Source organism: bacterium, assembly GCA_030685015.1.
GTDB lineage: Bacteria > CAIWAD01 > CAIWAD01 > CAIWAD01 > CAIWAD01 > CAIWAD01.
This window is the reverse complement of record JAUXWS010000100.1, coordinates 57,672-112,628: the sequence shown is the minus strand read 5'-3', so window position 1 is coordinate 112,628 and position 54,957 is coordinate 57,672. Positions and strand designations below refer to the sequence as shown.

The following is a 54,957-nucleotide window of genomic DNA, read 5'->3' as shown; positions in this document are numbered from 1 at the left end:
GCACCCAGCATCCAGCTCTGGCTGCTGGTCACATACGCGCCGGCGCTGCAGGCCATGGCAGGGCGATACCACTTGCCTGCCCAAAGCAGGGAGGAAGTGCACAGCTCGATCGTGATGGCGTTCCTGGAGACGCTGCTCAATCTGAGTGAGAAACGCCTGGCGGATGCATACCTGGAGCAGGAGATCGCCAATGATGCACGCCGACGGCTGGCCTATCATGAGGGGCTATGGCAGAGCAATCGCGCCGAGAGGGTCACAGCCACGCCCGACGAGGCCCTGATGGCTGACAGCCTGCCCGACGACCGTGCCGACGCCTACCAGGCGCTGCAGGACTTGATCCTGGACATGCCCATTACCGATGCCGAGCGCAGCGTGCTGGTGGGGCTATATGTCTACGGCTATACGCTGCACGAGTTGGCTGCCGCAGCTGACGAAGACTATTTCACCGTCCAGAAGCGGCACAAAAGACTGCTCAAGCGTCTCCGCGAAAGAAATCCAGAAGAATCCTGACCCCCTGTCCAAAAACGCCCTTTTCGCCTCGCAGTTGGTGGGAAAGGACGAAGGAGTGACAGGATGTCCAAGCCCAATCCCACCGACGCCACCAAGGTGGACCAGATCGAAGCCCGCGTGCGCGGCGCCTTCCTGGAGCTGGCGCTCCAGGTGGGCGGCATCGTCGCCGAGCACCCCATCCCCGACCCCGCCGTGGTCACCCTCTGCCGCTGCGTGGAGAAGGCCTTCCGCGGATGCCTGGAGCCCCTGGCCGACATGCGCGCGCCAGTGGCGCCACCCCCGCCCTTCAACCTGCGCAAGCACCCGGCCATTCTGCACCTGCTCGACGTCATCAAGATCCAGCACTAATCCACATCACCAAGGAGGACCCACCATGGGCCGGTTCGACACCATGAAAGAACGCTTCGACGAGCACGACCTGGAGAGCGGACTGTTCCTGAAGTTCGACGATGGCGACAAGCACCTGGTCGCCTTCCTGGGCGAGCCCCACCTGAAGGAAATCTACTGGGAGGGCGGGAAGAGCTACCCCTGGAAGCCGGGCTGCGGCAAGCCCAAGGTGCTCAAGACCAGCATGAACGCAGCCGTGGTCGAGAAGACCAAGAACGGCTTCCAGGTCATCTGCGTGAAGATCCTGGAAAACTCGAAGACCTTCTACAAGGCCGTCGCCAAGATGGACGCCAAGTACGGCATCGACTCCCAGGTCTTTGAGGTCGAGCGCGACGGGACGGGAACGGACACGACCTACTCCGTCCTGCCCGAAGGCGCCATCAATGACGAGCTGCGCGCCCAGCTGGACGAGCTGGAGCTCCACGACCTGGAGAAGGCCGACGAGGCCACGGGCGACGACAGCAAAAAGAAGGGCGCCACCAAATCCACCAAGGATGAACCCGCCACCATCATCACCCAGGATGACGGCAACGACCTGATCGCCCGCCTCAAGACGCTCAGAGCGAGCCTGGGCGAAAAGGGCGACGCCATGATGGCCGAGTTCCTGGCCAAGTTCGGCATCAAGAAGATCCGCGAGCTGCCCGCCAAGTGCCTCAAAGAGGCGCAGAGCTGGGTCACCCAGGAAGAAGAAGCCCTGCGCCACGCCGCAGGTGACGGCGAGGACGACGCCTTCGCCTGATCCAGGACCCACACCCCACACACCAGGCCCGGTCGGCACGCGCGCATTCTAGCCGGCCGGGCCGACTTTCCCAACTGGAGCAACCCGCGCCATGCCCCTGGACGCATTCTTGGACGACGCTCTCAAGACCAGACTGACAGCCGATGATGTCTTTGGCCCTGGCGGACTGATGGCCCAGCACCTGCCCGGCTACCAGGCGCGCGAAAGCCAGCTGGTCATGGCGCGGGAAGTGGCGGCAGCCCTGGATGCTGGCCGCAACCTGCTGGTGGAGGCTCCATGCGGGACGGGCAAGACCCTCGCCTACTCCGTCCCCGCCATCCAGCACGCCCTGGCCACCAACCAGCGCGTCCTCATCGCCACGGCCAACATCGCCCTGCAGGAGCAGCTGGTGCAGAAGGACCTGCCCTTCCTGGCACGCGTGCTGCCCGAGCCATTTGGCTTCACGCTGCTCAAGGGCCGCGGCCAGTTCCTGTGCGCAGACCGATTCCTGGAGCACCAAAGCCACCTCTTCGCCGGGGCCGTCCAGGACGATGACAAAGACGAGTTCGATCGCGTCATGGCCTGGGCGCGGGCGACGGGATCGGGCGATGTCAGCGAGCTTTCCTTCAAGCCCAGCACGCGCGTCTGGCGGCACTTCGCCGTATCCGACACCAGCGAGTGCGCGGGCTGCACGCTCAAATGCTTCCACAAGGCCGCCGTCGAAGAGGCCGAAGACGCCCAGGTCGTGGTCTGCAACTACCACCTGCTCTTCGCCCATCTCATGGTGCAGAAAGCCACGGCAGGCTTCGGCCAAGTGCTGCCGCCCTTCGACGTCCTCATCTGCGACGAGGCCCACGAGATCCCGGACATCGGTAGCGACTTCGCTGGCGAGGAGATCGGGCGCTGGAGCTTCCGGGGATTCAAGCGCCACCTCTCCCGTCACGGCTACGAGGACCTGGACCGCGCTGCCGATAACCTGGCCCACGCCATCAAGGTCATGCAGCTCAAACATGCGGCCCAGGGCAGCGGCCGCATCAAGGAAGCGGGCCTGATCGACGACGGACCCATCCTGGATGCCTTGCGCGACGCCGTGCGCGAGCTACGCGAGTCCAAGCGCCGGTACACCGAGGACACGAAGGAATTTGCCCAGCTGGAGCGCCAGGAGGAGCAGTGCCGGCAACTGGCGCAGCGCGTGAAGGGCCTCATCTGGCAGGAGCACGAGGATTGGGTTTACTGGGTGGCGCGCGTGGAATCGGCATCCGGCGACACGTGGAAGCTCTGCGGCAAGCCCGTCTCCATTGCCCCCTTCGTCCGCCAGCACCTGCTGCCCTGGGTGTCGAGCTTCATTGGCACCAGCGCCACACTGACCACCACGCGCGAGGACTTCCGCTTCGTGCGCGATCGCATCGGCCTTAGCGAGGAAACACGCCAGGTCGTGCTGCCCAGCCCCTTCGATTTCAACTCGTCAGCCTTGCTGGTGGTGCCGGATGGGCTGCCCGAGCCCAACGCGCCCGAGTTCCGCGACCGCGTGCACGACCTCCTGCACGAGGCCGTGCTGCACTCCAAGGGGCGCGCGCTCCTGCTGTTCACCTCCAGCCAGGGCCTTCGGTCCGCCCACGGCCTCTTGGCGCCGGAGTTCGAGAAGGCCGGCTACCGCTGCCACCGCCAGGGCGACGCCCCCTCCACCCAGCTCATCAAGCGCTTTCAGGAGGACGTCTCCAGCGTGCTTTTCGCCACGCGGACCTTCTTCCAGGGCGTGGACGTGCCGGGCGAGTCCCTGTCCCTGGTTGCCCTGGACCGCCTGCCCTTCCCCTCGCCGGCGGATCCCGTCATGGACTACATCGCCGAGCATGATGAGAAGGGCTGGTTCTTCAACCACAGCCTGCCTGTCGCCCTGATCACCTGGAAGCAAATCTTCGGCCGCCTGATCCGCCGGCATGATGACCGCGGCGTGGTCCTGCTCCTGGACGGGCGCGTGGCCAGCAAGAAGTACGGGCGCCAGTTCCTGAAGGCCATCCCTGGCGGCATGCTGAGCCGCGAGGTGGGCGCCATCGGGAGCTTTCTGTCCACCAGCGAGGACCCATTCGCATGATCAACCGCTGCCACTTCGGCGACGTGTTCGATGTACTGCCGCGCCTGGCTGGCCTTGGTGCCCGTTGCTGTGTCACAAGCCCGCCTTATTGGGGACTGCGGGATTACGGGACGGCCAAATGGGATGGCGGAGACCCCACCTGTGGGCACGAGATCAAGCGCTGGAGTGGGCCAAAGGACAGCGCGGCAAGGCAGTCCCGCAACGTGTCCGCCGCCGATCGCCTGGACCGCCCTGTTTGCGCGCGCTGTGGCGCCCGGCGCGTGGACCAGCAGATAGGGCTTGAACAAACTCCTGAGGAATACGTCGAGCGCATGGTGTCCGTGTTCCGGCTCGTTTGGGACTGCCTTTCCGACGACGGGACGCTCTGGCTAAACATGGGAGACTGCTACGCGGGCACCCGCCATTGCGACGACGCCCTGGAAGATTACGGGAAGAAGCACGGAATGGGTGGAGCGCACAAGGTTTGCGTCAGCCGTCGCCGAGACAACGTGCAGATCCCACGCAGCGACAGGCTGGTACCGGGCTTGAAATCGAAGGACCTCGTTGGAATCCCGTGGATGATCGCCTTCGCCCTGCGCGCGGACGGATGGTACCTGCGCAAGGATATCATCTGGCACAAGCCAAACCCCATGCCCGAGTCGGTGCGCGACCGCCCGACTTCCGCCCACGAATACCTGTTCCTGCTGGCGAAGAGCGAGCGGTACTACTACGACGCGGAGGCGATTGCTGAGTCATCGGTTGGCATCAACCAACACGACCTCACAGGCCCCGGATACGCTGCTCCAGGTCAGGCTCCCAACCGCGGCAATCGAATGCCAGCCCCGGCTGGCTGGGACACTGCCCAACGCGCGCATGGGAGCTTCCACCAAGATGGTCGGGCTGCCAGACCGTCTGCGGCAAAGGGTTCATTTGCTGGCAAGACAGGCGACCGGGCCTTCCGGGCTGTCACACAGACGCGCAACAAGCGCGACGTGTGGACGGTCGCCAGCCATCCTTACTCCCGCGCCCACTTCGCAACCTACCCACCTAACCTGATCAAGCCATGCATCCTGGCCGGAAGCGCCCCATGCGACATCGTGCTCGACCCCTTCCTCGGCAGCGGAACCACGGCCGCCGTTGCGCAATCGCTGGGCCGGCAATGGGTGGGCTGCGAACTGAACCCAGCGTACAAATCGCTTCAGGACGAGCGGATCAGCCAGCTCGGGCTTGAACTCGAAGCGGAGGGTGCATGAGCAGCCCGATCCTGGTGGACAGTCTCATCCGAGTGCCGATCCGCGATCTTCCTGCCCGCGCCCGCGAGCAGTTGGAGCGCGCCTTGTCCTATCCCAACCCCGCCTACATCGCGGCCAAGAAGCGCGGTATCCAGGTGCCCAAGGAAAAGGTGGACGGCCGTTGGCGGGATGTGCCCAAGCGGCTGGAGGGCTTCCACGTCAACGCACAAGGCCGCTGGTGCGCTCCACGTGGAGCGATCGCCCTCCTGAAGGACGTGCTGGTCCCATGGCCCGGAATTGCTGACCGCCGGGCTGTGTGGCCGGCCAGCATCCCGGCCTTTGAGCCCGCGCTGCGGCCCTACCAGGAAGCGGCCAGGCTGGCGATGGTGAAGAAGCTTCAGGGCGTGGTGGTCATCCCCGCCGGAGGCGGCAAAACCTACACGGCCCTGGCCGCCCTGGCCCAGATTGGACAGCGCACGCTGATTTTAGTCCACACGCTGGACCTGCTTGAGCAGTGGAAGGACGAGGTCGAAGAGCAGCTTGGATTCCTGCCCGCCAGTTTCTCGTCCACCAAGCAGGACCAGGATGCACCCATCATGGTGGCCACCGTCCAGGCCCTGACGCGACTGGACGCCCAGGGCCTGAAGAGCGCTCTGGCGCCCTTTGGCTGCCTCATCCTGGACGAGGGCCACCACTGCCCGGCCAGCACCTTTGATCGCGTGGTGAATGCCTGCCCGGCCAGGTGGCGCCTGGCGCTGACGGCGACGCCCGAGCGCGAGGACGGGCTGACCCCCAAGCTCTTGCACACCTTTGGCCCCATCATCCACCAGACGCGCCAAGAGGACCTGCTGGCCGGCGGCTACCTGGTCCCGGCTGTCATCCACGAGGTCCACACCGCCTTCGAGTTTCCTTATCGCGGCGCCAGCGACTGGCAGGACATGACCGACGCCCTGGCCAAGGATGAAGCCCGCCGAAAGCTGGTGCTGGACACGCTGGAGGAGCTGTACCACGACGAGGAGCGCGTGATCCTGGTCTTGTCCGCGCGCGTGGGCGACCACCTGGAGCCGCTGTTCCAAGCAGCCAAAGCCCGAGGCATCGAGGGCGAGCTCCTGGCCGGCAAGGTGAAGAAGGACACGCGCCGCATGATCCGGCACGCGGTTCGGTCCGGGCATGTGCGCGTCCTCTTTGCCTCGACCGTGGCCGACGAGGGCCTCAACATCCCCGAGCTCAACACCCTGCTCTTGACCTTCCCTGCCAAGGCGGAAGGCCGCGTGGAGCAGCGCGTGGGCCGCGTCATGCGCGCGGCGCCGGGCAAGACCCGGGGCGACGTGTACGATTTCATCGACAGCGCCGTCGTCAACGTGGACAACGACTCGAAGCCCCTGCTGCGCCAGTACGCCGGCCGGCGCGCCGCCTACAAGACGCTGCGCGCTACGATCGTGAAGGCTGCGCCGGCAGGACAGAGCCGGCAGCAGGAGACCCTGCCCATCCCCGCCCTGGACGCTCCGGCCATCCTGATCCGGCCAGGCGGGCCCGCCCGCTTTGCCGTCGGCATGGACCCGAGCTTCACGCACTTCGCCCTCGTCGCCGTGGACCTGGGCGCCTGGTGGCCCGTGGCCATAACCACGCTGGTGACCGCGCCGTCTGACAGGAAGCTAGGCTTGCGCAAAGCCGACGACGACGGCCGCCGGCTGGAGATATTGGCCAGCGGGATCCGCGATTTCCTGCTGGCCCACCCGCCCGCCATCCTCTGCTGTGAGACCCCGTCCTCCGGCGCGCAGAGCGCCGCTGCCTTGAAAGGCCTGGCCTATGCCAAGGCCCTGCTGGTGGCGGCGCGCGTCTACCACGAGGTGCCCACCGTCTGGCTCCTGCCGGGCGAGATCAAGGAGAAGGTGGGTGGCGGCCTGACCGCGACCAAGGGCCGCGTGGCGGACGTGGTGCGGGCCACGCAGGCCCGGGATGGCAGGCCCTGGGCCGGGGCGGCCTGGGACGTGACCAAGGACCGAAACGAGCACCAATACGACGCAACGGCGGCCATCCTGGCAGCCCGGGGCGACGACCTCTTCATGGCAGCAATTCGATAGCAGGGGAAGCACGTGGGCCACTACCGGGACCTCGTCGAGCGCATCAAGCACGATCTGACCATGGACAAGCTCGTTCCGCATCACACGGGACGAAAGCCCATCTGCTGCCCGCTCCCAGGCCACGCGGACAAAAACGGATCGTTCATCGTTTACAGCGAGACCAACTCCTGGTGGTGCCCCAGCCACCAGACGACCCCGTGTGGTGGCAGCCCCATTGACTATGTGATGGCCGAGCAGGGCGTGTCCTTCAAGGAGGCTGTCAAGATCAGCGCCGACCTGCTGGGCATCGAGATGCGGCCGCCCACCGAAGAAGAGAAGGCCGAAGTCGAGGCAAGGCACCAGCGTGAGGAGGTGCTGACCGTTGTCGCCCAGGTGGCCCACAGCTGGCTGCTCATGGAAAACTCGACGGCTGCCAGCGCGCGCGACTACCTGCTTTCCCGCGGCTTCACGGAGGATCTGATCAAGGATCAGTGCTTGGGCCTCCTGGACCTGCAGAAGCTTTATGAGTGGCGTGAACGGCACCCCAGGCTGGAGGCGTTCAGCAAGGAGGACTTCGACGCCGCCGGCCTGCGTAACAAGAGCGGCAACATCCTCTTCCTTGGCCCGCGCTTGTCCATCCCCCTACTCGCCCGCCAGCGCGTGACGGGCATGACCTTCCGCACGCTGGATCCGACTGAAAAGCGCAAGTACATGCACCTGGCCGGCCAGCCGGCAGGCCTCTACAACGAGGATGCCCTCGGTCACAAGTCCCGCAAGGTGGTGGTGACCGAGGGCGTCCCCGACTGCTGGACGGCCATGCAGTTTGGACACCAGGCCGTCGCGTGCCTGGGCGTGGAGGCTTCCAAGCATGCGGACCTGTTCCGCGGGCAGCGCCGCGTGACACTGATCTGGGACAACGACGACACCGGCCGCGGTCGAGTGCTGAAGTCAGCGCGGGCCATCCAGGCCGCCATGCCGGATGGCGAGGTCTGCATCCTGCACATGCCAGAGGTAAATGACCTCAACGACTGGGCCCGGGCTGGTGGGACCAAGGAGGAGTTCCAGGCGCTGCTGGATGGCGCGCCGGACCTGGTGGAGTACCAGATCGCGCAGCTGCCCGACGTGAAGGCAGGCGAGCGTCTGACCCGCGACGCCCAGGCTACCTTGCGCGAACTGCTGGCCGATGTCAGAGCGCTGGAAGGCAACCTGCAGGACATTCATCTCAAGACCATTGCCGCGCAAGTCGGATCACGCCCAACATCCCTGCGTGAGATGATGAGGGCCCAGGCCAAGACCATCCCCGCCCCCACTTTGACCTTCAAGGCGCAGGAATCCCCATCGACATCCGCACAACCAACGCCAGGTTCGGGCGTCGTTTTCAAGGATGAGGTCCCCTATCGGGCGGCCCTGGGCTTTGACTTCCGCGAGACCCCCACAGCCAACATCGGCGTGTGGCTGCGCCCCAGGTCCGATGAGCCGTACTCCCCGTTTGTCATCGAATCGACCAGCCAGGATGGCAAAGCCGTCGTTTCCCTGGTGCCCTACGCGGAGCGGTCCACCCAATCCAAGGGGCGAATCCGCTTCCCCAACGAGGGCCTGCCCCGGTGGACACGCGGGGATGCCCCATTCAGCATGGAACGCTTGCTGGCGGATCCGGAGGGCAATACGCCCAACGCGGCCAAGGTCTTCATGCGGATGCGTGACCTGATCAAGCGGTTCATTTGGTACCCCGCCGATCATGAGTACGACATCGTGACCCTTTGGGTCATGATGACCTACTTCTTCCCAGTGTTCGGTCGTGTGGGATATCTGCACTTCAACGGAGGGTCTGGATCAGGGAAGAGCCTCAGTCTTCGTTTTATCGAATCCCTTGCTTTCAACGCCATCAAGACGTCCAACATTTCCGACGCAGCCCTCTACCGCACGGTAGATGGATCCCAATCCACCTTGCTCATGGACGAAGCAGAGAAACTGTCCTTCCCAAAAGCTGGCACTATCGAAGCCGCCACCCGCTCCCTCTTCCTGGACTCCTACGCAGATGGGGCACTGGTGTACCGGATGAACACGGAGACCAATCAGGTCGAGGCCTTCGATGCGTTCAGCCCAAAATGCCTGGGAAGCATCAGCAAGATCGATCCGGTCTTTGGCAATCGATGTGTCACCATTCACTGCCTTCGCAAGCAGAAGGGTATCAACCTGTTTCACCACGCGCAGAAAGTGGAAGAAGTTGCACGCCTGTCTGCGGATCTGCGGAACATGATGCACTGCATGGCGCTGACCCGGTTCCATGAGGTCTGGCGGATCTACACGGTGGACCTGATGGGAGCCTACACTGAGATCGAGAACCGAGAGTACGAGATCTGGATATCCCTGATTGCCATGGCACGGTTGGTTGATCAGGACGCGCAGTGGGATGAGACGAAGTCCCTGGTGGACATCATCCTGACAACACAGCGCAAAAAGGAAGCCGAGCGCGAGGAAGAAGCCCGCCGGGAAAGCGTCGACATCCTGATCCTGCAGACCACCCTCAACCTGATCACCGGCGACAACCAGCGCGACTACGATGTGTTTGGAGAGGCGTGGAAGTTCGTGGGCAAGGGGCTTGCCAAGGCCATCCAGGCTGAACTCGATGAAGACGGTGCATGGCCATTCGAAAAAGATTTGACCAGCAACCGCCTAACCAACCTACTCAAGACACAGCACGTCATCGAAGAGGCCGACATCACCAGGATCACTGTAGGTGGCGCCCGCAAGCGAATTCTCAAGATCCGTCCCGACAACCTGCGCCAAGCCCTGCAACGCATGCACGGCCTCGATGCCGAAGAAGCGGTGAGCGAGCCCACAGTTCTCGCCAGTGCCGCGCCTGCCCCGCCCCAGGCCGCACCACGCCCGGTCCAGGCCACCATCCACGACGCTGAAGACCTCCCCTTCTGAAAGGACCAATCCCATGTGGCTGTTCACCACCCTGGGCTACTACAGCATCACCCGCAGCCGGCTGGAACCGGACCGCTACCAGATCCGGGCCCGCGACCGCCAGCACCTGGAACGCCTCTCCGTCCACATGGACCTGGATATGATGGCCCGCATGTCCCTGGGCCAGATCATCGAAACGCCGAGCGCCGACTACCGCTGGCGAATCATCGTGGACGAGCGCCAGCTCCGGGCTGTGGTGGAGGCCCTCGCACGCTGCATCACCTATTTCAATTTCAAGACCGAGGCCGCTACCACGGCCGCCGCCGATCATTCCTACCGCGCCGCCCTGCACGACGTCTGGGCGCGCATGAATCGCCTGCAACACAGCACCAACCTGGAGACGCCCCATGCCTAAAGAACCGCACAAACTGGCGGACAGCTACCGCATCATCGCCCTCAAGGCCGAGAACTTCCTGCGCCTGAAGGCCGTGCAGATCGCCTTCGACCCGAAGGCCCACACCGCCATCCTCTCCGGCGAGAACGGCGAGGGCAAGACCAGCGTCATCCAGGCCATCTGGACCGCCCTGGGCGGCGCCAAGGTCACGCCGCGCGAGCCCGTGCACGAGGGCGCGGAGCAGGCGGAGATCACGTTGGACCTCGCCCCCGAGGACGACGCATGCCCGGAGAGCCTGCGCCGGATCCGCGTGACACGCACCGTCACGGTTGAGGGCGGCTGGGGCCTGAAGATCTGGACGCCGGACAAGGGGAGCTTCCCCAGCCCGCAGACCATCCTGGACGCCTTCTTCAACACGCTGACCTTCGACCCCTCCGAGTTCATCCGCATGAAGCCCGAAGGGCGCAGTCGCGTCTTGATCGATATGGCCGGCGTGAAAGCGCCCATCGATGCGCTGAAACAGAAGCGCCAGATCGTGTACGACCAGCGCACCGACGTGAACCGCGACCTCAAGAGCGCCGAGTCCAGGTTGGAGGCGCTGCCCATGCCGGGCAAGGACGCGCCAGCGCTGGTCAGCCTGACCGAGCTGTCACAGGATCTGGAAGCTGCAAGAGCGCTGAAGAAGGCCCACGACGCCAAGCGGCAGGAACTCCAAGATCTGCGCCAGGCGCATGTCACTGCCAAGGCCGAGGTCAAGCGCTTGGAAGAGGAGCTGGAAGCCGCGCGCACGCGCGTTACTGAGCTGGTGGAAACGGGCCGCGATCTGAAGGCCGAGGTGGATGCGCTGGTGGATCCGAAGCTGCAGGACCTGGAGACCCAGCTGGCCACGGCCGAGGAGACCAACGAGAAGGCGCGCGGCGCCCAGCGCTACCGCGAGGAGGAGACCTCGGTGAAGGGCCTGCAGAAAGAGAGCGCCGATCTGACGACCCGCATTGACGCCGTCGACGACGAGATCAGCCAAGTGATTCTGTCAGCCCACTTCCCCATCGACGGGCTGTCCATCACCGACGAGGGCCAGGTGACTTACAAGGATCGGCCGTTCGAGCAGGCCAGCGACGCCCAGCGCCTGGAGGTGTCCCTGGCCATGGGCGCGGCCATGCATCCGAAGCTCAAGTTCCTGGCCCTGCGCGAGGCCTCGATGATGACTGAGAAGACCCGGGCCCGGGTTTCGGAGTGGGCCGCCGAGCACGGCGTGCTGGTCTTGATGGAGCTGGCCACCAGCGAGGAGATTGGAATCCACATCGTGGATGGCGAGGTGGCCAGTGCCAACTGACGCCATCGACCGATGGCCATCCGGCGAGCGGCCGGCCTTCTTCGCCACGCCGGGCGCCTGGGAGATCCTGCAGCTACTGGATCGGCAGGCCCTGTCCCTGGACGAGAAGCTCGGGCGCCTGCAACCGTTTTCCACGCGCGACATCCGCGGCGCCTATTTCCTGACCCGGCAGAGGCATGAGCTGGCGGCACGCGACCTTCTCGTGTCCGGGGAGGACTCGGGCAGGGCGGAGCGCATCAGCGCGCGCAATCTCCTCCGTCGGGCCTTCGTCCAGGCGCAAGCGCAGGAGGAGGCCGCGCAGCTGGCGCGCGAGTTCGAGACCATCATCGAGCAGGTGCGGGCTTCCCCGCCAGCCGTGCTGGGCGATCGGATCCGAAGCGTCCACCAGGTCTGCATCCTGGCCAGCGCCGCGCAGCCGCTTCCCCTGCGGCTGCAGTTGCTCATGGAGGTGCAGGCGGATTGCCTGGCCGCGGCCGCTGATGTCCTGCAGTCCCTGGCGGATGGCCAGACCGTGATTGGCAGCTGGCCGCGTCCGCTGGAACGCGACCAGGCCCTGCGCCTGCTGGACGCGGCCATGGCGCTTCAGCGAGAGATAGCGTAGCCACCCATCCGGAGGGCCTTGCCCGCCATGGCGAAGCCATCGACCCCACGCCGCAAGCACGTGCGCCACGACGTGAACACGGAGCCGCGCTGGCTCAACTGGGAGTTCCTGGCCGCCTTTGGCGTGGACGAATCGGGCTACACGTATCTGGACGCCGTCAAGCAGCATTGCTGTGCGGGCCTTGCCAGGGAGGATTGGCTGGAAGCCCTCATCCGCCGTGCACGGAAGGCCTACATCGCTGCCGGCCGCAGCAAGTATGGCCAGCGCGCCGCATGGGCCGTGTTCCGCCGGGCAGGCATGATCATGCTGCATGACCTGATGGACGACCTAAGCGAAGGCCGCAAGCTGGGCCCAATGGCCGCCTTTCAATCTCCACGGACGGCCGAGATCGTAATCATCCGGCGTTCCTGGAAAGCCGAGATCATGCCGATCTAGCTGAAGTTTTTCTCACCCCCTGTCCAAAAACGCCCTTTTCGCCTCGCAGTTGGTGGGAAACACCAATGGCGGAGGCTGACCCTTGCATCACCCCTTCATCCCCCCGCGCTGCTACATCGCGCACCCCTACACGGCGGGCTCGCCCGAGCTGACGGACATGCACGTCCAGGGCGCCAAGCTGGCTGGCCTTGCGGCCGCCAGGCGCGGCTGGTACCCCGTCATGCCCACGGTCAACACGGGCGGGTTTGACCGGCTGGCGCCCGAGATCGACAACGAGCTCTGGCTGGCTGGCACACTGGGCCTCATGCGAACCTGCGAAGCCGTGCTCATGGCAGGCGATTGGACACGGAGCCAAGGATGCCGCGATGAGTACGCAGACGCCATGGAGCGCGGGATCCCGGTCTACACCCTAGAGACTTTGCCCGAATCAGGGATCGAAGAAGAGGACACCACGCCCAGCGCGCGCCCCCACGGCATCGACCCGCTGATGGAAGGAGGCCACGCGTGAGCGCGCACAGCATGGGCCTCTTGGCCACGGCGCTGATGATGGCCAACAGCCCCCGGCAATCCCCGCGCCGCAAACCTGCCACCCCTCGGTTGACTGAATCCGAACAGCGCCTGCGCAAGGCAAGTCGTGCCAAGGTGCGCCGCGGGCGGTCCCGCACGAAGCAGCTGGCAAGAACACGCCGCCAGATGGCAAGGGCCTCCAGGCGCATCAACCGCCTGGTGGCAGCACGATGACAACCACCACCAGAGACGCGCAGCGCCAGGACCTCATCACCGCCATCTACGCAGAGCTCGGCTACGCCTCGCCGGCCTTGCCAACGTTTCTAACTGAGAACGAACTGGCTAAGGTATTGCGCATCAGCCCCATCACGCTTCGAACCCGTAGGCAAGCAGGGCGACTTGGAATCGCCCACACCAAGGTTTGCAAGGCCGTCCTCTACCGCGCCATCGACGTCGCTGACTTCATCCTCTCCCATCGACAGGAGCCAACCCCATGATCCACCCCCTCACCTGCCTGGCGCTGGTCGCCATCACCGTGGCCACGGCCATCATCTGGTTCCGCATCCACCTGCGCCGCCGGCTGGCTTCCGACCGCGCCTTGTGGCGCCGCAGCCTGGCGCGCGGCTTGTCGGACGCCGCCCTGCCCACGGCTGCGCAGTCCGAGGCCGCTGCAGCCGTGTTAACCCTGCTGGCCGAAGTGATCCTGGGCACGGGCGAGATGGGCCACTTGGAAGCCGCCGTGTTGCGCGAGCGCGTGCAGGAAGGCGCGGCCCTGGACGACAAGCGCGCCCGGGAATCCCTGCTCCTGCGCATGGCCAATATGCTGAACGCCCTCGCCGGCGCGCGCGAGCTGCTGGCGGTCATGCACCCCGAAACCCGCCGCGACGCGACCCTGCGCGATGACGCCGTCACCACTCTGGATGTCGCCTTGTCCGCCTATCGTGGCGACGAGGCCACGCCCCCGCCAAATGCACACCACCAGTAACACCCAAATGGAGACCCACATGAGACACGAGAAGCGCGAACCCCGCCAGCCCGATCCGGACCGGCTGAAGGCAGCAAATGAAGGGCAAGAGGGGAAACCACCCAACGCGGACGTGGACGCCTATGACCGCCTGCTGAAGGAGGCGTTCACCTTCCGGGCCACCACCAGTAGCCCAGGCTGGCCCGCCATCTTCGGCAGCATGCTGGCCGACTCAAATGCCGCGGCCGTGGCCTTGAAGTCCTGCGAGAAGATGAACGACGTGATCCGCTGCCAGGCCACGATCGCCTACGTGGAGGGACTGCTGGTCAAGCTGCGCCAGCCCGGCGATGACCTGAACGCCATGCGCAAGCGCTACCCCCTGTTCATGCAGGAGTTCCACTACCGCGCGGACTTCGACGAGCTCACCGGCCGCGTGACCCTCATCGAACTGGGCAAGCCCACGGGCCAGGATGCCGCAGCCGGAGCCGCCGCCGGAGACGGAGACGGAGACGGAGACGATGCCGGCAAGGCACCCGCCCTGGTGCTGCCCATGCCCCCCAGCCGTCGTCGCAGCCAACCCGTGCCCGAACCCGAGGACGACGCGGGAACGCAGGCGCCGGAAGCCGGCGATCCTTTCGGCGAATAGCCCACCCCGGACGGCCGGGGCGCCCGCGGCCCCGGCACTCTCCATGCGAGGACACTGCATGAACTACTCGAAGAAGGACCTGGTCAAACGCCTGCGCGCCGCCTACGGATACTCGGCGCGCGATGGGCAACGGGCGGTGGGCGACGTGATCCGGGCCATGCTGGACTTGACCGAGACGCTGCAGCCCGGTGACGCCCTGAGCCTGGAGCACATCGGCATCCTCGCGTGCCGGGTTCGGCCCTGGAAAGGCCAGGACAAACATCAGATTGCCTTCAGCCCCTCGCCCCTCCTGCGTGCCCACCTGAGAGCCAGAACCGCCAACGCGCGCAGGAAGGGCTGTGCGTCATGACGCCCAATCGCTCCAGACGCAACGACCTGCTCCCAGGCGACAGATTCCTGGTAAACGAGGTCTGCGAGCAGCAGGCCGAGCCGAAGGCCGAGTCGAAAGCCGAGCAGCAGCCAGCACCCACCAAAGGCTCCCCGCCCAGCACCAAGAGCGCGGCCGAGGTGCTCGCCGACATCATGGACGCCCTGCATGTCGCCCGCTACACGTCCTGGGACGAGCTACCCCACCTGGTGGCCTTGCGATGCAGGGGCCTGCGCAAGAACCAGCTGCACGACCTGGTCAAGGGCTGCCTGCAGGATACCGTCACTGCCGGTGGGCCCATCTACCACAATCAGATCCACGTCCTGAACGCCACCAAGCGCATCACACGAGCCATTCACGCCGCCCAGCATGCCCAGCGCAAGGGAGACGACATCCATGGCTAGTCACCCCGCAACCGGGCACTTCTTCCTGGGCCGGCCCTACATCGGAACCACCGAAAGCCTGATCGCCATCGACAAAGCAATGCGCGCCGGCGCCATGGCCATCGCCAAGCGGATGAACCAGAAGCTTCCCCCCGAGGTGCGTCAGCGCCGCGCCCGGGCCCGCGTTCGCAAGCACATCGACACCCACTGGCAGAAGGGCACGATGGACGGCATCGACCTGCTGGCCTGGCTGCGCACACAAGACTGGACCGCCATCCCCGCTAGGACCAACCCATGAGCCCTGGGCTTCCAACCGATCGCGGTGCGCGTCTCGTGATGGACTGCACGCTCATCATCTGCTGGAAGGCGGAAATCCCCGACCGCCACCTGCCCGACCTGCCGCGATCCTATGCCGAGCGCCTGCTGGAGGATCTGGTGGACGCCCTGCGCCCGCACCTCACTCAGCTGGAGATCAGAGAGCAGCTGGCAACCGGCGAGCCCGGACGCCGCCTGCGCCTGTGGGACACCTGCTGCGAACATGGGCTGGTGGACGTCCAGCGCCGCCAAGCCGACCAAGCCCACAACCCGGCGAACATCCCGCCCCACAGCGACACCTGGTTCATCGCAACGGGCCGCGCGATCAGCCGAGCCATGACCCGACCAGTCGAAGGAGAATGATCACGTGAAGGAATGCCTTGACCAGCCCGGGCCCTGCGCCTGCAGCAACCCAAACACCATGCGCCACTTGAGCTATCCCCTCATGGAAACCGACCCACCCAAGACCGCCGTCGAACTGCGCTGGTGCCCAGCGTGTGGACGCGCCATTGCCTGTGTCGGCCGCTACAACGAGACCTACGAGCAATTGCGGCACAGGGCCGACGCGGAGTGGATCGCTGCACAGGCCCCGGCTGATGGCCTGCTGCGCCCCACCACGGCACTTGACGGGCTTGGCCCCACCCATCGCCGCGTGCTGGGCGCCATCTGCCTCATGGGACCCCAGCGATCCGCCACGCGCGGGCTGTCCCTGGTCACCCGCTTGTCCACGACCCAAGTGGTGAACGCCCTGGCAGCCCTTCAGGCCATGGGCATCATCGGCCGCACCAGCTGGTCGACGCCGCCGGCCGAGGGCACGGAGCTCCCCGCCACCTGGTGGCCAATGCCAGCCCACCACGACGTCCTTGGCCTTGCCATGGACATCGCAGATCTGACCGGTGCCGTCGACCTCCACCTACGCACGCTGGGCCAGCCGGCCGCAACCGCCATCCCGCAGACTGAAAGGACCCCCGCATGAGCGCAGAACCCGTTTCCCCCGAGCTTGCCCTGCAGGCCGCCAGCACGTGGCTGTCCAGGTTCGAGCGCCCCCGCGTGCTGGAGGCCGTGCGCATGGCACCCGTCGTCCTCGACACCATCACCCTGGATGATGAGCTCCCCGGGCTCCACATCGTGTCCGACGGTGTTGGCTTCGCCCTCGTCGCCGGCGACATGCAAGCGGAGCCTATCCTGGGCTGGGCTGCCGCAGGGGAGTTCCTCACCGGCCAGGCCATGCACCCCGGGCTGGCCGAGCTCCTCCACGGCTGGGGCACGGAGATCCTGCTGGCCCGCCAGGCGGATCCGGACAAGGCCGCCAGGAGCAACATCTACCGCCAGAAGTGGGACGCCCTCCTGGACAGTAACGGGCGCGCCGCCACCCCCACCGTCGACGAGATCCAACCCCTCTTGGCCGCCAGATGGAACCAGGGCAATGGGTGGAACGCCCACTGCCCCAGCGATCCCGCAGGGCCTGGTGGCCACGCCTACGTGGGCTGCGTGGCCGTCGCCCTGGCCCAGGTCCTCTTTCACCACCAGCACCCCTGGCGCGGGCAGCGGGTCCAGAGCTACGAGCACGATCGGTACGGCCAGATCACCATGTACATGGCGGAGGAGACCCCGGCATGGAAGGACATGGCCGCCGCCGGCATCACGGACGCCGTGGCGCGCCTGCTCTACATGGCCGGCGTGGGCGTGCGCATGAATTACGGCCCGAGCAGCTCCAGCGCCCAGAGCTCCATGGTGGTGTCCGCCCTGCGCCTCTTCCTGCGTTATGCCGACACGGCGCGCATGGTGTGGCGCAGCTCCACGCCCCCGGAGACATGGGAGGCACTCATCCCAGAAGAGCTGCAGGCCGGCCGGCCCATCGTCCACCGCGGCCAAGGGCCCACGGGCGGGCATGCATTCAACCTGGATGGTTGGCGATCCGACGGCTACAAGCACCTCAACTTCGGCTGGGGCGGGTCCTACAACGGCTGGTACACGCTGGACAGCATCACGCCATTCGGGATCCGCGACTACACCAGCGTCCAGGGCATGGTGGTCGGCATCCAACCGCGCGTCGAAGAGCTGATCGCCCCGCGCGACGGCGATCACAACGTCCCACCCCACGCCGTGCTCCTGCGCTGGAAGCCTCGGCAGGACATGGCCCGCATCGAGCTGGACATCGCGTACAACGCGCAATTCTCGCCCGTGGCGCGCCGCGCCATCCTCCAGGGACATTACACCCAGCACACCATCAGCGGCCTGGCGCCTAGCACGCGCACCTTCTGGCGCATCACCTGGGTGGACAAGACCGGCCGGCGCTACCCCGTGGAGCCCTGCAGCTTCGTTACGGGCCTGAGCCCCCTCACGCATCCCGGTAGCGGACGCCCGGCGATGACTTCCGGGAGGCCATGAGATGACCGCATCAACGCTTCCACCTCTGCGACCCCTCAACCTTGCGCAGGAAGTCAACGAAGGGAATCAGGTGCTCGAACAAGTCCGCACGGAAATCACCTGTCCCATCGTGGACAAAACCCCAACGTCCGTCGACGAAGGTGACGTCCTCGGCAAGGGCATACCCGTCAGGGCCAAGGAAGACTCCCTGCACCCTGGTGCTGTCATAGACGAAGCTCACCACCACCTGATGGATTCCAACACGAATGATGTCGCCAGTACAAACGAATCGACTCATGAATGTGCCTCCGATGACGAAGAGTGGAATCGCCAAGTCGAAGAAGAGTGGCTACGCCGAAAGACCTACACGCCAGCCCAGTACCTGCAGGTCAACCTGAACAACCTATCCAATATCCTGAGTAGGGTCGATTTCCCCGAGCGAGAAGAAGCGATGCGGGTAATCAGGGGCCTGCAGTCGCTTGCCGGCACCTATGCCCGTGAGGAGGAGTATCGAATGAGGGTGAAGGCATGAAGCACCAGGTCGTTGGCGGCCAGCCCGCATGATCCACGAGGGTAGCATCAAGAAGGGCGGCTTGGGCACAAAGCCAACCACGCCACCGCCACCCCCGCCAGCTGGACAGTGCCCCGCGCAGTCACGCGACCTCGCGCATGCCCTGGGCATCCCGGCAGCGGAGCGCCCCAGGTGCCCGCGCTGCAATCGGCGCATGACGCTCAAGAACAGCAACAACGGCCTGTTCTGGGGCTGCCCCAGCCACCCAGCGTGCACGGGCCTGGTGCGCGCCCAGCCATCCGGCTGGCCCGTGGAACCCGCGGCCGCCACCAGCAGCCTGCGCGCCTGGCGGCACGCCACGCACAGCGTGTTCGACCTCGTCTGGAACAGCCGGCCCATCGAAGAGCGCCCACGCGCAAGGGAGGACGCCTACGCCTGGCTGGCCCAGGTCCTGGCGTGCCAGCCCGAAGAGGCCCACATCGGCCTGTGCACGCGCGGGCAATGCCTGCACGTCCTCGTCGCCTGCGTGCTGCGGCTTGGAAGCGAAAAGGCAGGAGCGACACCCCGTGGATAAGACCAAGGACATCATGCGCCTGGTGGACATCCCACACGACCAGGTGGCGATTTGCGCAAGCCCCAAGACCGCCAATGGCAGCACATCATTCTCGCGCGCGGTTCCGCGCAGCGCCAATCCCACCATCGTGGCTGGATGCTGGGCGCGCTTTGCCCACTGGCCGCTGGCGGCTGACAACCCACCGCGGCGCGTCGAGGGCATCACCGACCGCCAAGTCTGCTGGCTGACGCCCCGCGCCGGCTGGCGGACCTTTGCGCGCACCATGGACCTGGTGCTGGTGGATGCGAAGGCGCGCAAGGCATACGTGGCCACCGTCGGCAGCCTGGTGGACCAACCCCAACCCGAAGCAGTAGAGGATCCGGAATGAAGCCCACCTACGTCATGACCATCACCGTCGGAGGGCCCGTCACGCGGGCCGACCTGGAGAACGCCATCGCCAAGCTGGCGTCCCGCTGGGGCGACACCTCCATCATCGAGGCCACCATCCACAAGGCCAGGGCGCGACGCGCAAGGCCGGCCACAGAAGGAGCCGAACATGTCTGAGCTCACTATCGAGCGAGGGGACCGCGTCCGGCTTCACACCATCGGCGGTTACACAACCCACATCGTCACCAAGACGGGACTCGCTGCCGGCGCCGACGTCGCCTGGTTGCTGAACAAGCGCTGCCGCGTTCCCATGTCGTCTCTCTCGCTAGTCCGCAAGTCCACGGCCGACGACCGCTACCAGATCTGGCTCCGTGAGCTTGCCATGACCACCTCCACCATGTCTCGCCGGGCCTTCTATAACGAGCACGAGCGGCTCCAGGCGATCAAGGCCAAACTTGAGCTTGACGTCAAGCACCTCAATCGATTGCAGCCGCACATGGACGGACAGCCAGCCACGCAGGGCGCGCTGAACGCCCTCATCCACCAGCGGGACACGGCGTGGAAGCGGCAGGCGGCGCTGGAGGAGCAGGTGCTACGGATGGCGCAGGATAATACGACCAAGCAAACCAGCAGCTGGCTGGGCCGCTGGATGGCAGGATGGCGGCAGTGGCACCGTTCGCTTGGATCTTCCAAGGACTAGATCGACAGTTGACAACGCATTGATGGACAAGGATTTCACGCATCTATAGGAGACCCAACGATGAAGAACCGTGCACTTGCCCTCATCCTCACCCTCATCCTGGCACTTGGCGCCTTCGCCCAGGACACCCCCGAGCTGGTCACGCCAACCTATGGCCAGCACTTTGTTCCAACCACCGGCACGCTCTTCATCTGGATTCCCAAGCCCGGCTACCACAACTGGGTGCTCCAGGTGGCCGACAACCCGGCCCTGGACAATCCGCTGATCGAGGTCCAGGTGACAACCACGCGCTACCGCTTCCCAGGCACGCTGCCGGCAGGCACACGCCTCTATTGGCGCGTGTTCTACATCAACGACGAAGGGCAGCGGTACCACTCCGGCCTGGGGACCTTCTGGACCGCGCCCGCCATCCACTACATCGAGATGTTGAGATAGGGGAGCAACCGCGCCTTCTGGCGCAAGGGAGGAGTGACAGATGGGCACGATGGACACGAAGTATTGCTGGCACTGCGGCCACCAAACCGAGAACGGCAGATGCGTAAATGATGAGTGCCGAGTCATGGCGCTTGATGCCGAGCTCTCCCGCCTCCGGGCCGAGCCAGCCCAGCCCGCGAGGTTCGAGCTGACGAACGGGGAGTTGACCGCGCTTGAAGAACCTTGGCATCCAGATCATACTGTAACAGTGCTTCAACATGCCCTCCGCCGCTGCATGGCGCAGCAGGCCCAGCCAGAGCCGCAGAATTGCAGTGCTGCTCTGTCCTCGGTCATAAACGAACGCGGCAGGCAAGACGCAAAGTGGGGCGAGCAGAACCATGACCCGTTCACCTACCTGACTATCCTGACTGAGGAGGTCGGAGAACTGGCGCAGGCGTCTCTCCAGACGCGCTTTGGTGGGAACAAGGGCGGGCTGGATCGGATGCGTGAGGAGGCCGTCCAAACAGCCGCCGTAGCGCTCGCTATCGTCGAGTGCCTTGATCGAGGGAAGTGGGAATGGGCGCAGCAGGCCCAGCCCTGCCCCGAGTGCGCGGCCCTCACCAAGCGGGAAGGAGACGCGGAATGAAGTTTCGCAAGAAGCCAGTCGTGATTGACGCTGTGCAGTGGTTCAAGATGGGCGACCACCAAAAGGTTGTCCCAGACCCGAGAGGGAACCCAATCATCGACACACTTGAGGGGCCACACTTGGTGACCGTTGGGGACTGGATCATTACAGGAATCCAGGGGGAAACATACCCCTGCAAGCCGGACATCTTCGAGGCGACTTACGAGGCAGTGGAGGGCGCGAAATGAACAGCGTGCAGAGGCTCATCGAGGCGGCAAAGCATCAAACTAAGTGCCATGACCGATTCGTCTTGCTCGACAGCAATCCCGACAAGGAGAGCGGCGAGGAGTGGGAAGATGCACTGAACGACAGGCAAGAGGCGACGACGGCCACAGAGAAAGCATGCGCGGCCCTTGATGAGGCGGGGGAGTCGCCCCTGGCCCTCGTCCGCGAGCTGCTCCCCGAGGCCATCATCGACGCCCCGCCAGAGGTGCTTGCCGAACTGCGCGGGTGGCTCGACGAGGAAGAGAACCGGCGCGGGATTGCCAAGCGGGAAGGGCAGCCCGCATGAAGCGCCTACGCCGCCGCCTCTTTGCCGCGTGCCTGTTCGTCCACCAGCTACACCAGGCCGAGTGGGGATGGTTTTCGCCCAGGGCCAACGGCGCCACCTGCAGCGCCTGGGCCCTGTGGTTGGCCGCCATCCAACTCCCGCCCTGGGGCCTTGGCGTCATCCGCGAGAGCTGGGGCCTGCGGATCATGCTGGTGCGCTGGCAGCTGGTGGCCCACTTCCCCAAGGAGCTGGCACCCATCAAGGCCAAGCTGCTCGCCCGCTGGCCGTTCAACCGCAGAACGGCCAAAGCACCACGTAGATCACGCCCCCAAGGTCCAAAGCCAACCAAAGGGGAGTTCGGCCGCCGCTGGAGCCAACAGCCCATCCCGCACAACGATCGAAGATGCGAGGCGGGCAAGTGTGGACGCCGCGGCCTCTACGCCCGCGAGTGCTACGGCCGCCGGGCAAGCGACTACAGGAGGCAATCATGACCAGCGCATCCGAAGAGAGCGAGGACAATAAGACCCAAAACCCCAACCGCGCCGATCGGCGCAAAGGAGGAGTGACATGGACGCGAAAGAACTCGCCAAAGCAATCAGGGTGATCGGGGGAATCAACTGCAATCGTGCCGCCGCGCTGCTGGAGTCGCAGGCCGCCGAGCTTGCCGAGGCGAGGGGGCTGCTGAGTGGCGCACAGAACACCGCGGCTGAGGCATCCGACGCCGCCAAAACAACGATGGGCGCCTACAAGAACTATCCCGGCACGTCGACCTACCGCCACGCCAAGAACGATCACGAGCAGGCCGAGGCATGGCTGGCCGGGTACAAAGGCTTTCTCGCAAAGGGAGGAAGATGAACACGCCATCCATTGCCTCCCGGCCAGGCCTGTACCTCTTGGTGGCCATCCTCCTGCAGAACGGATCCATGTGCCCGGAGTGCGGACATGGAACCCGCGCCACAAGCAAGCGCTTGGCGCGCTGCAAGGCCTGCGGGGCAAGGGTCCGAAGGAACACCACCACCATCAAGGAAGGATGACCACCATGTCCGAGCACACCATCCCTGAGCCCTTCAGCCGCCTCAGCTTCCACCAACGGGCAGCCGTCTACGCCGGCTGGCGCCGCTTTCAGGAGCTGCACCAGGCACTACTCGCCGCCAGCTACCACCCGCACACGTCCACGCCGTTCCGCGATCTGCTGACAAATACGGCCAAGGACGCCGCCCACGCCGTGCTGCATGAGCACAACTGGTACTTGCATCTCAACAATGAGCTCGTCGTGAAGACCAAGGCTATGCCGGAGGATTCACCCGCTGGTGATGCGCTTACCGAAGCTCTGGCAGATTCACCACGCACCCCATCGGATTTCCTTCCTCGGGCTGCGTCTCCGCTTCCACAAGAAACGCCGCCGCCTTCTTGTGGATGTTCCAAATCGCCCTGTGCGGATTCTCCTGCAGAGCCTTCTTCTGATCTCCATGATACACGGGGCTCAAGTAGAACTGAACAAGAAGTGACGTCAACACGTCCGCATTCATGAGTGCCTCCACGTGAAACAACCCACCAGCCCACGCCCCATGCACGGGCTGGTGGGGGCACTCTACCAACTGTGAACAACAAGGAGCCGAGTGAAATGAACACGCCCGACCAGATCCACAACATCAACAAGGCCCACATCAAAGGCCGCGACCTCGGCCTCACCGACGGCCAGCTATCCAGGGAGGAGGTCCTCTCCGCCGCACAGGCCCAGTTCACCACCCAGGATGAATGGAACGCCTACGCCCAGGCCTTCGACTGGGGCAAGCGCATCTTCCAGGCGGCTATCGCGCGCGACACCCAGGCGCCCCTGGATGCGCTGGTGGCCGCCCGTCGCGCCCTCGCCGACGCCAACTACGCCGTCCTGCGCCCCGGCAAGGACGACGACGAGCTCGTCAGCGTCGCCGACCACATCACCCAGCTGGTGACGTCGCTGCGGCAGGCCCACGCGGACATCGAGGCCGCCCAGGCGTCCGCCGCGGGCATCCAGCCCATCGAGGACATCTGCAGGGCCTGCCTGGTCGGCTACCACCGGGGCCTCGTGCTTCCCCCCGACAGCCAGGTCGGCGACGCCGTTGAGCGAATCGTCGCAGAGTTCGTCAACGAGGAGCTCGCCGCGGCTTGCCGCATTGGCCTGCAGGCTGGACAGGCGTATGCAATGGCTGTCCGCAAGGTCGTCTCACTTGGCCATTCCGACGCGGCCGCGGGCGTGCCCGGCCAGAACTGAACAACAATACGCACCACGGGGCCGGCCCAAGGGCCCCAGCCCTTGGAACGGCCGTAAATCCATGCGACATGTGGACATCGCAACGAAGCGGAACACATTGGAGGACAAGGATAACGAGAACGAAAGGACGGACAGAATGAAGCCCTGCGATTTTCCGCACTGGCTGAGTGACGACGAATGCGACACGCTGCTGGCGAACTGGGATCGCTTTCTAGTCATCGAGACCACACTCCTTAGCGCCTCGGCTAATCCTAGAAACCAGACATCTACATCAATTGCCATCGACAATGCCGTGCGTTGGACGCTCTCCGAAGCCGCCTGGAAAAAGTCCTTGCTGCAGCGACAAGCTGCACGCGCCAATGCGGATGGTAACCCATGAGCGACACCCGCGCCCAAATCACCAGGCTTTGCGAGCGCATGGACAAGGCCGCACTCTTCATGCGAGAGATAGACAACCGCCTGCGCATCGTGGAACAAACCCTGGGCGACCACCTGCGCGAGCACAAGGCCCGCGCAGAGATGGAGGCAGAGGCCAGCAAACCACCCACGCCGCGCGCGCCACGCGTCAAGCGCACGCCTGGCGGCAAGATCAAAGACCCACTCCTGGCCGACCTGTGCGGGCAAAGGAAGGACCTCAACCTCAGCGTCAGGCAACTCGCCAACGTCCTGGGATACCCACGCAACACGGTCTCCAATTGGCTGAATCGAACTCGCGCGCCCGGGCATCCCGAAGACCGCGTGCGCATCCAGGAGTGGATTGATCTGTCCAACAACGCGCCAGCGCGCCTGCTCCGCGAGTGGCGGGAGGAATTGTGAACAATTGGCAAAATCGAAACCACGCCTGCCTCACATCCAAAGTGAGCCAATGGGTCAGTTTCCATATTCCCGTGATACAAGTTAGTCTGAGCTTGTTGCCCCACTGGTTCACTTTGCACTGGGTCAGGTCTGGTCGACAAGACAAGCCCGTAGCTTTGCGCCTGCCCAAAGATTGCCAAAACCTCGTCCCACAGGGGTCTCTCCCTACCCTGGACACTCAAAATTCCTGCCCATTGGCCTCTGCCCGCACTGACATAGATTTTTTGTTTTTTAAGAATAAAAACGTCGATGCGGGCAGTGTCCATCGGGCAGTCGCTTTTTCGTCGCTTGACCACAGGGAGACACCCCCGGAAAATCAGGTTTTGGCAGCCTTTGGGCAGAGAGGGTACAGAACAGCCTCTCGCCATTGGCCCCACGTCCGCGCGCACGTTTCCCCGCTAACCGACGGTCTTCCTCTTCGCCCCCGCCGCCCGCCGCGCCCGCCCGCCGCGAAGCGGCCCCAGGCGCCCCACACGGCACGCGACCCCCACCATCGCCCAACCACGAGGACCCTTGCATGACAACGCCCCACGTGGCGCCCCTGGCGCCCTGCGCCCCAAACGTGCCCCTGCTCAACCCGCAGATCCCCGAAGGCTTCACCGTCCATAACGACCACTGGTCCTTCTCGCGCCTCGACGCCTACGCCAGGTGCCCACTCGCCTACAAGGCCAGGTACCTCGACCCCAAGATCTACGGCGCCGACTGCGTCAAGCCCATCCCAAGCATCACTTCGCCAGCCGAACTCGGCACCCTGTGCCATAAGGCACTCGAACTCGCTGGGCACGTCCTCCTGAAAGCCAGATTCAAAGGCCGTATCAACCGCCACCAGAAACTCATGCTCGAGTGCCTCACCCAAGCCTTCAAGGAACAACCCACCGCAAGCGGCCAAATCCTGGCCGACGCACAGGCCATCCTCATCGAGTACCTCAAGGCCGGCGACTTCTACGCCGACCAAATCATCGGGCTCGAATGGCCATTCGAACTCGTGCTCGAAGAACCCGACGGCGATATCCTCCTCATCGGATTCATCGACCGCCTCGAGGTCACGCCAGAAGGCGTCGTCCGAATCAAAGACTACAAGACCAACCGCCTGTACTACACCAAGGACGAACTCAGGCAATCCCTGCAGCCGTCCATCTACGAGATCGCCATCCGCGAGTCCGAAGCGCTGGCCGTCACGCCGGAAACACCCGTCGACTTCGAATTCGTCCTCCTGCGCCACGGCGTCTCGCAACGCACCACACGCAGCGCGTCCGACCTCGACCGCGCACTCCACCAAATCGTCACCCTCGTCAGACGATGCGAGAACAGCACCCACTTCAAACCCATGCTCAACAAGTACTGCGCCTACTGCGATCACAAAACCAGATGCCCACTCTGGAAAGAGATCGTCGCCCGCGGCTTGCCCGAAGCCCACATCGACCCCAACGACCTGGCCGCCATCGCCGTCGAATACGAACGCGCCTCCGATGCCGCCAAGATCCTCTACCGCCAGAAAGAAGAACTGGCCGACCTCATGAAAATCCACCTCATCGGACACGACCAGATCGAGACGCCCACCCACCTCTTCCGCGCCAGCGCCAATAACGAGACCACCTTCCTCGATCCGCACCAGGTGGTCAGCCTGCTGGCCCAAGCCTACCGACGCACCATCCCGGAAGTCATGCGCCGCATTGGACGCATCTCGAAGACCGAATTCGACCTGGTCATGAAAGACGCCCAGGGCCGGCTCACGGTCACGGCCTTCAAAGAACTGCAGGCCGAGATCGCGCCACTGATCGAAACCATGCCCAACCCCAAGCTGCAAGCCTACAAGCAGCCGGTGGAGGACACGGAGCTCAAGCCGACACGCGTGAAGCGGCCGAAAGCCAAGCGCAGGATTCGTGTATGAACGATGCACTTTCTCAGAAATGAGAAAACGGGAGCCGGATTCTCAGATTTGAGAAAGCATCGTGTGAGGCTGATTGATCGAAGTGTGAGAGGGCGGTTTGTGTATCCGCTATGTGGATGGCACAGGCCGGATCCACAACGGTCAACGCACGGGCACAATTGCAGGATATTGTCTGCGTGAGATCCCGGCCCCAGCTTTGGCAGCCGGGTCCGGGGCCGAAACCAGGGGAGGGGCGATGAAGCGGGATCCGCGAAAGGTCGACACCGGCGGGCGGGATAGCCCGATCGTGACGGCGCCGCGCTGCGGCAAGGAGCTGGATGGCGGCAGGATCTGCCAGGCTCTGGTGGTTGCGCCGGGACTGCGCTGCCAACACCACCAGGACGTGACGGCCGGCGACCTGGAGGCCAAGGTCGAGCTGCCGCCTGGCGTGGTCGTGCCGGAGGTCTTCGCCAAAGAGAAGGACCGGCAGCGGGCCCTGGAGGGCTACGTCGCTGAGGTCTACCGGGACTACGCCGGGCTGAACACGGGCGCGGACCTGCGCCAGATACTGGTGGCCGGCGCGGCCTACGTGCGCCTGCTCTACGACGGCGCGGCGCTGGACCCCAAGGCCATGGACTTCCTGTCCAAGATTGTGGACAGGCACCTGCGCAACTTGAAGGCGACGCCCAAGGAGCAGGGCGGAGGAGACAAGGGCAAGGGAGCGGGCTTGGGCGCGTTGGCGGCAGCCGCGGGCGTGGGCGCCTTGTTGGAGCGCGTGCGGGGCGTGCTGACCCCTGGCCAGCTGAAGGCCTTACAGGCCGGCGGTGCGCCGCGTGGGCTGGGCGTGGAGGCCATGGGCCGGCCAGGCGCCTGCATGGAAGTGGGCCAGGACGGGGACGAGTCGCCGGATCCCTTCGGGGATTGACGGGGCCCTGGGCCTGGCGTGGGGCGAAAACTGCAAAATCATGTCCGAGATCATGCCGCCCCTGTACGAGGCGGCTTTTGATAGTCAAAGGGATAGCATGCCAGGTGCGCAGGCAAAGGTCCGAGATTCGCTGTTATCGGACGTTTCAGCCTGGCCCGGAACGCCGGCCCGGCCTGGCCGGGTTAACTTATAAGTGAATCCGCCAGGCGCCGCGGGCCTGGTGGGCCTGGTCGAGAGCAGGCACCTGGCGGGCTGTCGCCGGCGCGTGCCCCGCCAGGCGTGGACGGGCCGGGCTTGGGGCGGATCGGGGCACAGCGGGCGGGACGCGGGCCTTTGGCGGGCGCGTGCGGGGCGGGCGCGAGCACGGCGTGCCCGAGGGCAGGCCTGGCCGGCAAGCTGGCCGGCGGGGATCCGGCTGCGCGTGCGCTGGAAGCGGCAGGTTGTGCCCGGGGCGCGGGCTTGGCGGGGCGGGCGTCGCTGGGCGCTTCCCCTTGGCGGCCAACAGGCACCTGGCGGCCGGCGGGGGGGGGTGGTCTGGGGGAAAGCGGTATGCCCCGCCGGGGCACCCCGGCTGAAAGGGGTCCTTCCGCGCGCGCCTGGTATTTCCTACTGGGCCGAGAAGTACACCTTGCATGGGCACGCCTGTGTTACATTGAGCCCGCAGCGGGGAGAAAAGTCAAATGCGCAGTTTCTATGAGTTTTTCGCCGGCGGAGGCATGGCGCGCGCTGGCCTTGGAGAAGGCTGGGAGTGCTCGTTTTCCAACGACTTTGATCTGAAAAAAGCGATCAGCTACGTTGCGAATTGGGGCAGTGATGACCTGAAAATTGGCGACGTCGCAAAGCTCACAACGGTAGATCTTCCAGGCCATGCGAACTTAGCGTGGGCATCTTTTCCATGCCAAGACCTCTCACTGGCTGGCGCTGGGGCGGGGCTTAGTGGCGAGCGTTCCGGTACATTTTGGCCTTTTTGGAAGCTCATCAAATCGTTGGTTGCCGAAAACCGAGCCCCCCACGTTATTGCGCTAGAGAACGTTGTCGGTGCAATTAGCTCTCATGATGGGAAAGACTTTGCCGCCATCTGCGCCGCAATTGCTGGAGCTGATTATCGATTTGGAGCAATGGTCATTGATGCGGCGCATTTTCTCCCACAATCTCGGCCACGACTTTTCATTGTTGGAGTGCATAAGTCGATTCCTGTTCCTCCCGCTCTCGTCGCAGAAGCGCCCAGTTTGGATTGGCACTCTTCGGTGTTAATCGAATCCTATGGCAAACTGTCTAAGCGATCGCAGGATTCTTGGATCTGGTGGCGTCTACCATCTCCCCCAGTTCGCACATCGATTTTTGCGGACTTGGTGGAAGAAGACCCACAGGGAGTCACATGGCACACAGGGGCTGAAACGAAAAAACTGCTCGCCTTAATGAATCCCCTCAACCAATTGAAGGTTAAGGCGGCCAAGATGGCCGGCCATCGTGTGGTAGGCACAATCTACAAGCGAACTCGCGCAGATGGACCAGATGGGGAGAAGATGCAGCGTGCTGAGATCAGATTCGATAATGTGGCTGGCTGCCTGCGCACGCCGACGGGTGGTTCAAGTCGGCAGATAATAATGCTCATCGACGGCAAGCACATTCGCTCAAGATTGCTTTCGCCGCGTGAAGCTGTGCGCCTTATGGGCCTTCCTGAATCCTACATCATTCCAGGTAGCTATAACGAGGCATATCATCTTGCAGGCGATGGAGTAGCCGTCCCTGTGGTTCGGTTCTTGGCAGAAAACATACTTGAGCCATTGTTGGCAGCTGTGGTAGATGAAGAGAAAAAGGCCGCATAATGACGGATCTACTTGATGCACTACACAATTTCAGCAAAGATCGAAGATTTGGTCAGAAGGGGTCGCTATGCGTGGCGCTCGTTGTCACTCAGCATGCGCGCAAGTTAGGCTTTCCACTTGATCCCGAGAAGCTGCTCACTGAAGGCGGAGGTCAGGTGCTTGGCCTGGGTAAATCGCCGGTCCAAGCTGTTCTGGTGAAGCATGGAATCGATCGCGTGCTCGCGGCTGAAGGCGGTCGTACGAGCCGTGGCAGCCTTAGCAACATGCGCGACTACGTAGGATTCCTCAATGGCGTGGCCAAGCAAGGTGAAGTAGATCTGGATTTGATTGAGGCCTACTGGATTGAGCGCGTTCACGCGTTCTTTGCTGCCAAGCCTTTCAAGATTCGACTTGACGCCTCGCGCAGTCTTCGCACTTTGGTTCGAGACGTCATTGCCCAAGCCGAAGAGCGCCAGAAGAGCAATCCGGGTATGCAGTATGCCGGAGCGGTGCTGCAACACTTGGTCGGTGCTAAGCTTGACTGTGCTATGGGTAGCGGCTCATTCAAGCATAACAGCTTTTCGACCTCAGACGCCCAATCCGGCAGAGCTGGCGATTTCTTCTTAGGCGACGTGGCAATCCACGTCACGACTTCGCCAGGCGAGGCTGTCATTGAGCGTTGCCGCGACAACATCAATGATGGTTTCCGACCAATTATCGTAACGATGGCCCGTGGTCTTACTGCCATCGAGGTTTTAGCTGAGAATGCAAATCTTGGCGAGCGAATTGACGTCTTTGAGGTCGAACAGTTTGTGGCACTCAACCTGTATGAGCTGGGCAAGTTCGCAGCGGATGGTCGACGAGTTGCAGTAAGCGACCTTGTGACACGCTACAACGAGATCGTGGAAGAGGTCGAAACCGATCCAAGTTTGAAGGTTGAGATTCACAAGTGACCGAGTCGCCGGAGCAGCGCAGCCGAATCATGCGCGCTGTGAAGTCGCGCGACACGGGGCCCGAACTTATTGTTCGTCGGTTGGTGCATGGCATGGGGTTTCGCTATCGCCTCCATCGTCGGGATCTGCCGGATGGTGCTGGCGTGCAAGTCGACTCCGCAGGTGAAGCGATGCTGGCCCGTGTAGAAGCGCATGGTCTCCTCCTTTCGGGATGTTGTTACTCCGCGTGTATCGGGCGATGCGCGCAGGGAGGAGACCTCTATGAGTATCAATGCTTGCAGCCGACTTTGCGCCTGTCACGGCGCTTGCTGCTGGTGCTGAAAGACTTTCAAGAGGACAAAGGCAAGCGCCGCGCCAAGCGCTGCGCGGCTGAAGCCACCGTTAGGCGATCAGCAGATTAAGAGATAGAGGACATATCAAGATGGATAAAGACACTCTTGCTTTTACGCTAAGGCTCATTTTTCAAAAATGGAAGCTATTTCATATTGCCTTCACTGGGCTAGGACTCGCGAGCGCAATTATTGCTCATCGCGAGTTCTCTTGGTGGACAATAAATCACACATTATATCTCGTTTGCGTTTTATTGTTAATTTCAATAATAGCAAAATGTATTTCATTCGCATATTCGCTGTTTAAAGAATCATTTCCGAAAATAAAGGCGGTGAGCTATATTAAAGGTGACGGACTTAACGCAGGTTTAACGCTTATTGTTTTTCAGCCGAATCAAAATATTAGAACTGGACAGCTAATCACGCTATTTTGTCAGAGCTCTGGAGCAAGACAGCCAGTATTAATAGCTCGAGTATTGGATTCGAATTTCAGTGAAGTACAAGCAGTGCCTGTTGGTAATATACAAGATTCGAAACTTCGGAAGTATTTCGAAGAAGACTCCAGGAAAGCTCTGCTCTTTGCTACACCTGAAGTTACTGCAGATAATCTAAACACAACAGTTCAGGGAGGATCTCATGTCTGATAGTCTCAACCCAAAGGTGGTGAAAATAGTTTCGCCATATCAAGTGATCGTAAATGTTGGATCAGACCATAAAATATCTAAAGGTCAAAAATTCTTGATTTATACGCTTGGTGAAATGATAACTGATCCAGATACAGGAGAAGAATTAGAAACTGTTGAAATCGTAAGAGGCACAGGAAGGGCGATCCATGTGCAGCAGAAAATAAGTACAATTGAATCTGACATGATACAATCCACGCCGGTTACAACAAAGAGAAAAACTGGGTTAGGGTCTATGGCTTGGGCGGTTGGGGATTTCGAAGAGACAGAGTTGAAGAAGGAAGAACTTCCATTTAATGAAGCACAAGTTGGTGACCTTGTTAGATTGATGCCAAACAGATAAAAATTATATCGCCTAACACTTATGAGGTCTCCAGAGTCAAGTAGGCGCAGAGATTCCTTCCGACAATTCTTCGGTTCTTTGAGATGAAGGCGTTGGGCGAATCCCGACTTGGTTTCACGGACTGGCGCAGGACGGATACTGCACCAAACACCTATCGAGGGTCACGGGCCGGCGGTGCCGACCTGGCATGTCAATGCCGATTGAAAACTGACACACTTTCCCTCTCCTCTGCTGATCCAAAACTGATACACCACCTCATGTCAATTGATGCGCGTTTTACCCGGCCCATCGCGAGGGTGCCGCACTCGAGTCGCATCCAGCCTTCGACCCAGCGGGGGTTGGTGCCGATCCGGCCCTGCCGCGCGAGTTCTTCTTCGATTGCCTTCTGGTACATGATGCTCTCCTTTGGCCCGGGCCGGCCTTGCGGCCGGCGCCAGGCGTGGGCTGGGTTTAGAAGTTGAAGTCGTGGTGGTGGTGGTGTCCGGCGCAGAGCGGGTGCCCTTGCTTGAGCGTGGATCCAGTCTCGATCCACCGGCCGTTCTTGCGCAGGGTGAAGACGGTCACCCGGGCGAGGTCGCTGGGCTTGATCTCCCAGCGCTGGGTGCCGCTGGTGTGTCCGCAGAATCCGCCGGGCGAGAAGACCAGGGCGTCGGGCTCGCCGGAGTTGGCACCGTTCAGCAGCCGGGCGTCGCCGTCCTGCATGGCGAGCTTGGTGCGCGTCTTGTTGATCTGGAAGACGTAGCCAGCGTGGCAGTCGCTGTAGCCGCTGCGGGTGACCGGGTCGCCAGCCTGGACCAGGTCGGCGAAGGAGTCGTGGACCTGGTGCTCCTTTGCGCGAAGCTGGTTGTGGGCGTCTTCCGCGTGCTCCGCCTCCTGCCGGCAGTGGTCCGCCAATCCAGCCCTGATGATGTTGCGGAAGGCAAGGTCGGCTTCCAGATACAGGCGCTTTGCTTCAGCCAGTTCCGCCAGCAGGGTCTGCAGCGGCGTGGCGTTCTGTGTGTCTGTGTTGTTCTGGGTGTTGGTCTTGGTCGTCATTGGTCTGTCTCCCTTTTTGTTGGGCATAACTACGCATCCGGACTTTGCGAAGTCAAGATAAAGATGAAAAAGAATCGGACCTTAGAAAACAAGTTATAGGTTGGCGCGAATAGCGAAAGGCCCCTTGCGGGGCCTAGTGATGCTTGGCGCGTGATGCTGGCTAGTTCTCGTTGTCCACCAGCTCGGTTTGCCAGGAGGGCAGGCTGACCATGAAGGCCATCCGGGCGGTCCCGTGCTGGTCGCAGGCGAAGCCTTTCACCCAGGTCGGCGTGACCTCGGTGGCGATGAACTCGACCAGGCGGCCGTCGGTGGAGAGGGTTGTCGAGGCGCAGCTGGCGCCGGAGAAGAGGTGCCGGCCCATGTTCCACTTGGCGGCCAGCCGGAAGCTCTCGGCGGTGAGGGCGCGCCGGCGTGCGACGAGGTCGGGCAGCCAGGGCTCGTCGCGCAGCATGGCCAGGGCGGCCGCGTCGTTTCCCAGACAGCGGGTCCGGGCCTCGTGGTAGGTCTTGGGCTCGGTAGCGGTTTGAGCGGTGGCGGTTTGGGTTTCCATGGGGTGCTCCCGTTTTGCAGTTGCTGGTGGTCAGGCGGTCGGGGTTTCGTCGCGGGCCATCTCGGCGTGGGCCGCGGCGTCCTGGATGGCATCCTTCAGGGCGTCGATCTGGGCCTGGATGTTGCCCATGTCGTGCCGGAAGCGCTAGTCGGCGCCAAGCTGTGCATGGGCCTGCTTCAGCGTGCTTTGCAGCGTCTCGGCCTGGGTGAGGGCGCGTCCCAGCAGGTAGAGGCCGGTGGCCAGGGGCGTGTTGGGCGTGGTCTTGGTGTTCATGGGGTGCTCCAGGGTTAGGCTGTGCGGGCGCGGCGTGGTTGGCGCGCGTGCGTTGTGGGGGCCGTGGCGTAGTTGCAGGCCTCAATCAGCGTGCTGTTGTAGTACGTGCATTCGGTGATGAGGAAGGCGCTGGGCGAGTCGGCATTGATGGTGGCGCTGCCGATTTTCCCTGGTGCCAGCTGGGCGCGGATCTGCTGCTCGATGGGCGATCCCCAGGTGGCGAATCCCCAGCGGCCGTTCTCGTACCTGTAGACCACGCCCAGGGCGCAGCTGCGGTAGTTGTAGAACATCCAGCAGGCGGCTTGTTCTTTTGAGTCGTGGTTGAGCATGGTGGTCTCCCTCGTGGTGAGGCCTGGGCGCGTGCGGGGCGCCCAGGCGCGTCCAGTGTTTAGCGGTCGCAGACGTTCCAGGCTGCCTTGTTGCCGTAGCCGAGCTGGCTGCCTTCGACCAGGTAGATGACCTCGGGCTTGGCTTCCGGGTCCTTGAGCGGGCCGTCCTCGTCCTCGTCGCCCATCTCTCGTCCCATGGCACGTTCGCGGGCGGCTTCGGTTTCCTCTTCGGCGATGTCGCTGGAGGATGCGACCCCGCAGATACTGTACTCGAAGGGCCAGTTGCTCTGGTTCATGAGTCTGACCTCGGCGTCCGGGTGGTCTTGGGCCAGTTCTTCCAGCTTGGCGATCAGGTCGGTGAGCAGCATGTCCGTGTCTCCTTGCCCTGGGGCCTGCGTTGTGCTTGCCCCCTCTTGTTGGGCATAACTACGCATCGGCACCTTGCGAAGTCAAGTTAAAGATGAGAAAGATTTGGACCGTTTGATAAGGCTAAAATGGTCAAAAGGATGGCTAGTCCAGTTAAAACGAGAAGCGCCCCTTTCGGGGGCGCTTGAGGCGGGAAGCGTTGGTGGTTACTTGCTGGCCCGGCCAAGTTCGAAGGCGGCGCGCAGGGCGTCCTTCAGCTGCAGCACGCCCACCTCGTGGAAGTCGAGCGCGTCCATCCGGCGTTCTTTGAGGGTCTCGATGCCCATGTGAATCCGGGCCAGCGCTTCCAGGTGGTCATCTTCAATCTCCAGGGGAGAGTCGTTTGCTGGGGCGGCCCAGAGCTTTGCAGCGGCGGGGAAGCCAATCCACTCGCCGTTCGCGCCAAGGCCGCGGTTGGCCATCTCGCCCTGGGCAAGCTGCGTCGTGTCGAGCTTGTCCGTCGCCATGAGCAGGAGGATCTGGGTTTTGAATCCCTGCATGAAAGCCGCGTCGTCTTCGCCCAGCATGTTGATCAGGTGTTTGCGCGTCATCTTCGTCATGAGTCTATCTCCTTGTTGGCGTTTGGTTTAGCGGAGTTCTTCGTATCCGGCGGCCAGCAGGCGCTCGCCCTCGGCCATGGTGACCACCCAGTATTCGCCGTTCTCGCCGTCCTCGTCGATGTCGCCCATGAAGAGGCGCGAGGCCTTGATCGTCCTTGCGGCGAAGGAGGCGGCAAGCGCCGGGTTGCGGAAGCGTGCCAGGGGGCGGGGCGTGTAGCCTTCGGCGTTCGGGGTGTTGGTCTTGGTCGCCATGGTGTCTCTCCCTTTGTGTTGGGCATAACTACGCATCGGCACCTTGCGAAGTCAAGTTAAAGATGAGAAAGTTTCGGACTATTTGGTAAGCCTAAAACACTCAAAGACATCCGATAGCCAAAAAACAAAAGAAAGCCCTGCAGAACAGGGCTTTGCGCTGGGGTTTACCGCTAGGACCCCAGCAGCGGACAGGGCATAAGCATCAATCCCGCCGGCTCTCGATGGCGGCCCGGAGTTCCTCGTCGGCCACGTGGGAGTAGATGGCCGTCGTCTTGGGGCTCTCGTGATCGAGGGCCACCTGGACGAGCCGCAGGTTGTTGGTCTTTCGGAGCAGGCTGGTGGCGAAGGTGTGCCGCAAGAGGTGCGGGTGGACGGGCCGGGTGATGCCGGCCAGCTCGGCCCATTGATTCAGCAGGCGCCGGATGTGCCGATCGCAAATGGCGCGTTCCTTCCAGGTCAGGAACAACGGCTCCTCTGCCGGCCGGCTGCCCACAATCCGTTTCAGCAGATCCCGCGTTTCCACGGGCACGAAGCGCGTCCGCTTCTTGTCGCCCTTGGCCACCAGCCGGATCATCTTCTCGTCCAGGTTCACGTCGCCCACGGTCATCCGGGCCACTTCAGCGACGCGGATGCCCGTGTCCAGCATCAGGCAGAAGAGGGCGCGGTCCCGGGCCTGGCACTTGAGGTCCGTCCGGGCCTTCAGCGTTTTGCGCAGGGCGGCTTCCTCGGCGTCACTCAGGTAGTCGGGCGCGGGGGTGTAGGCCCGCGGCTGGCGCATGGCGCCCAGCTCGGCGGCCAGGGGGTGCCCGGCCCAAGACAGGAATTGATTCACCACGGTCAGCGTTCGGCGTGCGGTATGACTTGACCTTCCCTCTCGGACGAGGTAGTGTGTAGCCTGCTGCAGGGTGAAGTCCTCAAGCAGGATCCCTTCCGCGTCCAGGTACTTGTCCAGGCGCTTGAGCTCGGAGAGGTAGGGCGTGAGGGTGTTGGGGGCGAGTCGCCGGGCTTTCAGGTGCTCCGCGAAGTCGGAGAAGCGGGGGTGCATGGGTCCTCCTTGTGTGTCGTTTCAGATGGCCGGGTGGGCATGGAGTGTCTGCCCGGCTCTCTCTCGGCCGTAAGTCTGCGTAGGAATGTCCGGGAAGTCAAGTCGGAACCTCTTGAGAAGCAAGGTGATGGCACTTCGTAAACCCCAGCCGGCCAAGCTCACCCAGGACGAGATCTCCTTCGCCCAGGTTCTGTTTGACCCCGTCGCCTTTGCGGCCGGCTTCCTCTCCCAGCTCGACGGCCCGGAGTCGGGCAAGCCCATGGCCCTCTGGCCCCACCAGGTGGAGGACGTGCGGGATCCGTCCCTCCAGATCGTCCACCAGGACGGTCGCGCGGTGGGCAAGACCGTGGACATCGTCGTGCAAGTTCTGCACTACGGCGTGACGGCCCGGAACGGGCGCATGCTGGTGACGGCGCCCAACGACGGCCATTGCAACAAGATCATCGAGGAGGTGGAGGCCCACCTGCAGAACAGCGAGTTCCTGATGGAGATGGTGGCCATTGACCACAATGGCCGGCATAAGATCACGCACAAGCCCTACTACCAGATGACCTGGAAGAACGGCACGATCATCTACGTCCGGCCCGCCGGCCCGACGGGCAAGAGCGTGCGCAGCCTGCACTGCGACAAGGTGCTGGTGGACGAGGCAGCCTGGTACCCGGAGCCCGCCTGGCGGGCGCTCAGGGGCGTGCTCAACCGCGGTGGCCAGATGCGCGCCTACTCCAATCCAAACGGCCTCAGGAATACGACGTACTTCAAGATCACGCAGCCGGCTAACGGCTGGAAGATCTACCACTGGCCCAGCTGGATCGTGCCCGGCCATTCTCAAGCTGAGACCGAGAGCTCCGCCAAGTTCTATGGCGGCAAGGACACGGCGGGCTTCCAGCACGAGGTGGCGGGCGAGCATGGCGCGCCGAGCTACGCAGCCTTCAACCTGCGCCAGTTCCGGGACTGCCAGCGCAAGCTGGAAAAGCTCTACCGCGTGGTCCGGATCGACGGCGAGGAGTTCAGCGCCATCCACTCGGTGGACGAGGCCTTCAGCCGGCTGGAGGGCGTGCTGGGATTGGACGGCGAGGCCCGCGGCACGTATTGGATGGGCGGCGACTTGGGCTACACCAACGACCCCAGCGAGCTGACGGTCTGGCAAGAGGATGAGCGCGGCCGCCTGCTGCCGGTCCTGCGCGTTCACAACGAGCGCATGCCCTACACCTACCAGGCGGCGATGATCGCCATCCTCGATGACCACTACGACTTCGCCGGCCTGGGCTTCGACGCCGGATCCAACGGCCTGGCCGTCGAGCACATCCTGACCACCGAGGACCGCTACGAGAGCCACCAGTTCGCCCATCGCCTGGAGACCTACGACTTCGGGGGCAGCCTGACCACGGGCTACGATCCGCAGGGGCGTCCGAAGGACCGGCGGATCAAGGAATACATGACCAGCCTGATCAACGGGCGCCTGGCTGCCAGGACCATTCTCTTCCCGGCCGGCGACGTGGACCTCGACTGGGAAGACCAGTTCTGCACGCATACGTACAGCCAGACCCACGCCGGCCGGCTGGTCTACAGCAAGGGCAACGACCACATCATTGACTCGACGCGGACGGCCGTGCTCCGGAAGGAGCGCGAGCTCCTGAAGCAGCTGGTGGATGACGGGATGAGCGAGGAGGCGGACTTTGTCATGCCCGTCTTGACGGAGCACGTGTTCGACTAGGAGGACCCCATGAAGCTGTTTGGATCCGGCACCCTTAAGCGTGGCCAGTCTGCGGACAGCGTGCTGGAGGTGGGCGAGGAGATGCAGACCCAGGCGGCGGCGCTGGATGCGTTCTCCAGCGAAACGGAGAGCGACGGCATCGCCAAGACCTGGCATGATCGCGGCGCCAAGGCCTGGGAGTACTACCAGCAGGAACCGATCATCAACAACTGCATCAACGCCTGGCGTACCCTGGCCATCGGCGAGGACTTCACCATCCTGGCGTCGAGCGAAGACTTGCAGAAGGACGTGGACGCCCTGAAGAAGCGGCTGAAGCTGAAGCGATGGCTGAAGGACGAGCTCCTGCAGCTCTTGACCAAGGGCGAGGCCGCGGCCTTCAAGGAGTACGGCGGCAAGGAGCAGGGCAAGACCGATGACGGCAAGCCCCTCTTCCAGGACTTCGCCCGCGTGAAGGTCCTGAACCCCTTGCTCCTGGAGACGACGGTGAAGGACGGCGAGCTGACCCAGGTGCGGTCCTTCACCCTGACGGACTCGGGGCAGGCGGCCGACCATCAGCCCGTGGCCCTGGAGCAGTTCCGGCGCTGGCTATGGGATGCCCCAGACTTCGCCGACCACGGCACCAGCATGGTGCTGCCGGCCTTCGAGTCCATCGAGCTGCTCCGGGACTACCGGCGCGCCGAGCGCGCCATCGCCAAGCGCTGGGCCATGCCTGTCCGGCTGATCAAGGTGGGCGGCCAGTTCGGCAAGACGGTGGTGATGCCCAAGGCCTCGATGCTGAAGGACATCAAGAAGCTCTTCGACTCGATGAACGCCCGCCAGGGCGCGGTGGTGCCGTTCTACGTGACCATCGACACCTACGGCGCCGAGGGCGAGACGCTGAAGACCGAGGAGAAGGTGAAGGAGTCCAAGAGCGACATCATCGTCGCCATGGGATTTACGCGCGCCTTGGTTTCGGGCGACGGGGCCAACTTCTCAACCGCCAGCCTGGGCTTCGCCAAGATCCAGCTCATGCTCTCGGATCTGCGTGACATCGCGCGCGAGATGCTGCAATGGGTGCTGGACGACTGGCTGGCCATGCGCGGCACAGAGGGCGAGAGCCTGCACATCGCCTTCCCGGAGATCGACCTGTCCGCCGGCGCCGACCAGCGCAAGGTGCTGGTGGACCTCTACGATCGCGGCCTGATCAGCGTGCGCAGCCTGCAGGCGATGATGGGCCTCTCGCCCGACATCGAGCAGGCGCAGTCGGCGCGGGAGTCCAAGCGCGTGATCGCGCCCCTGGCCCCTGGTGACATCGTCGGCCTGGCCCAGCAGGAGATGCTCACCCACGACCAGGTCTTCTACCTGCTGAACCTGGCCGAGCGATTGAAGGGCGCGCCGGAAGCGAAGCCCGCGGAGGGCGCGCCGGCCGCCCAGCCGGGGGACGTGGCGGGCCTGTACGACCAGATGGACCAGATCCTCCTGCAGCGGGCCCGGGTGGTGGCCCTGGAACGCGCTGCCCAGCTTGATGCTGAAGACGCCGCGGCGGCCTGATGCATGCATCCGCCTGCACCTGTGGCCGGCCGCGTTTCCCGCTGCCGGTGGGTGACCTCCTCCTGCAGGCGGAGGCGCTTCTGCTTGTCCAGGGCAGCCGGGCGCTGACGGCCTTTGCCCTCTCCCAGAAGCAGGCCATCGAGACCGCCACGGCCGAGAGCCTGGCCAAGGTCGGCGCGTATTCCGATGACCTCCTCAAGGCCAGCCTGTCGCACCTTGATACGGCGGCCAAGTCTGTCAAAGCCGAGATCCTGGCGCTGGGCGACCTCACGCAGTTCGCGCCCGATCGGCAGGGTGGGAAGCTCGTCCAGCTCTCCCGGCTGAAGGCCATGGAGAAGAACCTGGCCGTGGCCGGCGCCAAGCTCAAGCAGGACCTGACCCTCGCCTATCAGGGCATGACCGGGGACATGGCCAAGACCGGCATCGAGGGCACGCTGGCCAAACTCGGTGCCCTGAAGGTGGGCGGCTACCAGGCCTTGGGCCAGGCCGGCCGCGAGGCCCTGGCGGACGGGGCCTTCTCTCTCTTTCCGGCAAACGCCTTCGACTTCCTCTCTGGCTACCAGGTGCAGCTTCTGGGCAAGCTCTCGGACGATCTGGTGGGGGGCATCAAGAGCGCTGTGCAGGTGGGCCTGGCGCAGGGCGAGGGGCCGGCCAAGATTGCCCGTCGCATCGGCGGCATCGTGAAGGATCCGGCGGAGTTTCGCGCAGCGGGCAAGACGGTCTTCAAGACCGTGCAGCAGCGCGCCGAGCTGATTGCGCGAAGCGAAACCATGCGCGCCTACAACCAGGGCGCGGTGAAGTTTGAGCAGAAGATCGGTGTCACCAAGGTGATCTGGCTGACCGCCGGCGACGAGCGCATGTGCCCCGACTGCGAGCCCCTGGACGGCAAGGAATACTCACTTGTCGATCTTCCAAGCCAGCCCCTGCATCCCGCTTGCCGCTGCACGCACGTGCCTGGGGCTTTGGACCTTTCCGGCATCACGGACCTGGGGACCCTTGAGACCAAGATCGCCGGCGATGCCCTGGGGCAGGGGGTGGTCCAGGAGGCGCTGAAGAGTGGCGACTACGGGAAGCTCACCAGTGCCCAGCTGCGCGAGGTGGCCAAAGAGAAGGGCGTGTCCGTGGCCCGCACGAAGGCGGATCGGATCGTTTTCCTATCCGAGATGACGGGCCAGAGTGAGGAGTGGCTGGCCGGCCACACCATGAACGAGTTGGATGTTTGGTTCAAGAAGTACAAGATCGGCGCCTTGAAGACGAAGGACGAGCTGCTGGCGGCCATCTACAAGGCGGATCATGCCACGGACGCGGGAAAGCTGGCGGCGCTGAAACAGGCAGAGGACGCAGCGAAGGCGGCCAAGAAGGCTGCGGATGAAGCCGCTGCAAAACTGGTGAAGGCCAACCAGGCCGTGGCGGATTTCCATTCGGGGCTGGCCCAGTTGAAGGCACTGGAATCGGACCCGGCCCAGTTCGAAGCCTTCCACGTCCAGATGGACAAGCTCCTGGCTCAGGTCCACGGAAACTTGGATCTGCTGGGTCCGCAGCAGGCGGCGGACCTGGGCGGCTACCTGTCGAAGGCTCAAGACGTCTTCGCGTTCAAGGTGGAGCTCAATAGCCAGGCGGTGCTGCGTGATGTCTTGAAGGCTGCGAAGGTCAAGAACTTCCAGTGGTTCACGAAGGCCGAGTCCGTCACGTACCTGACCCAGAAGCCCCTGCAGCCGAAGATCGCCGAGCAGGTGGCGGCCAAGGTGGTGGCGGCCAAGGACGCAGCGAAGCTCAAGAAGGTTACGCCGTCCGCGGCGCCTGTCCCGCCCACAGCGCCTACCCCGAAGCACGTGGCCCCGACACACGCCCCTGCCCCAAAGCCAGCCCCTGCGCCCGCCCCTGCGGCAAGCCCGGCCGTCCAGGCGCGCAGCGCGGACGAGGCCTGGGCTGAGTTGAAGGCCCAGAACCCGTTCACCTTCGAGAAGGACGCCAGCGAGCTGGGCGGCGCGCACACCAAGTACTTCTATCGTGATCAGGCTGGCGATCGTTGGCTGTTCAAGCCGATCTCTGAGGAGTTCCGGGCCTGGGGTGACGAGGTGGCCTACCGCCTGGCGCGCGAGGTGGATCCGGACACGGTCGAGGTCCGCTTCATCGAGCTGAAGGACATGCACGGCCGGACGCGCGCCGGGTCGATCCAGAAGATGAAGACGGGACTGAGGAAGCCCAGCAGCTACGCGGACATCGACTTGGCAACGCTGGAGCAAGCGGAGCTGGCCCAGCTGCAGCGCGAGCACGTTGTGGATTGGCTGATCTCCAATCACGACGGCCACGTTGGGCAGTACCTGCGTGCCCAGGACGGCCACGTTTTTGGAATCGACAAGGGGCAGCTCTACAAGTTTCTGGGCAAGGACAAGCTCTCCCTCGATTACTACCCGAACAAGCCCTTCAACGCGGGCGAGCCCATTTACAACACCCTGATGCAGGCCTACCGTGACGGGAAGGTGAAGCTGGACTTGCGCGAGACCGGGCGGTGGATCCGCAAGGCGCAGGGGATCTCGGACGCGGCCTACCGCGAGATGCTCTTGCCCTACGCCGGACGGCGCTTCGCTGGGAAATCTGGTGCCCTGGAGGACTTCCTTCGGGAGGCCATCGCCAGAAAGAACAACCTGCAGGCGGACTTCGAGAAGTTCTACAGCCAGATTGAAACGGCGCGAACGGGCAAGAAGGTGGTCTTCCGGTTTGGGGAAGTCCCGTCGGCGCCCGCGGCGACACCGGGTGCAGAGGCAGGGGGCGCGTGGGCGCATGGAAGTCGAATTGACCTGAAGCAGGAAGTGGTGGCCATCCGGGAGTCAGGCTGGCAAGGGCGATCGCTGCCCGTGGACAAGGGCGACATCGAGGACCAGAACGTTCTCGTCCGCCAGGTCCTGGGCGCTGACGGCGAGAAGCAGACCATCCTGCAGTTCAAGCTACGCTTGGCGGCCGATAAGCGCCTTGTGAAACTCCTGAAGGTGAATATCGTCGGTGAGGTCCCGAAGGCACTGGTGGTGAAGGACGAATTCTGGGACACCATCCTGGCAGCAGTTAAGACGGCCAACTCGCACGCGAGCGACCTGGGCTTCAATACGTCGACACTGCGCGCAGCGGAGGACCTGCGACCTGTTCTCACGCGGCTGGCGAATGGGAGCAAGCTCATCGAGCGCGCCATGGCCCAGCAGTACCTGAAGACCCTGGACGAGATCTCGCACGCCGTGGAGGCCTCCATGGGCGGCACGGCGACGAAGCTTCCGGTAGTGAAGCCCTACGCGCCTTCGGCTGTGGAGTTGAAGGCCCTGCAGAAGGGTGTCGTGGACCCCGTGAAGGGGAAAGGCCTGCACGTGAAGACCAGCGAGCGGTGGACTGAGGATCGCATGATCGCGCGGGGGCGTGAGCTGGCGGTCGAGACCGAGCGAGTGCCCCTCTCACAGTTTTACTCAAGCCTCAATGACAAGCTGGTGGAGTATCACGTCGACCTGGGCGATGGCGTGGAGGCCGTCTACAAGCCCTTCCAGGGGACGGGCAGGTCGAGTGGCAAGAGCTTTGCCATGCAGGGGCGCATGTCGGTCAAGGTGCGCGAGGGGGTGTCGGAGAGCGCGGTTGCCAGGGCCATGGAGAAACTTAAGGCCTTGGGTTTGGACACGGCTCCTGCCACGGCCCTGGATGAGGAACTCATGTACCTGCAGAAGGTCGCCTACGCTGCCAAGATCGACGACAGCCCGGCCTTCCTGGCCGCGGCGGAAGAAGCCAGGAAGGCTACCACCGAGTCGGCCGTGCGCATCTGGCGCGAGGCCTGGAGCCGGCACTTGGGCGTGCAGGACGTGACCAAATTGCCGGATTACAATCCGGCCGGGGTCTATCAGGCGTCGACGACGGGCGGTCAAGCCGGTGCCGGCATGCGCGTGCAGTACCGTTTCGATGTGTCAAAAGAGACGCTGGCCAAGGAAATGGAAGGCTACGTGCTCATGCACGGCATGACGAAGGGCTCCGTGGAGGACTTCCTGGAGGCCGTGCTGCCGACCAACCGCTCCTTCATCCCGACCGCCGATCGCTTCAGCACGGGCGTGCCCATCGGTGGCATGAGTCCGGGCCAGGACATGAACACGGGCGGGGCGAGCTACTTCTTCACGCGCATCAAACACGCCACGGACAGCCAAGCTAACTCAATACGTTTTAAGGTCGACCTTCTACGTCGTGCCGATGTTATTAGCTATAACACAGACCATTACGGCAATGTGGTGGGGGACTTCGTGCGGAAGAACCGCATCACGAACCTCGATACGCTGAAACAGGTGGCTCGTTACACCGGCAACGAGACCATCATCAAGGGGGCGGTGCCCTTGCTGGAGGACATGGACTCCATTTTGGTGGGAGACAACGGCATCAAGGCAAGAGTCGTCGCCGTCTTTAAGAAACATGGCATCACCGTCTTGCCGGATGGCCGGCGGGTCGAGGACGTTGTGAAGGTGCTCTACCAGTGAGGGAGCAGATGAGCATCCAAGAACCGGAGCGATTGGCCTTCCAGGCTTATTGCGATTCCCTGATGGCGGGGTATGGCGCCACGGTGGTGGTGTATTTTGATGAAGGGGTGGACCGTATTGATCTCCCGGCCGCAGGCATACGCGTGCTGGAGGCCTCGCCCCTTTTCGATCGTCACACAGGCGAGGTGCGCTCTTGGCGCTACACCATTCTCTTTGCTGAGATGAGCGTGTTGGACATGCTCAATGCCGGGCATCCCGTGCATGTCTTTCGAGGCGAGGTGACCGAGCGTCTGCGGCAGTCCTGCTGGCTGCGCGAAGTGGACGGCGACAAGCGCTTCCTGCTGTGCACGAATGATCCGCACAGCTTGGACGAGCGGCAGGAGGCGACCTACAGGGCCTGGGATGCCGCGGTGAAGGACCTGGGTGGTGATGAGGCCCTCAAGGCGCTGCTGGACCAGCAAGCGGCCGAGTGGGCGGAAAACCTGCGGTCGACAGGGGAGATGAGCCGATGAAGGTCATCTGGTTTTACGTGTTCGAGTTCGACCCGGACTCCACGCGCAAGCAGCCCATTGGGGCGTGGATCACTCAGGACGGTAGTCTGGATTATGTGTTTGACCCCGCTTTCCCCGAGGACGAGAAGAAGCCATCCGACCTCATCAACGTCATGATGGAGCAGGGGCAGAAGCTGTTGTCCCGAGAGGCTTTCGAATATTGGCAGGGGAACCTGGGTTACTTCAGGTCCGCAAGCGAAATCCATGAAGAGGATGTTGACGATTACGTAGCCTTTTTCCGCCGAATGGAAGCGGCAGTCACAAATAAATAGTCCTACCCCACCTTTTTCTGCTCGCCCGTCTTGACCTATCCTCTCGGACGAGGCATCGTATCCCGTGACCATCATAAGTCGCGGGATTGCCATGCATTTCCTGACCGTCGAAGCTGCCCTCTTCCCCGAGCTTGTCGCCCATGGCGCTGGCGCGCCCACCCATGGCGTCCAGTACATCGGGAACAAGCGCAAGCTGCTGGGTTGGATCCGTGAGCAGATCCCCGAGGGCGTGAAAACCGTCGTGGACGCCTTCGCCGGCGGCGGCAGCGTCAGCTACATGCTGAAGCGCGAGGGCTTTTCCGTCCACTCCAACGACAGCCTCCATTGGCCCCATCACATCGCCCGGGCCATCCTCGTCAACCAGACCGAGCAGGTGACGGACGAGGAGATCGAGGCCCTGTGCCTGCCCAATCCGAAGGCCGGCACTTTTGTCCGGGACCACTACAAGGACAAGTTCTGGAAGCCCGAGATCCACGGCGTCATCGATGAGGTCCGCGAGAACATCGACGCCTTGAAGGGCTTCAAGAAGGACCTGGCCCTGGCTGCCCTGGGGGCCACCATGCTCTCGGCGCGCGGCTGGTTCCCGCAGTTCACCACCAGCAAGGTCAGCGAGGACGGCTACAGCCCTGAGCAGTTCCACAAGCGCCTGGGCGAGGTCATCCGACGCCTCAATTCCATGGTGCTGGACGGACCCGCCTGCACGGCGCAGCGCCTGGACGTGCGCGAGTTCCTGCCCAAGGTGAAGGCTGACCTGGCCTACTTCGATCCGCCCTACGTGACCGAGTTCAGCGCTGCCAATTACAGCGCCAATTACCACGCCGTGGATGCGGTGATGGTGAAGGGCGAGGGCCGCACGCCCAACGCCGACAGCGTCACGCGCATGGAAAAGACCCAGGGCGACCTGACCAAGGCCAACATCGCGGCCTTCTTCGGCGAGGTCTTTGCCGCGGCCGAGCACATCCCGGACTGGATCCTTTCCTACCGCGACCACAGCTACCCCAGCGAAGCCGAGCTGCAAGAGGTCTTCGAGAAGGCCGGGCGCGAGTTCCGGCTGGAGACGAAGGACTTCTCCTACGGCAGCCTGGCCGGCAAGAACCGGGACCAGGACCCGGCCAAAGCCAAGGAGTACCTGTTCGTGGGGACGGCGAAGAAGGACGAAGCGGCCAAGCCGGACAAAACCAGCGTGCCCAAGGAGGACGACGTGAAGGACAAGACCCCGGTGGATGCCGCAGCCATTGCGGCCATGCAAGCTGCAGCGGCGGACAAGAGCCGGATGACGGCACGCCTGGACGTCGGCCGGCTGGTGGCCGTGGCGGAAGCGAAGCCCGAGGGCGGCGAGGACCACGAGATCGCCTTCGTCCTGTGCCACGCCGGCACCAACAAGAACGCCGACCACTTCACGGTGGAGGAGCTGAAAAAGGCCGCACCCACGGCCGCCGGCGTGAAGATCGACCTGAAGCACGGCCAGAAGGCCCAGGACATCGTGGGCAAGACGGAGAGCGCGGCCTTCGAGGAGGCGGAAGGCGGTCGGGTGGTGTGCGCGGGCAAGCTCTTCACGGGCTCCGATGAGCTGGCGGCCAAGGCCCGAAAGCTCATCCACGAGGAGCTGATCACCAAGGTCTCGATGGAGTGCTCCTACGTCAAGGGCGAGTGCTCGATTTGCGGCCACACCCACACCACGGCGGCGGATCGCTGTGAGCACCTGAAGAAGCAGAAGGGCCAGAAGGTCGAGGGCAAGGACTGCTTCGAGATCCTGCGCGAGGTGACCTTCACGGGCGCGGGGCTTTTGGAGGGCAATGAGCCCGCCGACCCCAAGGCCGACATCACGTCCATGGCCAGTGAGCCGGATGGACGCATGCGCGCCTCGTCCTTCGGCGGCGAGGTGCCTGGGCGGGCGGAAGCCCAGTCCGAGACCGTCAAGCAGGTCCTGGTCCAGCAGGAGATCCGCGAGGACATGTGGCGGACGCAGGACGCCTTCCACTCGGTTGTCAACACCCTGGTTGCCCAGTTCGCGGCCGAGGCCGCCACGCTGGAGGAGACCAGCACGAAGATCCGCCAGGCCGCCAGCGACACGGCGGATCGCGTGATCCAGATCCTGACCACCATCAGCAAGGAGACGGGCAGCATGGAACAGTCCAAGGAACAGGCGGCCTCCCAGAAAGCCCTGAAGGACATGACCCCGGAGGAGCTTCTGAAGCACGCCGAGGAATTGGCGGCCCAGAACACGGACCTGGCGGGCAAGGTCCAGGCGGCCGAGGACGAGAAGGCCAAGACCGAGGCCACGAAGGCGGCCGAGGCCCTGGTGGTCCTGATGGAGAAGAAGGGCCAGACCTTTGCCGACGACGCCGCGCGCCAGGCCGAGATCGAGCGCCTGGCCGGCTTGTCCGACGAGGCGCGCAAGGCGATCGCGGACACGCTGAGCCAGCTGCCCGACAAGGAGGCCGCGCCCAGCGAGGACGCCTCCAACACCCAAGCGGTAATGGCGGCGGGCACGGGCGCCCTGCGCGCCAACGCGAGTGCGACGCCTCCGACGGAGGGCGACCCCGAGCCCAAGGACCTGAAGACCAAGCTCCAGGTGGGCTTCAATGCCGCCTACGAGGAGCGCGTGTCCCGCGAGCGTGGCGAGCCCACCAGCGGCGGGGCCGAGTAAGCATCACCCCGACCCGGTGATGCCGGGGCGGCATGTTCAACAGTCAGAAGGAGCAGATCATGTACAACAACTCTCACCCCGGCATCGAGTACGGCGACGGTGTCTTGAAGGGGCCGGGCACGCCGGGCGTGGTCGTGAAGAGCGTCGAGAGCAACGTGTTCAGTTTGCCCACGGCCACGGGCGACAAGATCGTGGGCGTGCTCAAGCGGACCGACAAGAACTGTGCCGCCCAGGCCGCCGGCGACACGACCCCTTGCGTCGTGGACACGGGGGCCTTCGTCTTCCAGACGGACCAGTTCACCGGCTCGCCGGCCTACGGGAACAACCTGACCTTCGACGCCACCACGGGCAAGCTGAAGGTGGCCACGACGGGGCTGCAAATCGTGGGGCGCGTGCTGTCCGTGGACGGGACCGAGATCACCGTCCTGTGGACCAATCACGGCCTGGTGGTCTAACCGCCCGGGGCGTGACTGCTACCAGGCATCAAGCAAGGAGATTGCACGTGAAGACGAACAGCACGAAGGATCCGCAGTTCATGGAGACCATGGCGGCCTTGATGGCCGAGTCGCTGCGGACGGAGAATGGCCTCTACGCCCTGGCCGAGGCCGTGGCGCCGGTGATCAAGCTCGACATCGAGCGCCGGAACATCGTGCCCCTGGTCCTGACCGAGCACACGCTCAAGGCCGGGCAGGAGGCCAAGTACCAGAAGCGCGCCGCCCTGCGCGCCTTCTACGTCGGCGTGGGCGGCCAGGCTCATCGCCAGGAGGTGAACGCGGACACGGAAGTGACCTTCCCCATCTTCCGCATCCACGCCAACCCCGAGGTCGATGTCAGCGACCTGGCCAACGGCAACATCGGCGCCATCACCGACATGCAGACCGATGCGGCCAACGCGATCCGCACCAAGCTGAACGTCAAGGTCGTGGACCTCTTGTCGGCCGCGGCCGCCACGCTGCCCTCGACCAACGTGGTCACGATCTCCGGTGGCAAGCTGACCGACACGGGCCTCTACACGGCCATCGGCAAGATCAACGACCTGGAGCTGACGCCTCGGTTCATCCTGATCCGCGGCAGCCGCATCATCGACCTGAAGGACTTCGGCCTGGACAACGAGTCCCGGCGCGAGTTCGTGGAGAAGGGCATCCTCAACCGCCTGCAGGGCGCGGGGCTGATCAACAGCGCGTCCATGAAGACGGACGAGGTGATCCTCCTGCCGGACATGGAGGTGGGCAAGTACGCCATCCGCACGGCCCTGCGCGTGGATCCCGAGAAGAAGGGCTTCAAGGTGGGCTTCCTGACCTGGCAGGAGTGCGCGATGGGCATCACGCGCCCCGACCTGGTCTTCAAGGTCGTCATCACGGCCTAGGCAGCCGACTCGCAGGAACGACATGGCCGGCCGGGGACTTGCCCGGCCGGCACTCTCCCCAGGACAGGAGGACGCATGTTTCAGGTAAAAGCCAAGACCACGACGGTGGTGATCGGCGACTGGGTGTTCCAGGTGAACGCGCCGACCCTCATTCGTGGCGAGCTGCCGGAGCTGGTGGGCAAGCACGAGCACCTGCTGGAGATCATCGAGCTCGACGAGGAGCTGCTTGCCCAGGTCGCCAACCCGGCGGGCGGCGGGCTCACGGCGGACGGCATCGACCACACGGGCGAGGATGCCAGCACCGCGGACGGCGACGTGGACAAGGACACAAGCGGCGAAGATCCCCTTGCGGACCCGTCGGCCGGCACGACCGACCCTGACCCCGACCCCGTCGTGGGCGAGGATGATGGCGGCGCCGCGCCGGATCCCTTCGCGGATGCGGATGAGCTTCTGGTGCCCGCGCCGGCCCCGCCGGTGGCCCCGCCCAAGTCCCAGACCCGGACCTCGCGCGGTGGGCGGCGGTAGCTGACCCATGGCCACCACGATCACCACCCTCATCCAGGTTCTGCGCGGCGAGCTGGTCGCGGCCGACGAGGCCGATCTGACGACCGAGCAGCTGCGCAATGCCCTGAAAAGGGGAGTGGCGGCCATGAACCGCGACTTCGAGCGGTCTTACCTGGTGGAGGCGGACCAGGAGACGATCACGCCGGAGCTGACGGACCTGGACATGGAGCTCTTGCTCCTGGCGTCCACGCCCACCTGCTGCCGGATCGAGATCGCCAAGGCGTCCCGGCGCCCGAGTTTCAAGGCAGGTGCCATTGAGATCGATGCCTCGCGTGCGGTTGGCGCCTGGCGCGAGCTGCTCAGCCACGCCCAGGGCGAATACCAGCGGCTGGTGGATCTCAGCGAGGGCGATCGCCTGGCGGCCCTGCAATCCCTGCTCTTTGAGCGCGGATCCGTCATCGAAACGGATGCCGCATGAGCTATTTGACGGCATCCGAGGCGGCCCTGGCCCTGCGGGATGTGGCGGACATGCTTGTCTCGACAGGCGACGTCATCCAGCTCCTGGGGCGCCAGGCTCCCACGTCCACGGGCTTTGCGGGAGACCCAGGCGAGAGCTTTGGGTCTCCCGTCGCCGTCCCGGCCGTCGTGACGGCCAAGGCCCCGGAGGATCTTTTGCAGGTGGGGCACGAGCTCTTGGTGATCGTGGGGGCGACGACGGTGGTGGCCGAGGGCGACGAGTTCACGCACGGTGGGCATCGCTACCGCGTGGTGGATATCGTGCCCAGAGACCTTTTCGGCACGGTGACGCATCTGGAGCTGTCCACCAAGCAGCTGCACGGAGGCGTCTAATGCTGGACGGCGTGACCATGCTGCTGGACAAGAAGGCCCTGGGCAAGACCCAGAAGCTGCTGAAGGCCTTTCCCGGCGTCCTGGCCAAGAGCCTGGCCCTGGCCATCCTGCAGATCGCGCAGGTCGTGCAGGCCCAGGCCAAGACGAGCCTGCGCGATGAGGGCGCCATCGATCTGGGGGCGCTGCGGGCCTCGATCCACATCGTCGTGGTGAGTCCCCTGACCGTCCTCGTGGGAACGCCCAGCGAGTACGCCGCGCCCGTGGAGTTCGGAACGGTGGGGCACTTCGTCAAGGTGGACAACATCCCGGGCCTGCGGGAGTGGCTGGTGAGGCATCGGATCCCGCAGGGCGAGACGCGGACCTATTTCTACGTGCATCCCAAACCCAAACCCTTCATGCAGCCGGCCTGGTTGATGGGCGTGGCCATGGCGCCGACAACCGTCGAGCATGCGGTGGAGCTGGCGTTCGCAGCCGTTGGGAAATACCTGGCATGATCGTTGAGCGCGCCTTCGCCCAGCACCTGGTCAGCCTTTATCCCGGGCTGCATGCGTTCAAGGACGACTTGGCGTGGACGCAAGCCGGCGAGAGCTGGCCCTGTGTGCTGGTCACCAAGACGGCCGAGCGTCTGGACGGGAAGGGCACGGGGCGCTACGACCTGCGCTGGTGGGACGAGGACGCGGGCGAGTGGGTCTACGAGAAACACTGGAACCGTCGCCTGTCCCTGCGCCTGACCGTGCGCAGCGCGGCGCTGGGGACAAAGAGCGGCGCGACCCTCGTGGACGAGGTGGCCGAGGCGATCCGGGCCCTGCTGCGCCGGCACGCCACGGGCCTGGCCCTTGACCTGACGGACACGGATTCGGGCGCAGGCGTTCACCTGGAGCGCGTGCGCGGACTGGGCGAGAGCGACCAGAGTCCGCAGATTTCCAGCGCGCCCTTCGAGGCCCAGCGGACCGTGGATGTGGAGCTTTGGGCGCGGGTGGTGGACGAGGTCCAGCGCGCGCCGGTCATGGAGTCGATTTCGCAGACCATCGAACTGAACTAGGGAGCCTAAGCATGCCAAAGGACAATAAGCCTCCGGACGAAGTCGGTCCGCCGAAAGAGCTGGCGGAGAATAGGCTGCAACGCGCGGCGACGGTGGTGAAACGACTGAAGGTTCCTGCGCCAATAGCTGCAGGCGTGCTGGTAGAGCATGGGCTGACCCGGACGGCCCTCGTGGATCCGGCGGACTTCGAGGCCAAGGTGACCGCCTGGTTGGCGGCCCCGGCCGGCAGCAAGTAAGGGGGCATCGTGGGCAAGATCATCAAGGACGTCTACACCGAGTACTTCTCGGGCAGAGCCGGTCTCAGCCAGAAGCCGACGGCCGTCGAGCTCGTGGCCGGCGCGGCGGGGGGCGGCGACAAGCTGACCCGGTACATCATCAGCGACAAGCGCAGCGCCCTGGACTTACTGAAGAGTGGGCCCCTGCTGCAAGCCATCCTGGAGCGCCTGGACGCGGGCTCCACGGTCATCTACGCCTTGCGCCTGGCGGGCAGCGCCATGGCCACGGCGACCATGACCATTCCTGGTGCGACGGGCACGGCATTCACCATCGATGGGTATTACCCGGGTGCGTGGTGGAACGCCGTGGAGATCTCGATCACAGCCGATGCGGGCAACCGCACGGTGGAGATCGTCGATCCTGAGACGGACGCCGTCTACAGCTTCACGGGCACAACCAACGTGGCGCTGGTGGCGGCCATCAACGCCGGGCAGGGCATCGTGAAGGCGACCATCGGCGCTGGCGCCCTGGTGGCGGCCAAGGTTGCGGCCCCGCTGGCGGGCGGCAACGACGGCCTCACACTGGCGAATGGCGATGTCACGGCGGGCATCACGGCCAGCGAGGATTACACGGACGTCAACTGGGTCCACTTCGTGGGCGCCGACAGCCTGACGCTCTGGGCGGCCATCCTCACCAGCTGCAACACCATGGTGACGAGCAATCTGGGCGAGCGCTTCGCCCTCCTGGACGTGCCGCGCATGACGGTGGCCGATCCGCTGCGGCCCACGGCGGGCGAGACGTCGACCTACCTCTCCACCGTCCAGGCCCTGATCGCCACAGTGGCGGACCAGAATGCTGTGATCCCGGTGGGCGAGGCCCGCTACACGGACATGGCCGGGACCGTCTACTGGAACCGCATCACCTCGACGGTCTCGGGCAGGATCGCGGCGCTGAAGGTCCAGGAGAGCCTCTTGGCCAAGTCGGCGCCCAATGTCTCCAAGCTCTGTCCGGAGTGGAACGTCGGCCAGCAGACGCTGCTGGTGACCGAGCACCTGGTCCACATGCGCAATGAGCCCGGCCTGGGGCTGATCTTCGGCTGCAGCGACACGCGCTGTCCGGAGGGCAGTGCCTACAACCGCATCGAGAAGGTGCGGGCGACCTACGCCGCGGGCAAGGCCTGCCGCCTGGCGGCGCTGCCGCACCTGGGCAAGCCCAACGACTCGGCGGGCGAGGGCCTGCTCCTGATGGAGACCGACATGCGTCAGCCCCTGGCCCTGATGACGCAGAAGGGCGAGATCGACAGCTACGAGCTGCAGCTGACGTCCACGGACGAGATGCGGGTCCTGGGCGAGGCCGAGGCCCGCATCAGCATCAACAGCATGAAGGCCTTCGAGATCATCCTGGAGAAGGTCTACCTGGACTAGCCGCCGGCAACGTCCACAACTGTGAAGGAGAAGCGCCATGACGGCCACGCCGGGTTTCGCGGACGGCATCGCGGGCAACAGCGTCAAGATGCTCATCAATGGCATGCCCGTCTTCGGGCTTGTCAATTTCAACTGGAAGATCGCTTCCGACAAGAAGCCCGTCTTCGGCGCGGGCTTCAAGGGCGCCCACGGCGTCGTCAGAAGCAACCACACGACCTACGAGATCGACTTCGAGATCACGGAGCTGCTGATCTCCCTTGTGGAGCTCAGGACCGTCATGGCGCTGGGCAGCCTGGCGGCCGGCGAGCTCTACCTGAACCCCACCGACTGTCGGAACGCCGTCATCGTGCTCTTCTACCCGGGTTTGAACAGCGTGCTGTCCAAGACCTTCACGGGCGTGGAGATCACGAACGCGGACGGCGGCATCTCCGACAGCGAGGACGCGGAGGCGATCAGCGTCAAGTGCTCGGGCTTCGCCACGGGCATGCTCGGCTTCTAGCATCTGTCCGGGGACGGTGGCGCTTCCGGCCATTGGGCACGGCGTCACCCTCCCCTGCTTCACCCAATCCCTCAATCCCCGGAGGACCCTTGGACCCGAACCCCATCACGCCCGAGCTCATCAAAGAGCTCAAGACCAAGTACCCCAAGCAGAGCCTGTTCCAGCTGGAACTGCCGGATGGCCGTGGCTTCATCGTGCGCGGCTCCAGCTGGGACGAGTTCAGCCGCCTGGCCAAGAGCGCGAAAGGCAATGAACAGCGCCTGGCGCTGGACATCGTGCGGACCTTCGTGGTGGCGCCGACCATCGATGCCCAGGAGCTGGAATACAACCAGGGCGGCGCCTGGGAGCCGGGCCTGATCGCTGCCTTGTCCGAGAAGATCCAGGAGGTCCTGGGCTACTCGAAGGAGATCACGGTAAAAAAGCTCTGAGGGCGGCACGCGCGGACCTGGAGGGGGCCTGGTACCTCCAGGCGCGCGCGGTGATCGCCCATCGGTTCCCGGCCTACACGTTCGAGCTCCTGGACGACCTGCCCTTTGAACGCGTGTTCGATCTGGCGGCCGCGGCCGAGTGGCTGGGGGACGAGGAGCGCAAGGCCAATCAGGGATCCCGCCGGTCCCGCGCCCGCAAACGATAGGAGTGCTTAGGCGATGCTGAGCGGCTTCACCAGCGCCATCACGATCAGCGTCTTCGGCACGTCCAATCTGTCGGCCTTCACGGCAGCGTCCAAACGCCTGAACAAATTCGCGGGCAACTTCGAGAAGGCCAGCGAACGCGTGCGGAAGGCCGGCCTGAAGACCATGCTGGTGGGCGCGGGCATCGCGGCCAGCCTGGCCATGCCCATCCTGCAGTTCGGGAAGTTCGCCACGCAGGTGGAGCGCACGGGCGGCATCGCCGAGGCGACGGCCCAGCAGGTGAAGGCCATCGGCGACACGGCCATGTATCTGGGCGCGAAGTCGAGCTTCACGGCCCAGCAGGTGGCCGAGGGGCAGGAGTCCCTGGCCTCCATGGGCCTGACGGCGGACCAGGTGAGCCTCAAGACCGGCATCATGGCGGACACGATCGCCTTCGCCACGGGCCAGCAGGTGGAGATGGCCGACGCCGGCGCCATGCTGGTGGGCACGCTCAACGCCTACCAGAAGCCCATGAGCGACGCGACGCGCGTGGGCGATCTGTTCACGGCCGCCATGAACAAGTCCAACCTCAAATTCGGGGACATGCAGGAGTCGGTGACCAACACGGCCTCGACCATGTCCTCCTTCGGCCAATCCATCGAGACCAACCTGGCCCTGTTGGGCGTCCTGTCCAACAGAAACGAGATCGGCGCCCGCGCCGGCACGCGCCTGGCCATGACCATGACCAAGGTCTACACGCAGGGCGACAAGGTGAACAAGGTCCTGGGCGTGAACCCTTACGACAAGGTCACGGG

General features: G+C 64.1%; 68 protein-coding genes and 2 pseudogenes (2 of these 70 running past the window's edge). 61 read left to right on the top strand and 9 right to left on the bottom strand.

What is annotated here, in order from left to right:
* The 43 genes and pseudogenes from Q8O14_14860 to Q8O14_14650 all read left to right on the top strand — a co-directional run.
* Positions 1-510: the 3' portion of a hypothetical protein gene (locus tag Q8O14_14860; protein MDP2362006.1), read on the top strand. 201 nt of this gene lie to the left of the window's left edge; the window shows 510 of its 711 coding nt (coding positions 202-711); its start codon lies off the left edge, out of view; it ends in the stop codon at positions 508-510.
* 63 nt (positions 511-573) lie between these two features.
* Positions 574-858, top strand: coding sequence for a hypothetical protein (locus Q8O14_14855; GenBank protein ID MDP2362005.1), 285 nt, complete (start codon positions 574-576; stop codon positions 856-858).
* 25 nt (positions 859-883) lie between these two features.
* Positions 884-1,636 (top strand): hypothetical protein, encoded by a 753-nt coding sequence (locus Q8O14_14850; GenBank protein ID MDP2362004.1) that lies wholly within the window; start codon positions 884-886, stop codon positions 1,634-1,636.
* 169 nt (positions 1,637-1,805) lie between these two features.
* A complete protein-coding gene (locus tag Q8O14_14845) occupies positions 1,806-3,707 on the top strand; it encodes an ATP-dependent DNA helicase (protein ID MDP2362003.1) in 1,902 nt (633 codons plus the stop codon).
* On the top strand, positions 3,704-4,939 hold the full coding sequence (locus Q8O14_14840) for a site-specific DNA-methyltransferase (protein ID MDP2362002.1): 1,236 nt from the start codon (positions 3,704-3,706) through the stop codon (positions 4,937-4,939). Before Q8O14_14845 ends, Q8O14_14840 begins: the two co-directional genes overlap by 4 nt.
* Entirely contained in the window at positions 4,936-7,002 is a 2,067-nt protein-coding gene (locus Q8O14_14835) for a DEAD/DEAH box helicase family protein (protein MDP2362001.1), read from the top strand. The genes Q8O14_14840 and Q8O14_14835 overlap by 4 nt, the downstream gene beginning before the upstream one ends.
* 12 nt (positions 7,003-7,014) lie before the next feature.
* Entirely contained in the window at positions 7,015-9,915 is a 2,901-nt protein-coding gene (locus tag Q8O14_14830) for a CHC2 zinc finger domain-containing protein (protein ID MDP2362000.1), read from the top strand.
* Positions 9,916-9,928: 13 nt separating this feature from the next.
* Entirely contained in the window at positions 9,929-10,309 is a 381-nt protein-coding gene (locus Q8O14_14825) for a hypothetical protein (GenBank protein MDP2361999.1), read from the top strand.
* Entirely contained in the window at positions 10,302-11,621 is a 1,320-nt protein-coding gene (locus tag Q8O14_14820; GenBank protein MDP2361998.1) for an AAA family ATPase, read from the top strand. The genes Q8O14_14825 and Q8O14_14820 overlap by 8 nt, the downstream gene beginning before the upstream one ends.
* Positions 11,611-12,222, top strand: coding sequence for a hypothetical protein (locus tag Q8O14_14815; protein ID MDP2361997.1), 612 nt, complete (start codon positions 11,611-11,613; stop codon positions 12,220-12,222). The genes Q8O14_14820 and Q8O14_14815 overlap by 11 nt, the downstream gene beginning before the upstream one ends.
* A 27-nt stretch (positions 12,223-12,249) precedes the next feature.
* Positions 12,250-12,657, top strand: coding sequence for a hypothetical protein (locus Q8O14_14810; protein MDP2361996.1), 408 nt, complete (start codon positions 12,250-12,252; stop codon positions 12,655-12,657).
* An 82-nt stretch (positions 12,658-12,739) separates the two neighbouring features.
* Complete coding sequence (locus tag Q8O14_14805) at positions 12,740-13,165, top strand: hypothetical protein (GenBank protein ID MDP2361995.1); 426 nt, start codon at positions 12,740-12,742, stop codon at positions 13,163-13,165.
* 229 nt (positions 13,166-13,394) lie between these two features.
* Entirely contained in the window at positions 13,395-13,661 is a 267-nt protein-coding gene (locus Q8O14_14800; GenBank protein MDP2361994.1) for a helix-turn-helix domain-containing protein, read from the top strand.
* Positions 13,658-14,149: a hypothetical protein gene (locus Q8O14_14795; protein MDP2361993.1), complete on the top strand. Its 492-nt coding sequence runs from the start codon at positions 13,658-13,660 to the stop codon at positions 14,147-14,149. Before Q8O14_14800 ends, Q8O14_14795 begins: the two co-directional genes overlap by 4 nt.
* 19 nt (positions 14,150-14,168) lie before the next feature.
* Positions 14,169-14,774 (top strand): hypothetical protein, encoded by a 606-nt coding sequence (locus Q8O14_14790; protein ID MDP2361992.1) that lies wholly within the window; start codon positions 14,169-14,171, stop codon positions 14,772-14,774.
* 58 nt (positions 14,775-14,832) lie between these two features.
* A complete protein-coding gene (locus Q8O14_14785) occupies positions 14,833-15,123 on the top strand; it encodes a hypothetical protein (protein ID MDP2361991.1) in 291 nt (96 codons plus the stop codon).
* The gene (locus Q8O14_14780; GenBank protein ID MDP2361990.1) at positions 15,120-15,545 is read left to right on the top strand and encodes a hypothetical protein; all 426 of its coding nucleotides are present in this window, start codon (positions 15,120-15,122) and stop codon (positions 15,543-15,545) included. Before Q8O14_14785 ends, Q8O14_14780 begins: the two co-directional genes overlap by 4 nt.
* A complete protein-coding gene (locus Q8O14_14775; GenBank protein ID MDP2361989.1) occupies positions 15,538-15,822 on the top strand; it encodes a hypothetical protein in 285 nt (94 codons plus the stop codon). The genes Q8O14_14780 and Q8O14_14775 overlap by 8 nt, the downstream gene beginning before the upstream one ends.
* On the top strand, positions 15,819-16,202 hold the full coding sequence (locus Q8O14_14770) for a hypothetical protein (GenBank protein MDP2361988.1): 384 nt from the start codon (positions 15,819-15,821) through the stop codon (positions 16,200-16,202). Before Q8O14_14775 ends, Q8O14_14770 begins: the two co-directional genes overlap by 4 nt.
* A gap of 67 nt (positions 16,203-16,269) precedes the next feature.
* Entirely contained in the window at positions 16,270-16,815 is a 546-nt protein-coding gene (locus Q8O14_14765; GenBank protein MDP2361987.1) for a hypothetical protein, read from the top strand.
* Complete coding sequence (locus Q8O14_14760; GenBank protein MDP2361986.1) at positions 16,812-18,230, top strand: C10 family peptidase; 1,419 nt, start codon at positions 16,812-16,814, stop codon at positions 18,228-18,230. The genes Q8O14_14765 and Q8O14_14760 overlap by 4 nt, the downstream gene beginning before the upstream one ends.
* A gap of 1 nt (position 18,231) precedes the next feature.
* Positions 18,232-18,741 carry a hypothetical protein gene (locus Q8O14_14755; protein ID MDP2361985.1) on the top strand — a complete coding sequence of 170 codons (510 nt, stop codon included), beginning with the start codon at positions 18,232-18,234 and terminating at the stop codon, positions 18,739-18,741.
* Positions 18,742-18,934: 193 nt separating this feature from the next.
* The gene (locus tag Q8O14_14750; GenBank protein ID MDP2361984.1) at positions 18,935-19,294 is read left to right on the top strand and encodes a zinc-finger-containing protein; all 360 of its coding nucleotides are present in this window, start codon (positions 18,935-18,937) and stop codon (positions 19,292-19,294) included.
* On the top strand, positions 19,287-19,661 hold the full coding sequence (locus Q8O14_14745) for a hypothetical protein (GenBank protein MDP2361983.1): 375 nt from the start codon (positions 19,287-19,289) through the stop codon (positions 19,659-19,661). The genes Q8O14_14750 and Q8O14_14745 overlap by 8 nt, the downstream gene beginning before the upstream one ends.
* The gene (locus tag Q8O14_14740) at positions 19,658-19,837 is read left to right on the top strand and encodes a hypothetical protein (GenBank protein ID MDP2361982.1); all 180 of its coding nucleotides are present in this window, start codon (positions 19,658-19,660) and stop codon (positions 19,835-19,837) included. Before Q8O14_14745 ends, Q8O14_14740 begins: the two co-directional genes overlap by 4 nt.
* A complete protein-coding gene (locus tag Q8O14_14735; GenBank protein MDP2361981.1) occupies positions 19,830-20,360 on the top strand; it encodes a hypothetical protein in 531 nt (176 codons plus the stop codon). The genes Q8O14_14740 and Q8O14_14735 overlap by 8 nt, the downstream gene beginning before the upstream one ends.
* A gap of 60 nt (positions 20,361-20,420) precedes the next feature.
* Entirely contained in the window at positions 20,421-20,795 is a 375-nt protein-coding gene (locus Q8O14_14730) for a hypothetical protein (protein MDP2361980.1), read from the top strand.
* A 274-nt stretch (positions 20,796-21,069) separates the two neighbouring features.
* Positions 21,070-21,339 (top strand): annotated as a pseudogene (locus Q8O14_14725) (MazG-like family protein).
* A 77-nt stretch (positions 21,340-21,416) separates the two neighbouring features.
* Positions 21,417-21,647 (top strand): hypothetical protein, encoded by a 231-nt coding sequence (locus Q8O14_14720; GenBank protein MDP2361979.1) that lies wholly within the window; start codon positions 21,417-21,419, stop codon positions 21,645-21,647.
* A complete protein-coding gene (locus tag Q8O14_14715; protein MDP2361978.1) occupies positions 21,644-21,970 on the top strand; it encodes a hypothetical protein in 327 nt (108 codons plus the stop codon). The genes Q8O14_14720 and Q8O14_14715 overlap by 4 nt, the downstream gene beginning before the upstream one ends.
* Positions 21,967-22,440 carry a hypothetical protein gene (locus tag Q8O14_14710; protein MDP2361977.1) on the top strand — a complete coding sequence of 158 codons (474 nt, stop codon included), beginning with the start codon at positions 21,967-21,969 and terminating at the stop codon, positions 22,438-22,440. The genes Q8O14_14715 and Q8O14_14710 overlap by 4 nt, the downstream gene beginning before the upstream one ends.
* 76 nt (positions 22,441-22,516) lie before the next feature.
* Positions 22,517-22,804, top strand: a complete 288-nt coding sequence (locus Q8O14_14705) for a hypothetical protein (GenBank protein ID MDP2361976.1) — start codon at positions 22,517-22,519, stop codon at positions 22,802-22,804.
* A gap of 184 nt (positions 22,805-22,988) precedes the next feature.
* The gene (locus Q8O14_14700; protein MDP2361975.1) at positions 22,989-23,480 is read left to right on the top strand and encodes a hypothetical protein; all 492 of its coding nucleotides are present in this window, start codon (positions 22,989-22,991) and stop codon (positions 23,478-23,480) included.
* A 93-nt stretch (positions 23,481-23,573) separates the two neighbouring features.
* Positions 23,574-24,203: a hypothetical protein gene (locus Q8O14_14695; protein MDP2361974.1), complete on the top strand. Its 630-nt coding sequence runs from the start codon at positions 23,574-23,576 to the stop codon at positions 24,201-24,203.
* A gap of 136 nt (positions 24,204-24,339) precedes the next feature.
* Positions 24,340-24,582, top strand: coding sequence for a hypothetical protein (locus Q8O14_14690; GenBank protein ID MDP2361973.1), 243 nt, complete (start codon positions 24,340-24,342; stop codon positions 24,580-24,582).
* The gene (locus Q8O14_14685; protein ID MDP2361972.1) at positions 24,579-25,019 is read left to right on the top strand and encodes a helix-turn-helix transcriptional regulator; all 441 of its coding nucleotides are present in this window, start codon (positions 24,579-24,581) and stop codon (positions 25,017-25,019) included. Before Q8O14_14690 ends, Q8O14_14685 begins: the two co-directional genes overlap by 4 nt.
* A 556-nt stretch (positions 25,020-25,575) precedes the next feature.
* Positions 25,576-26,949, top strand: a complete 1,374-nt coding sequence (locus Q8O14_14680; GenBank protein MDP2361971.1) for a PD-(D/E)XK nuclease family protein — start codon at positions 25,576-25,578, stop codon at positions 26,947-26,949.
* A gap of 235 nt (positions 26,950-27,184) precedes the next feature.
* A complete protein-coding gene (locus tag Q8O14_14675; protein MDP2361970.1) occupies positions 27,185-27,853 on the top strand; it encodes a hypothetical protein in 669 nt (222 codons plus the stop codon).
* Between the two features lie 680 nt (positions 27,854-28,533).
* A complete protein-coding gene (locus Q8O14_14670) occupies positions 28,534-29,682 on the top strand; it encodes a DNA cytosine methyltransferase (GenBank protein MDP2361969.1) in 1,149 nt (382 codons plus the stop codon).
* Entirely contained in the window at positions 29,682-30,614 is a 933-nt protein-coding gene (locus Q8O14_14665) for a DUF4928 family protein (GenBank protein ID MDP2361968.1), read from the top strand. The genes Q8O14_14670 and Q8O14_14665 overlap by 1 nt, the downstream gene beginning before the upstream one ends.
* A 29-nt stretch (positions 30,615-30,643) precedes the next feature.
* Positions 30,644-30,745, top strand: a pseudogene (locus Q8O14_14660) (very short patch repair endonuclease).
* Positions 30,746-31,035: 290 nt separating this feature from the next.
* On the top strand, positions 31,036-31,587 hold the full coding sequence (locus Q8O14_14655) for a hypothetical protein (protein MDP2361967.1): 552 nt from the start codon (positions 31,036-31,038) through the stop codon (positions 31,585-31,587).
* Positions 31,580-31,969, top strand: a complete 390-nt coding sequence (locus Q8O14_14650; protein ID MDP2361966.1) for a hypothetical protein — start codon at positions 31,580-31,582, stop codon at positions 31,967-31,969. Before Q8O14_14655 ends, Q8O14_14650 begins: the two co-directional genes overlap by 8 nt.
* A gap of 190 nt (positions 31,970-32,159) precedes the next feature.
* Here Q8O14_14650 and Q8O14_14645 read toward each other — a convergent pair whose 3' ends face one another.
* The 9 genes from Q8O14_14645 to Q8O14_14605 all read right to left on the bottom strand — a co-directional run bounded on the left by Q8O14_14645 (position 32,160) and on the right by Q8O14_14605 (position 36,418).
* Entirely contained in the window at positions 32,160-32,363 is a 204-nt protein-coding gene (locus Q8O14_14645) for a hypothetical protein (protein ID MDP2361965.1), read from the bottom strand.
* A 56-nt stretch (positions 32,364-32,419) separates the two neighbouring features.
* On the bottom strand, positions 32,420-33,004 hold the full coding sequence (locus Q8O14_14640) for a hypothetical protein (GenBank protein MDP2361964.1): 585 nt from the start codon (positions 33,002-33,004) through the stop codon (positions 32,420-32,422).
* 160 nt (positions 33,005-33,164) lie between these two features.
* Positions 33,165-33,554, bottom strand: a complete 390-nt coding sequence (locus Q8O14_14635; GenBank protein ID MDP2361963.1) for a hypothetical protein — start codon at positions 33,552-33,554, stop codon at positions 33,165-33,167.
* Between the two features lie 144 nt (positions 33,555-33,698).
* Positions 33,699-33,827, bottom strand: a complete 129-nt coding sequence (locus Q8O14_14630; GenBank protein ID MDP2361962.1) for a hypothetical protein — start codon at positions 33,825-33,827, stop codon at positions 33,699-33,701.
* 14 nt (positions 33,828-33,841) lie between these two features.
* Positions 33,842-34,156, bottom strand: coding sequence for a hypothetical protein (locus tag Q8O14_14625; GenBank protein ID MDP2361961.1), 315 nt, complete (start codon positions 34,154-34,156; stop codon positions 33,842-33,844).
* A 59-nt stretch (positions 34,157-34,215) separates the two neighbouring features.
* Entirely contained in the window at positions 34,216-34,524 is a 309-nt protein-coding gene (locus Q8O14_14620; GenBank protein ID MDP2361960.1) for a hypothetical protein, read from the bottom strand.
* A 204-nt stretch (positions 34,525-34,728) separates the two neighbouring features.
* Complete coding sequence (locus tag Q8O14_14615) at positions 34,729-35,121, bottom strand: hypothetical protein (protein MDP2361959.1); 393 nt, start codon at positions 35,119-35,121, stop codon at positions 34,729-34,731.
* Positions 35,122-35,148: 27 nt separating this feature from the next.
* Positions 35,149-35,373, bottom strand: coding sequence for a hypothetical protein (locus Q8O14_14610; GenBank protein ID MDP2361958.1), 225 nt, complete (start codon positions 35,371-35,373; stop codon positions 35,149-35,151).
* A 202-nt stretch (positions 35,374-35,575) separates the two neighbouring features.
* Positions 35,576-36,418 (bottom strand): tyrosine-type recombinase/integrase, encoded by an 843-nt coding sequence (locus tag Q8O14_14605; protein MDP2361957.1) that lies wholly within the window; start codon positions 36,416-36,418, stop codon positions 35,576-35,578.
* A 127-nt stretch (positions 36,419-36,545) separates the two neighbouring features.
* Here Q8O14_14605 and Q8O14_14600 point away from each other — a divergent pair, with 127 nt between their 5' ends.
* From Q8O14_14600 to Q8O14_14515, 18 genes are all read left to right on the top strand, one after another.
* Positions 36,546-38,132: a hypothetical protein gene (locus tag Q8O14_14600; GenBank protein MDP2361956.1), complete on the top strand. Its 1,587-nt coding sequence runs from the start codon at positions 36,546-36,548 to the stop codon at positions 38,130-38,132.
* Positions 38,133-38,141: 9 nt separating this feature from the next.
* A complete protein-coding gene (locus Q8O14_14595; GenBank protein MDP2361955.1) occupies positions 38,142-39,662 on the top strand; it encodes a hypothetical protein in 1,521 nt (506 codons plus the stop codon).
* A complete protein-coding gene (locus tag Q8O14_14590) occupies positions 39,662-44,158 on the top strand; it encodes a phage minor head protein (GenBank protein ID MDP2361954.1) in 4,497 nt (1,498 codons plus the stop codon). The genes Q8O14_14595 and Q8O14_14590 overlap by 1 nt, the downstream gene beginning before the upstream one ends.
* Before the next feature lie 8 nt (positions 44,159-44,166).
* The gene (locus Q8O14_14585; GenBank protein MDP2361953.1) at positions 44,167-44,670 is read left to right on the top strand and encodes a hypothetical protein; all 504 of its coding nucleotides are present in this window, start codon (positions 44,167-44,169) and stop codon (positions 44,668-44,670) included.
* Positions 44,667-44,981, top strand: a complete 315-nt coding sequence (locus Q8O14_14580; protein ID MDP2361952.1) for a hypothetical protein — start codon at positions 44,667-44,669, stop codon at positions 44,979-44,981. The genes Q8O14_14585 and Q8O14_14580 overlap by 4 nt, the downstream gene beginning before the upstream one ends.
* Before the next feature lie 91 nt (positions 44,982-45,072).
* A complete protein-coding gene (locus tag Q8O14_14575; GenBank protein ID MDP2361951.1) occupies positions 45,073-47,631 on the top strand; it encodes a DNA adenine methylase in 2,559 nt (852 codons plus the stop codon).
* 59 nt (positions 47,632-47,690) lie between these two features.
* Positions 47,691-48,086: a hypothetical protein gene (locus tag Q8O14_14570; GenBank protein MDP2361950.1), complete on the top strand. Its 396-nt coding sequence runs from the start codon at positions 47,691-47,693 to the stop codon at positions 48,084-48,086.
* Between the two features lie 47 nt (positions 48,087-48,133).
* Positions 48,134-48,997, top strand: a complete 864-nt coding sequence (locus Q8O14_14565) for a hypothetical protein (protein ID MDP2361949.1) — start codon at positions 48,134-48,136, stop codon at positions 48,995-48,997.
* 75 nt (positions 48,998-49,072) lie between these two features.
* Positions 49,073-49,522, top strand: coding sequence for a hypothetical protein (locus Q8O14_14560; GenBank protein ID MDP2361948.1), 450 nt, complete (start codon positions 49,073-49,075; stop codon positions 49,520-49,522).
* Positions 49,523-49,529: 7 nt separating this feature from the next.
* Positions 49,530-49,979: a hypothetical protein gene (locus tag Q8O14_14555; protein ID MDP2361947.1), complete on the top strand. Its 450-nt coding sequence runs from the start codon at positions 49,530-49,532 to the stop codon at positions 49,977-49,979.
* Positions 49,976-50,350, top strand: coding sequence for a hypothetical protein (locus Q8O14_14550; protein MDP2361946.1), 375 nt, complete (start codon positions 49,976-49,978; stop codon positions 50,348-50,350). The genes Q8O14_14555 and Q8O14_14550 overlap by 4 nt, the downstream gene beginning before the upstream one ends.
* On the top strand, positions 50,350-50,844 hold the full coding sequence (locus tag Q8O14_14545) for an HK97 gp10 family phage protein (protein MDP2361945.1): 495 nt from the start codon (positions 50,350-50,352) through the stop codon (positions 50,842-50,844). The genes Q8O14_14550 and Q8O14_14545 overlap by 1 nt, the downstream gene beginning before the upstream one ends.
* Positions 50,841-51,392: a hypothetical protein gene (locus Q8O14_14540; protein MDP2361944.1), complete on the top strand. Its 552-nt coding sequence runs from the start codon at positions 50,841-50,843 to the stop codon at positions 51,390-51,392. Before Q8O14_14545 ends, Q8O14_14540 begins: the two co-directional genes overlap by 4 nt.
* Before the next feature lie 245 nt (positions 51,393-51,637).
* Positions 51,638-53,032, top strand: coding sequence for a DUF2586 family protein (locus tag Q8O14_14535; protein ID MDP2361943.1), 1,395 nt, complete (start codon positions 51,638-51,640; stop codon positions 53,030-53,032).
* Between the two features lie 37 nt (positions 53,033-53,069).
* Positions 53,070-53,531 (top strand): hypothetical protein, encoded by a 462-nt coding sequence (locus Q8O14_14530; GenBank protein MDP2361942.1) that lies wholly within the window; start codon positions 53,070-53,072, stop codon positions 53,529-53,531.
* 89 nt (positions 53,532-53,620) lie between these two features.
* Entirely contained in the window at positions 53,621-53,959 is a 339-nt protein-coding gene (locus Q8O14_14525) for a hypothetical protein (protein ID MDP2361941.1), read from the top strand.
* Positions 53,960-54,009: 50 nt separating this feature from the next.
* Positions 54,010-54,165, top strand: coding sequence for a hypothetical protein (locus Q8O14_14520; protein ID MDP2361940.1), 156 nt, complete (start codon positions 54,010-54,012; stop codon positions 54,163-54,165).
* Positions 54,166-54,178: 13 nt separating this feature from the next.
* Positions 54,179-54,957, top strand: partial view of a phage tail tape measure protein gene (locus Q8O14_14515; GenBank protein MDP2361939.1) — the start only. Its footprint extends 2,026 nt past the window's final position; only the first 779 of its 2,805 coding nucleotides appear in the window; it begins with the start codon at positions 54,179-54,181; its stop codon lies off the right edge, out of view.

Coding starts and splice junctions, on each gene's coding strand:
- Q8O14_14855 (MDP2362005.1), top strand. CDS start 574: ATGTCCAAGCCCAATCCCACCGACGCCACCAAGGTGGACCAGATCGAA.
- Q8O14_14850 (MDP2362004.1), top strand. CDS start 884: ATGGGCCGGTTCGACACCATGAAAGAACGCTTCGACGAGCACGACCTG.
- Q8O14_14845 (MDP2362003.1), top strand. CDS start 1,806: ATGGCCCAGCACCTGCCCGGCTACCAGGCGCGCGAAAGCCAGCTGGTC.
- Q8O14_14840 (MDP2362002.1), top strand. CDS start 3,704: ATGATCAACCGCTGCCACTTCGGCGACGTGTTCGATGTACTGCCGCGC.
- Q8O14_14835 (MDP2362001.1), top strand. CDS start 4,936: ATGAGCAGCCCGATCCTGGTGGACAGTCTCATCCGAGTGCCGATCCGC.
- Q8O14_14825 (MDP2361999.1), top strand. CDS start 9,929: ATGTGGCTGTTCACCACCCTGGGCTACTACAGCATCACCCGCAGCCGG.
- Q8O14_14820 (MDP2361998.1), top strand. CDS start 10,302: ATGCCTAAAGAACCGCACAAACTGGCGGACAGCTACCGCATCATCGCC.
- Q8O14_14810 (MDP2361996.1), top strand. CDS start 12,250: ATGGCGAAGCCATCGACCCCACGCCGCAAGCACGTGCGCCACGACGTG.
- Q8O14_14800 (MDP2361994.1), top strand. CDS start 13,395: ATGACAACCACCACCAGAGACGCGCAGCGCCAGGACCTCATCACCGCC.
- Q8O14_14795 (MDP2361993.1), top strand. CDS start 13,658: ATGATCCACCCCCTCACCTGCCTGGCGCTGGTCGCCATCACCGTGGCC.
- Q8O14_14790 (MDP2361992.1), top strand. CDS start 14,169: ATGAGACACGAGAAGCGCGAACCCCGCCAGCCCGATCCGGACCGGCTG.
- Q8O14_14785 (MDP2361991.1), top strand. CDS start 14,833: ATGAACTACTCGAAGAAGGACCTGGTCAAACGCCTGCGCGCCGCCTAC.
- Q8O14_14780 (MDP2361990.1), top strand. CDS start 15,120: ATGACGCCCAATCGCTCCAGACGCAACGACCTGCTCCCAGGCGACAGA.
- Q8O14_14775 (MDP2361989.1), top strand. CDS start 15,538: ATGGCTAGTCACCCCGCAACCGGGCACTTCTTCCTGGGCCGGCCCTAC.
- Q8O14_14770 (MDP2361988.1), top strand. CDS start 15,819: ATGAGCCCTGGGCTTCCAACCGATCGCGGTGCGCGTCTCGTGATGGAC.
- Q8O14_14760 (MDP2361986.1), top strand. CDS start 16,812: ATGAGCGCAGAACCCGTTTCCCCCGAGCTTGCCCTGCAGGCCGCCAGC.
- Q8O14_14755 (MDP2361985.1), top strand. CDS start 18,232: ATGACCGCATCAACGCTTCCACCTCTGCGACCCCTCAACCTTGCGCAG.
- Q8O14_14750 (MDP2361984.1), top strand. CDS start 18,935: ATGACGCTCAAGAACAGCAACAACGGCCTGTTCTGGGGCTGCCCCAGC.
- Q8O14_14740 (MDP2361982.1), top strand. CDS start 19,658: ATGAAGCCCACCTACGTCATGACCATCACCGTCGGAGGGCCCGTCACG.
- Q8O14_14735 (MDP2361981.1), top strand. CDS start 19,830: ATGTCTGAGCTCACTATCGAGCGAGGGGACCGCGTCCGGCTTCACACC.
- Q8O14_14730 (MDP2361980.1), top strand. CDS start 20,421: ATGAAGAACCGTGCACTTGCCCTCATCCTCACCCTCATCCTGGCACTT.
- Q8O14_14720 (MDP2361979.1), top strand. CDS start 21,417: ATGAAGTTTCGCAAGAAGCCAGTCGTGATTGACGCTGTGCAGTGGTTC.
- Q8O14_14715 (MDP2361978.1), top strand. CDS start 21,644: ATGAACAGCGTGCAGAGGCTCATCGAGGCGGCAAAGCATCAAACTAAG.
- Q8O14_14710 (MDP2361977.1), top strand. CDS start 21,967: ATGAAGCGCCTACGCCGCCGCCTCTTTGCCGCGTGCCTGTTCGTCCAC.
- Q8O14_14705 (MDP2361976.1), top strand. CDS start 22,517: ATGGACGCGAAAGAACTCGCCAAAGCAATCAGGGTGATCGGGGGAATC.
- Q8O14_14700 (MDP2361975.1), top strand. CDS start 22,989: ATGTCCGAGCACACCATCCCTGAGCCCTTCAGCCGCCTCAGCTTCCAC.
- Q8O14_14695 (MDP2361974.1), top strand. CDS start 23,574: ATGAACACGCCCGACCAGATCCACAACATCAACAAGGCCCACATCAAA.
- Q8O14_14690 (MDP2361973.1), top strand. CDS start 24,340: ATGAAGCCCTGCGATTTTCCGCACTGGCTGAGTGACGACGAATGCGAC.
- Q8O14_14685 (MDP2361972.1), top strand. CDS start 24,579: ATGAGCGACACCCGCGCCCAAATCACCAGGCTTTGCGAGCGCATGGAC.
- Q8O14_14680 (MDP2361971.1), top strand. CDS start 25,576: ATGACAACGCCCCACGTGGCGCCCCTGGCGCCCTGCGCCCCAAACGTG.
- Q8O14_14675 (MDP2361970.1), top strand. CDS start 27,185: ATGAAGCGGGATCCGCGAAAGGTCGACACCGGCGGGCGGGATAGCCCG.
- Q8O14_14670 (MDP2361969.1), top strand. CDS start 28,534: ATGCGCAGTTTCTATGAGTTTTTCGCCGGCGGAGGCATGGCGCGCGCT.
- Q8O14_14665 (MDP2361968.1), top strand. CDS start 29,682: ATGACGGATCTACTTGATGCACTACACAATTTCAGCAAAGATCGAAGA.
- Q8O14_14655 (MDP2361967.1), top strand. CDS start 31,036: ATGGATAAAGACACTCTTGCTTTTACGCTAAGGCTCATTTTTCAAAAA.
- Q8O14_14650 (MDP2361966.1), top strand. CDS start 31,580: ATGTCTGATAGTCTCAACCCAAAGGTGGTGAAAATAGTTTCGCCATAT.
- Q8O14_14645 (MDP2361965.1), bottom strand. CDS start 32,363: ATGTACCAGAAGGCAATCGAAGAAGAACTCGCGCGGCAGGGCCGGATC.
- Q8O14_14640 (MDP2361964.1), bottom strand. CDS start 33,004: ATGACGACCAAGACCAACACCCAGAACAACACAGACACACAGAACGCC.
- Q8O14_14635 (MDP2361963.1), bottom strand. CDS start 33,554: ATGGAAACCCAAACCGCCACCGCTCAAACCGCTACCGAGCCCAAGACC.
- Q8O14_14630 (MDP2361962.1), bottom strand. CDS start 33,827: ATGAACACCAAGACCACGCCCAACACGCCCCTGGCCACCGGCCTCTAC.
- Q8O14_14625 (MDP2361961.1), bottom strand. CDS start 34,156: ATGCTCAACCACGACTCAAAAGAACAAGCCGCCTGCTGGATGTTCTAC.
- Q8O14_14620 (MDP2361960.1), bottom strand. CDS start 34,524: ATGCTGCTCACCGACCTGATCGCCAAGCTGGAAGAACTGGCCCAAGAC.
- Q8O14_14615 (MDP2361959.1), bottom strand. CDS start 35,121: ATGACGAAGATGACGCGCAAACACCTGATCAACATGCTGGGCGAAGAC.
- Q8O14_14610 (MDP2361958.1), bottom strand. CDS start 35,373: ATGGCGACCAAGACCAACACCCCGAACGCCGAAGGCTACACGCCCCGC.
- Q8O14_14605 (MDP2361957.1), bottom strand. CDS start 36,418: ATGCACCCCCGCTTCTCCGACTTCGCGGAGCACCTGAAAGCCCGGCGA.
- Q8O14_14600 (MDP2361956.1), top strand. CDS start 36,546: ATGGCACTTCGTAAACCCCAGCCGGCCAAGCTCACCCAGGACGAGATC.
- Q8O14_14595 (MDP2361955.1), top strand. CDS start 38,142: ATGAAGCTGTTTGGATCCGGCACCCTTAAGCGTGGCCAGTCTGCGGAC.
- Q8O14_14590 (MDP2361954.1), top strand. CDS start 39,662: ATGCATGCATCCGCCTGCACCTGTGGCCGGCCGCGTTTCCCGCTGCCG.
- Q8O14_14585 (MDP2361953.1), top strand. CDS start 44,167: ATGAGCATCCAAGAACCGGAGCGATTGGCCTTCCAGGCTTATTGCGAT.
- Q8O14_14580 (MDP2361952.1), top strand. CDS start 44,667: ATGAAGGTCATCTGGTTTTACGTGTTCGAGTTCGACCCGGACTCCACG.
- Q8O14_14575 (MDP2361951.1), top strand. CDS start 45,073: ATGCATTTCCTGACCGTCGAAGCTGCCCTCTTCCCCGAGCTTGTCGCC.
- Q8O14_14570 (MDP2361950.1), top strand. CDS start 47,691: ATGTACAACAACTCTCACCCCGGCATCGAGTACGGCGACGGTGTCTTG.
- Q8O14_14560 (MDP2361948.1), top strand. CDS start 49,073: ATGTTTCAGGTAAAAGCCAAGACCACGACGGTGGTGATCGGCGACTGG.
- Q8O14_14555 (MDP2361947.1), top strand. CDS start 49,530: ATGGCCACCACGATCACCACCCTCATCCAGGTTCTGCGCGGCGAGCTG.
- Q8O14_14550 (MDP2361946.1), top strand. CDS start 49,976: ATGAGCTATTTGACGGCATCCGAGGCGGCCCTGGCCCTGCGGGATGTG.
- Q8O14_14545 (MDP2361945.1), top strand. CDS start 50,350: ATGCTGGACGGCGTGACCATGCTGCTGGACAAGAAGGCCCTGGGCAAG.
- Q8O14_14540 (MDP2361944.1), top strand. CDS start 50,841: ATGATCGTTGAGCGCGCCTTCGCCCAGCACCTGGTCAGCCTTTATCCC.
- Q8O14_14530 (MDP2361942.1), top strand. CDS start 53,070: ATGACGGCCACGCCGGGTTTCGCGGACGGCATCGCGGGCAACAGCGTC.